Origin of the sequence: Streptomyces sp. NPDC002467, assembly GCF_042889825.1 — a bacterium.
GTDB lineage: Bacteria > Actinomycetota > Actinomycetes > Streptomycetales > Streptomycetaceae > Streptomyces.
The window spans coordinates 54,249-108,649 of record NZ_JBIARJ010000003.1 but is presented as its reverse complement, the minus strand read 5'-3'; the positions used below and the strand labels follow the sequence as shown (position 1 = coordinate 108,649).

54 protein-coding genes and 7 pseudogenes (2 of these 61 cut by a window edge) are annotated in these 54,401 nt (G+C 71.4%); 32 read left to right on the top strand and 29 right to left on the bottom strand.

The annotated features are described in order from the left end of the window. Positions 1-38, top strand: the final stretch of a protein-coding gene (locus tag ACFYYJ_RS06900) for a glycoside hydrolase family 36 protein (protein ID WP_389129328.1). It extends 1,747 nt beyond the left edge of the window; 38 of the gene's 1,785 nt are visible here — the last part of the coding sequence; its start codon lies beyond the left edge, outside the window; its stop codon occupies positions 36-38. Then, a complete protein-coding gene (locus tag ACFYYJ_RS06895) occupies positions 35-1,048 on the top strand; it encodes a LacI family DNA-binding transcriptional regulator (protein WP_385363106.1) in 1,014 nt (337 codons plus the stop codon). The genes ACFYYJ_RS06900 and ACFYYJ_RS06895 overlap by 4 nt, the downstream gene beginning before the upstream one ends. A gap of 33 nt (positions 1,049-1,081) precedes the next feature. Here ACFYYJ_RS06895 and ACFYYJ_RS06890 read toward each other — a convergent pair whose 3' ends face one another. Then, entirely contained in the window at positions 1,082-1,894 is an 813-nt protein-coding gene (locus ACFYYJ_RS06890; protein WP_389129326.1) for a DeoR/GlpR family DNA-binding transcription regulator, read from the bottom strand. Positions 1,895-2,019: 125 nt separating this feature from the next. Between ACFYYJ_RS06890 and galT the strand changes: the two genes are divergently transcribed. The 5 genes from galT to ACFYYJ_RS06865 all read left to right on the top strand — a co-directional run bounded on the left by galT (position 2,020) and on the right by ACFYYJ_RS06865 (position 7,972). Beyond that, positions 2,020-3,069, top strand: a complete 1,050-nt coding sequence (galT, locus tag ACFYYJ_RS06885; RefSeq protein ID WP_385363104.1) for a galactose-1-phosphate uridylyltransferase — start codon at positions 2,020-2,022, stop codon at positions 3,067-3,069. Continuing rightward, positions 3,066-4,280, top strand: coding sequence for a galactokinase (galK, locus tag ACFYYJ_RS06880; RefSeq protein ID WP_389129324.1), 1,215 nt, complete (start codon positions 3,066-3,068; stop codon positions 4,278-4,280). Before galT ends, galK begins: the two co-directional genes overlap by 4 nt. Before the next feature lie 143 nt (positions 4,281-4,423). Continuing rightward, positions 4,424-5,818 carry an MFS transporter gene (locus ACFYYJ_RS06875; protein ID WP_389129322.1) on the top strand — a complete coding sequence of 465 codons (1,395 nt, stop codon included), beginning with the start codon at positions 4,424-4,426 and terminating at the stop codon, positions 5,816-5,818. Positions 5,819-5,873: 55 nt separating this feature from the next. Next, a complete protein-coding gene (locus ACFYYJ_RS06870) occupies positions 5,874-6,578 on the top strand; it encodes a response regulator transcription factor (protein ID WP_389129319.1) in 705 nt (234 codons plus the stop codon). Continuing rightward, positions 6,575-7,972 carry an ATP-binding protein gene (locus tag ACFYYJ_RS06865; protein WP_389129316.1) on the top strand — a complete coding sequence of 466 codons (1,398 nt, stop codon included), beginning with the start codon at positions 6,575-6,577 and terminating at the stop codon, positions 7,970-7,972. The genes ACFYYJ_RS06870 and ACFYYJ_RS06865 overlap by 4 nt, the downstream gene beginning before the upstream one ends. A gap of 5 nt (positions 7,973-7,977) precedes the next feature. Here ACFYYJ_RS06865 and ACFYYJ_RS06860 read toward each other — a convergent pair whose 3' ends face one another. Beyond that, positions 7,978-8,946: a TAXI family TRAP transporter solute-binding subunit gene (locus tag ACFYYJ_RS06860; protein WP_389129314.1), complete on the bottom strand. Its 969-nt coding sequence runs from the start codon at positions 8,944-8,946 to the stop codon at positions 7,978-7,980. 19 nt (positions 8,947-8,965) lie between these two features. Next, positions 8,966-10,198, bottom strand: a complete 1,233-nt coding sequence (locus ACFYYJ_RS06855; protein WP_389129312.1) for a PP2C family protein-serine/threonine phosphatase — start codon at positions 10,196-10,198, stop codon at positions 8,966-8,968. 202 nt (positions 10,199-10,400) lie between these two features. Between ACFYYJ_RS06855 and ACFYYJ_RS06850 the strand changes: the two genes are divergently transcribed. Both ACFYYJ_RS06850 and ACFYYJ_RS06845 read left to right on the top strand, forming a co-directional pair. Then, positions 10,401-11,153 (top strand): intradiol ring-cleavage dioxygenase, encoded by a 753-nt coding sequence (locus tag ACFYYJ_RS06850; RefSeq protein WP_389129310.1) that lies wholly within the window; start codon positions 10,401-10,403, stop codon positions 11,151-11,153. A gap of 79 nt (positions 11,154-11,232) precedes the next feature. Beyond that, positions 11,233-12,231: a zinc-dependent alcohol dehydrogenase family protein gene (locus tag ACFYYJ_RS06845; protein WP_389129308.1), complete on the top strand. Its 999-nt coding sequence runs from the start codon at positions 11,233-11,235 to the stop codon at positions 12,229-12,231. 32 nt (positions 12,232-12,263) lie between these two features. On the opposite strand, the gene ACFYYJ_RS06840 is transcribed toward ACFYYJ_RS06845, so the two are convergent. Further along, positions 12,264-13,040, bottom strand: a complete 777-nt coding sequence (locus ACFYYJ_RS06840) for a hypothetical protein (RefSeq protein ID WP_385363088.1) — start codon at positions 13,038-13,040, stop codon at positions 12,264-12,266. Between the two features lie 39 nt (positions 13,041-13,079). Then, positions 13,080-14,192 (bottom strand): ABC transporter substrate-binding protein, encoded by a 1,113-nt coding sequence (locus tag ACFYYJ_RS06835; RefSeq protein ID WP_385363086.1) that lies wholly within the window; start codon positions 14,190-14,192, stop codon positions 13,080-13,082. A 154-nt stretch (positions 14,193-14,346) separates the two neighbouring features. Here ACFYYJ_RS06835 and ACFYYJ_RS06830 point away from each other — a divergent pair, with 154 nt between their 5' ends. Continuing rightward, on the top strand, positions 14,347-15,429 hold the full coding sequence (locus ACFYYJ_RS06830) for a MerR family transcriptional regulator (RefSeq protein WP_389129304.1): 1,083 nt from the start codon (positions 14,347-14,349) through the stop codon (positions 15,427-15,429). A 93-nt stretch (positions 15,430-15,522) separates the two neighbouring features. Continuing rightward, positions 15,523-16,050 (top strand): hypothetical protein, encoded by a 528-nt coding sequence (locus tag ACFYYJ_RS06825; RefSeq protein ID WP_389129301.1) that lies wholly within the window; start codon positions 15,523-15,525, stop codon positions 16,048-16,050. Positions 16,051-16,110: 60 nt separating this feature from the next. On the opposite strand, the gene ACFYYJ_RS06820 is transcribed toward ACFYYJ_RS06825, so the two are convergent. After that, positions 16,111-16,698: a TetR/AcrR family transcriptional regulator gene (locus tag ACFYYJ_RS06820; RefSeq protein WP_385128439.1), complete on the bottom strand. Its 588-nt coding sequence runs from the start codon at positions 16,696-16,698 to the stop codon at positions 16,111-16,113. 89 nt (positions 16,699-16,787) lie between these two features. On the opposite strand from ACFYYJ_RS06820, the gene ACFYYJ_RS06815 reads away from it, so the two are divergent. Continuing rightward, complete coding sequence (locus ACFYYJ_RS06815) at positions 16,788-17,183, top strand: nuclear transport factor 2 family protein (RefSeq protein ID WP_385363079.1); 396 nt, start codon at positions 16,788-16,790, stop codon at positions 17,181-17,183. Positions 17,184-17,338: 155 nt separating this feature from the next. Then, positions 17,339-17,815 (top strand): VOC family protein, encoded by a 477-nt coding sequence (locus tag ACFYYJ_RS06810; RefSeq protein ID WP_389129297.1) that lies wholly within the window; start codon positions 17,339-17,341, stop codon positions 17,813-17,815. A 54-nt stretch (positions 17,816-17,869) separates the two neighbouring features. Here the strand turns inward: ACFYYJ_RS06810 and ACFYYJ_RS06805 are convergent, their stop codons facing one another. Beyond that, positions 17,870-18,190, bottom strand: coding sequence for a winged helix-turn-helix domain-containing protein (locus ACFYYJ_RS06805; RefSeq protein WP_389129295.1), 321 nt, complete (start codon positions 18,188-18,190; stop codon positions 17,870-17,872). Beyond that, the gene (locus ACFYYJ_RS06800; protein ID WP_385363073.1) at positions 18,187-18,606 is read right to left on the bottom strand and encodes a hypothetical protein; all 420 of its coding nucleotides are present in this window, start codon (positions 18,604-18,606) and stop codon (positions 18,187-18,189) included. Before ACFYYJ_RS06800 ends, ACFYYJ_RS06805 begins: the two co-directional genes overlap by 4 nt. A 153-nt stretch (positions 18,607-18,759) precedes the next feature. Here ACFYYJ_RS06800 and ACFYYJ_RS06795 point away from each other — a divergent pair, with 153 nt between their 5' ends. Continuing rightward, complete coding sequence (locus ACFYYJ_RS06795) at positions 18,760-19,590, top strand: class I SAM-dependent methyltransferase (RefSeq protein ID WP_389129292.1); 831 nt, start codon at positions 18,760-18,762, stop codon at positions 19,588-19,590. A gap of 4 nt (positions 19,591-19,594) precedes the next feature. On the opposite strand, the gene ACFYYJ_RS06790 is transcribed toward ACFYYJ_RS06795, so the two are convergent. From ACFYYJ_RS06790 to ACFYYJ_RS06770, 5 genes are all read right to left on the bottom strand, one after another. Next, complete coding sequence (locus tag ACFYYJ_RS06790) at positions 19,595-20,200, bottom strand: response regulator (RefSeq protein WP_385128432.1); 606 nt, start codon at positions 20,198-20,200, stop codon at positions 19,595-19,597. Then, positions 20,197-21,477 (bottom strand): sensor histidine kinase, encoded by a 1,281-nt coding sequence (locus tag ACFYYJ_RS06785; protein ID WP_389129288.1) that lies wholly within the window; start codon positions 21,475-21,477, stop codon positions 20,197-20,199. Before ACFYYJ_RS06785 ends, ACFYYJ_RS06790 begins: the two co-directional genes overlap by 4 nt. Positions 21,478-21,480: 3 nt before the next feature. Continuing rightward, positions 21,481-22,200, bottom strand: coding sequence for an ABC transporter permease (locus ACFYYJ_RS06780; protein WP_385128431.1), 720 nt, complete (start codon positions 22,198-22,200; stop codon positions 21,481-21,483). Next, a complete protein-coding gene (locus tag ACFYYJ_RS06775; RefSeq protein ID WP_389129285.1) occupies positions 22,197-23,219 on the bottom strand; it encodes an ATP-binding cassette domain-containing protein in 1,023 nt (340 codons plus the stop codon). The genes ACFYYJ_RS06780 and ACFYYJ_RS06775 overlap by 4 nt, the downstream gene beginning before the upstream one ends. 166 nt (positions 23,220-23,385) lie before the next feature. Continuing rightward, the gene (locus tag ACFYYJ_RS06770; RefSeq protein WP_389129282.1) at positions 23,386-23,802 is read right to left on the bottom strand and encodes a GNAT family N-acetyltransferase; all 417 of its coding nucleotides are present in this window, start codon (positions 23,800-23,802) and stop codon (positions 23,386-23,388) included. A gap of 465 nt (positions 23,803-24,267) precedes the next feature. On the opposite strand from ACFYYJ_RS06770, the gene ACFYYJ_RS06765 reads away from it, so the two are divergent. Beyond that, the gene (locus ACFYYJ_RS06765) at positions 24,268-24,423 is read left to right on the top strand and encodes a hypothetical protein (protein ID WP_389129279.1); all 156 of its coding nucleotides are present in this window, start codon (positions 24,268-24,270) and stop codon (positions 24,421-24,423) included. Between the two features lie 28 nt (positions 24,424-24,451). On the opposite strand, the gene ACFYYJ_RS06760 is transcribed toward ACFYYJ_RS06765, so the two are convergent. From ACFYYJ_RS06760 to ACFYYJ_RS06740, 5 genes are all read right to left on the bottom strand, one after another. Continuing rightward, positions 24,452-25,093, bottom strand: a complete 642-nt coding sequence (locus tag ACFYYJ_RS06760; RefSeq protein WP_389129276.1) for a DUF4232 domain-containing protein — start codon at positions 25,091-25,093, stop codon at positions 24,452-24,454. Between the two features lie 101 nt (positions 25,094-25,194). Then, positions 25,195-26,376, bottom strand: coding sequence for an SGNH/GDSL hydrolase family protein (locus tag ACFYYJ_RS06755; protein WP_389129273.1), 1,182 nt, complete (start codon positions 26,374-26,376; stop codon positions 25,195-25,197). A gap of 13 nt (positions 26,377-26,389) precedes the next feature. Next, positions 26,390-26,959, bottom strand: a complete 570-nt coding sequence (locus ACFYYJ_RS06750) for a TetR/AcrR family transcriptional regulator (RefSeq protein ID WP_385359697.1) — start codon at positions 26,957-26,959, stop codon at positions 26,390-26,392. A gap of 60 nt (positions 26,960-27,019) precedes the next feature. Beyond that, the gene (locus ACFYYJ_RS06745) at positions 27,020-28,960 is read right to left on the bottom strand and encodes a helix-turn-helix domain-containing protein (protein WP_389129271.1); all 1,941 of its coding nucleotides are present in this window, start codon (positions 28,958-28,960) and stop codon (positions 27,020-27,022) included. 148 nt (positions 28,961-29,108) lie between these two features. Continuing rightward, entirely contained in the window at positions 29,109-30,500 is a 1,392-nt protein-coding gene (locus tag ACFYYJ_RS06740; protein ID WP_389129269.1) for an MFS transporter, read from the bottom strand. 619 nt (positions 30,501-31,119) lie between these two features. Here ACFYYJ_RS06740 and ACFYYJ_RS06735 point away from each other — a divergent pair. The 5 genes and pseudogenes from ACFYYJ_RS06735 to ACFYYJ_RS06715 all read left to right on the top strand — a co-directional run bounded on the left by ACFYYJ_RS06735 (position 31,120) and on the right by ACFYYJ_RS06715 (position 33,423). After that, complete coding sequence (locus ACFYYJ_RS06735) at positions 31,120-31,425, top strand: transposase (protein WP_389129267.1); 306 nt, start codon at positions 31,120-31,122, stop codon at positions 31,423-31,425. 142 nt (positions 31,426-31,567) lie between these two features. After that, positions 31,568-31,678: pseudogene (locus ACFYYJ_RS06730) on the top strand (IS3 family transposase); the annotation flags it as partial. 133 nt (positions 31,679-31,811) lie between these two features. Further along, the gene (locus ACFYYJ_RS06725) at positions 31,812-32,147 is read left to right on the top strand and encodes a transposase (RefSeq protein ID WP_389130483.1); all 336 of its coding nucleotides are present in this window, start codon (positions 31,812-31,814) and stop codon (positions 32,145-32,147) included. 169 nt (positions 32,148-32,316) lie between these two features. After that, positions 32,317-32,767, top strand: a pseudogene (locus ACFYYJ_RS06720) (transposase); the annotation flags it as partial. Positions 32,768-32,859: 92 nt separating this feature from the next. Beyond that, entirely contained in the window at positions 32,860-33,423 is a 564-nt protein-coding gene (locus ACFYYJ_RS06715) for a universal stress protein (protein ID WP_389130481.1), read from the top strand. Positions 33,424-33,483: 60 nt separating this feature from the next. Here ACFYYJ_RS06715 and ACFYYJ_RS06710 read toward each other — a convergent pair whose 3' ends face one another. Continuing rightward, positions 33,484-34,191, bottom strand: coding sequence for a response regulator (locus ACFYYJ_RS06710; RefSeq protein ID WP_389129264.1), 708 nt, complete (start codon positions 34,189-34,191; stop codon positions 33,484-33,486). Between the two features lie 256 nt (positions 34,192-34,447). On the opposite strand from ACFYYJ_RS06710, the gene ACFYYJ_RS06705 reads away from it, so the two are divergent. Both ACFYYJ_RS06705 and ACFYYJ_RS06700 read left to right on the top strand, forming a co-directional pair. Next, on the top strand, positions 34,448-34,774 hold the full coding sequence (locus ACFYYJ_RS06705; RefSeq protein ID WP_389129261.1) for an STAS domain-containing protein: 327 nt from the start codon (positions 34,448-34,450) through the stop codon (positions 34,772-34,774). 54 nt (positions 34,775-34,828) lie between these two features. Next, positions 34,829-35,035 (top strand): annotated as a pseudogene (locus tag ACFYYJ_RS06700) (pyridoxamine 5'-phosphate oxidase family protein); the annotation flags it as partial. Positions 35,036-35,049: 14 nt separating this feature from the next. Here ACFYYJ_RS06700 and ACFYYJ_RS06695 read toward each other — a convergent pair. Then, a complete protein-coding gene (locus ACFYYJ_RS06695; RefSeq protein WP_389130476.1) occupies positions 35,050-36,732 on the bottom strand; it encodes a GAF domain-containing protein in 1,683 nt (560 codons plus the stop codon). Positions 36,733-37,005: 273 nt separating this feature from the next. Here ACFYYJ_RS06695 and ppk2 point away from each other — a divergent pair, with 273 nt between their 5' ends. Then, positions 37,006-37,800, top strand: a complete 795-nt coding sequence (ppk2, locus tag ACFYYJ_RS06690) for a polyphosphate kinase 2 (protein WP_389129258.1) — start codon at positions 37,006-37,008, stop codon at positions 37,798-37,800. Between the two features lie 357 nt (positions 37,801-38,157). On the opposite strand, the gene ACFYYJ_RS06685 is transcribed toward ppk2, so the two are convergent. From ACFYYJ_RS06685 to ACFYYJ_RS06675, 3 genes are all read right to left on the bottom strand, one after another. Continuing rightward, complete coding sequence (locus ACFYYJ_RS06685; RefSeq protein WP_389129255.1) at positions 38,158-38,304, bottom strand: hypothetical protein; 147 nt, start codon at positions 38,302-38,304, stop codon at positions 38,158-38,160. Between the two features lie 366 nt (positions 38,305-38,670). Continuing rightward, positions 38,671-39,540 carry a universal stress protein gene (locus ACFYYJ_RS06680; RefSeq protein ID WP_389129252.1) on the bottom strand — a complete coding sequence of 290 codons (870 nt, stop codon included), beginning with the start codon at positions 39,538-39,540 and terminating at the stop codon, positions 38,671-38,673. Between the two features lie 33 nt (positions 39,541-39,573). Then, positions 39,574-40,242: a CBS domain-containing protein gene (locus tag ACFYYJ_RS06675; protein WP_389129249.1), complete on the bottom strand. Its 669-nt coding sequence runs from the start codon at positions 40,240-40,242 to the stop codon at positions 39,574-39,576. A gap of 251 nt (positions 40,243-40,493) precedes the next feature. Between ACFYYJ_RS06675 and ACFYYJ_RS06670 the strand changes: the two genes are divergently transcribed. The 5 genes and pseudogenes from ACFYYJ_RS06670 to ACFYYJ_RS06650 all read left to right on the top strand — a co-directional run. Then, positions 40,494-41,402: a universal stress protein gene (locus ACFYYJ_RS06670; protein ID WP_389129246.1), complete on the top strand. Its 909-nt coding sequence runs from the start codon at positions 40,494-40,496 to the stop codon at positions 41,400-41,402. Continuing rightward, entirely contained in the window at positions 41,399-42,262 is an 864-nt protein-coding gene (locus ACFYYJ_RS06665) for a universal stress protein (protein ID WP_389129243.1), read from the top strand. The genes ACFYYJ_RS06670 and ACFYYJ_RS06665 overlap by 4 nt, the downstream gene beginning before the upstream one ends. A 7-nt stretch (positions 42,263-42,269) precedes the next feature. Then, positions 42,270-42,632 (top strand): cation transporting ATPase C-terminal domain-containing protein, encoded by a 363-nt coding sequence (locus ACFYYJ_RS06660; protein ID WP_389129240.1) that lies wholly within the window; start codon positions 42,270-42,272, stop codon positions 42,630-42,632. Then, complete coding sequence (locus ACFYYJ_RS06655) at positions 42,629-42,910, top strand: DUF1918 domain-containing protein (RefSeq protein WP_389129233.1); 282 nt, start codon at positions 42,629-42,631, stop codon at positions 42,908-42,910. The genes ACFYYJ_RS06660 and ACFYYJ_RS06655 overlap by 4 nt, the downstream gene beginning before the upstream one ends. Before the next feature lie 157 nt (positions 42,911-43,067). Further along, positions 43,068-44,405: pseudogene (locus ACFYYJ_RS06650) on the top strand (GAF domain-containing sensor histidine kinase); the annotation flags it as partial. Between the two features lie 15 nt (positions 44,406-44,420). Here the strand turns inward: ACFYYJ_RS06650 and ACFYYJ_RS06645 are convergent. The 3 genes and pseudogenes from ACFYYJ_RS06645 to ACFYYJ_RS06635 all read right to left on the bottom strand — a co-directional run. Further along, positions 44,421-44,732 (bottom strand): annotated as a pseudogene (locus ACFYYJ_RS06645) (response regulator transcription factor); the annotation flags it as partial. A gap of 18 nt (positions 44,733-44,750) precedes the next feature. After that, positions 44,751-45,389, bottom strand: coding sequence for a CBS domain-containing protein (locus tag ACFYYJ_RS06640; RefSeq protein ID WP_389129230.1), 639 nt, complete (start codon positions 45,387-45,389; stop codon positions 44,751-44,753). A 25-nt stretch (positions 45,390-45,414) separates the two neighbouring features. After that, positions 45,415-45,879, bottom strand: a complete 465-nt coding sequence (locus ACFYYJ_RS06635; RefSeq protein ID WP_389129227.1) for a Crp/Fnr family transcriptional regulator — start codon at positions 45,877-45,879, stop codon at positions 45,415-45,417. 280 nt (positions 45,880-46,159) lie between these two features. On the opposite strand from ACFYYJ_RS06635, the gene ACFYYJ_RS06630 reads away from it, so the two are divergent. Both ACFYYJ_RS06630 and ACFYYJ_RS06625 read left to right on the top strand, forming a co-directional pair. Further along, complete coding sequence (locus ACFYYJ_RS06630) at positions 46,160-46,630, top strand: pyridoxamine 5'-phosphate oxidase family protein (protein ID WP_385129549.1); 471 nt, start codon at positions 46,160-46,162, stop codon at positions 46,628-46,630. Positions 46,631-46,717: 87 nt separating this feature from the next. Beyond that, positions 46,718-48,344: pseudogene (locus ACFYYJ_RS06625) on the top strand (SulP family inorganic anion transporter). A 377-nt stretch (positions 48,345-48,721) separates the two neighbouring features. Here ACFYYJ_RS06625 and ACFYYJ_RS06620 read toward each other — a convergent pair. Further along, the gene (locus ACFYYJ_RS06620) at positions 48,722-50,644 is read right to left on the bottom strand and encodes a multicopper oxidase family protein (RefSeq protein WP_389129223.1); all 1,923 of its coding nucleotides are present in this window, start codon (positions 50,642-50,644) and stop codon (positions 48,722-48,724) included. Positions 50,645-51,288: 644 nt separating this feature from the next. Between ACFYYJ_RS06620 and ACFYYJ_RS06615 the strand changes: the two genes are divergently transcribed. Further along, positions 51,289-52,110 carry a universal stress protein gene (locus ACFYYJ_RS06615; protein WP_389129220.1) on the top strand — a complete coding sequence of 274 codons (822 nt, stop codon included), beginning with the start codon at positions 51,289-51,291 and terminating at the stop codon, positions 52,108-52,110. Positions 52,111-52,137: 27 nt separating this feature from the next. Further along, positions 52,138-52,833: a CBS domain-containing protein gene (locus ACFYYJ_RS06610; protein WP_389129217.1), complete on the top strand. Its 696-nt coding sequence runs from the start codon at positions 52,138-52,140 to the stop codon at positions 52,831-52,833. 264 nt (positions 52,834-53,097) lie between these two features. Here the strand turns inward: ACFYYJ_RS06610 and ACFYYJ_RS06605 are convergent. Both ACFYYJ_RS06605 and ACFYYJ_RS06600 read right to left on the bottom strand, forming a co-directional pair. Beyond that, positions 53,098-54,060, bottom strand: a pseudogene (locus tag ACFYYJ_RS06605) (PEP/pyruvate-binding domain-containing protein); the annotation flags it as partial. Positions 54,061-54,160: 100 nt separating this feature from the next. Next, positions 54,161-54,401 carry the 3' portion of an SHOCT domain-containing protein gene (locus ACFYYJ_RS06600; RefSeq protein ID WP_389129214.1) on the bottom strand. 44 nt of this gene lie beyond the right edge of the window, so the window shows 241 of its 285 coding nt (coding positions 45-285); its start codon lies off the right edge, out of view — the gene reads right to left on this strand; the stop codon is at positions 54,161-54,163.

Genomic DNA, 54,401 nt, shown 5'->3' with positions numbered 1-54,401 from the left:
GTCTCGCGGCGCTCACGATCACGGAAGGACCGCGATGAAGGTCGGTATCACCGAGGTCGCAGCCCTCGCCCAGGTCAGCGAGGCGACCGTCAGCCGGGTGATCAACCGACGCCAGGGCGTGTCGAAGAAGACCCGGGACACCGTCGAGCAGGCCATGGCGGAGCTCGGCTACGAGCGGCAGACGCAGGGCCAACTGGTCGCGGTGATCACCGAGTTCGTGTCCAACCCGTTCTTCGCCGATGTCGCCGAGCGGATCGAGTCGGCCCTGGCCCCGCACGGGCTCAAGACCATCCTGTGTCCCGCCTTCCCCGGCGGGGTGCAGGAGCGGGACTTCGTCTCCGCGCTCGTCGACAAGGGCGTCGCGGCCGTGGTCTTCCTGTCCGCCTCGAACACGGTGGAGGGCTCGGACACCGAGACCTACGAACTGCTGCGCCAGCGTCGGGTCCCGTACGTCGGGATCAACGGCGAGTTCGCGGACGGCGTGCCCGTGCCCGTCTTCTCCACCGACGACGCGCTCGCCGCCGAGCTGGCCGTCGACCACCTGCACCGGCTGGGCCACCGCCGGATCGGGATGGTCTCGGGGCCGGCCGGCAACCAGCCCGCCGACCGCCGGGTCAGGGGCTTCCTGGAGGCGATGGCCAAGCGGGGGATCGAGGACCCCGAGCGCTGGGTGGTCCGGCAGTCGTACACGGTGGAGGGCGGCCAGGCCTCCGTCGCCCCGCTGCTCGCCCTGGGCGCCACCGCGATCGTCGCGGCCAGCGACTACATGGCCCTCGGTGCGATCCGGGGGGTCCGCCGTCAGGGTCACTCGGTGCCGGGGGACGTGTCGGTGGTGGGTTACGACGGTTCGGCGGTCACGGAGTTCACCGATCCGCCCCTGACCACGGTGCGACAGCCTGCCGACCGGCTTGCGCTCGAAGTCGGGCGCAGCGTGCTGGCTCTGGTCGGCAACCGGGACGTGCCGAACGGGGAGCTGCTGTTCGACCCCGAGCTGGTCATCCGGGCGACGACGGGTCCGGCGCCCGTGGAGACCGGCCCCGGAGCCTGAGGCGGGCGGAGCCTCCGCGGGCGGGTGGGCGGCTCAGTGCTCCTCGTCCGCGATCAGGAGTTCGCCCACCGCGTCCGCGAGGACGGCCCGGGCCGGGGCGGGCATGGCGGCGTCGGTCACGAACCAGTCGGCCCGGTCCAGGGCGGCGAAGCCGCTGAGTCCGACGACGCCCCACTTGCTGTGGTCGGCGACGACGGCGACCCGGCGGGCCGAGGCGACCAGCGCCCGGTTGGTCTGCGCCTCCATGAGGTTCGGGGTGGTCAGCCCCGCCTCCTCGGCCACCCCGTGGGCGCCGAGGAAGAGCAGGTCCGCGTGGAGGGAACCGATCACCAGGTCCGCGAGCGGACCGACGAGCGCCGCCGAGGGGGTGGGCGCGCCGCCGGTGAGCAGCAGGGTGGGGGCCCCGCTCCCCGGTTCCCCGTCGGCGGCCCGGACCAGTTCGGCGACCGGGAGCGAGTTGGTGACGATCGTCAGCCGCGGGATGTCGAGCAGCCGGGCGGCGACCGCGTACGCGGTGGTGCCGCCCGAGATGGCGACCACGCTGCCCGGTTCCACCAGGGCCGCGGCGGCTGCCGCGATGGCCGCCTTCGCGGCGCCCTCCAGACCGGACTTGGCGTCGAATCCCGGCTCGTGACCGCCGCCGGCCCCGCCCGCGGCCACGGCTCCGCCGTAGACCTTCTCCACGGCGCCGCTCCGGGCGAGGGCGTCCAGGTCCCGGCGGATCGTCATGTCCGAGACGCCGAGCCGCCCGACGAGGTCCGCCACGCGCACCGCGCCGTCACGCCGGACCGCGTCCAGGATGAGCGCACGCCGCTGGTGGGCCAGCTGGGCTGCCTGTTCGGCCACGATCGCTCCCCCGGTATCGGCCAACGCCTCGGAAAGCAGCAACATAACACGACCGACTGTTGAACCATGAGCGACTTCAACGCTCTTGCTGGTGCTTGCTGTTCGGTTCTGTTTATTCTTGACGGGTGAAGAAAACACTCACGAAACTCGCGGACGGCCGCGAACTGATCTACTTCGACACCGACCCGAGCGCCGTGCGAGAGGCTCCCGACCTGCGCCCGCTGGAGCCCGTGGACAGCCGGCCCGAGCTGCGGCGGGACGAGGCCACCGGCGACTGGATCACGATCGCCTCCCACCGGCAGGGCCGCACCTACCACCCGCCCGCCGGGGAATGCCCGCTGTGCCCGTCCCGGGACGGGCGGCTCGGCGAGATCCCCGCCGCCGACTACGAGGTGGCCGTCTTCGAGAACCGCTTCCCCTCCCTCGCGGGCCCGGTCGGACGCTGCGAGGTCGTGTGCTTCACTCCCGACCACGACGCCCGGTTCGCCGACCTCCGCCCGGCTGCCGCCCGCCTGGTCCTGGACGCGTGGACGGACCGCACCGCCGAGCTCTCCGCCCTCCCGGGGGTCGAGCAGGTGTACTGCTTCGAGAACCGCGGGGTCGAGATCGGGGTGACGCTCAGCCACCCGCACGGCCAGATCTACGCGTTCCCCTTCGTCACTCCCCGTACGGCCAAGATGGTCGCGGCGGCGGCCGCCCACCGCGCCGCCACCGGACGCAACCTCTTCGAGGACCTGGTGGCGCGTGCCCGCGCCGCCACCGAGCGCGTGGTGGCGGCCGGGGAGCACTGGACCGCCTTCGTGCCGTACGCCGCCCGCTGGCCGTACGAGGTGCACCTCCACCCGCACCGCCGCGTCGCCGACCTGACCTGCCTCAACGAGGCCGAGCGGGCCGAGTTCCCCGGCATCTACCAGGACCTGCTGCGCCGCTTCGACCGGCTCTTCGCCGCGCCCGGGCGGCCGGAGGCGCCGGCGCCCACCCCGTACGTCTCGGCCTGGCACCAGGCTCCCCGCACCGGAGGCGGGGAACTGGCCCTGCACCTGGAGCTGTTCACCATCCGGCGGACCGCCGACAAGCTCAAGTTCCTCGCAGGGACGGAGTCGGGTACGGAAGCCTTCATCAACGACGTCGCCCCCGAGGCGGCGGCGCGGCGGCTGCGGGAGGCCCTGTCGTGAACCGGACTGACCAGTGGGACGACGAGAGCCGGGCGCGCGGCGTCGCCGCCGAGTTCCGACGGCTCTTCGACGGCGCCCCGGACGGGGTCTGGGCGGCGCCGGGCCGGGTCAACCTGATCGGCGAACACACCGACTACAACGACGGGTTCGCCCTCCCCATGGCGCTCCCCCAGAGCACCCTGCTCGCCGCCCGACGCCGCACGGACGGGCGACTGCGGCTGCACAGCGCGCAGGGCGACGGCCGGATCACCGACCTGGACGTGACCTCTCTGGCCCCGGGCTCCGTGACCGGCTGGGCGGCCTACCCGGCCGGGGTGGTCTGGGCGCTCGCCGAAGCGGGGAACCCGGTCTCGGGCGCGGACCTCCACTTCGACAGCACGGTGCCCACCGGCGCGGGACTGTCCTCTTCCGCCGCGCTGGAGTGCGCGGTCGCCGTCGCCTACGACGAACTGCACGGGCTTGGCCTGCCCGGGGCGGATCTGGCCCGGATCGCCCAGCGCGCGGAGAACGCCTTCGTCGGCGTGCCCTGCGGGATCATGGACCAGATGGCGTCCGTGTGCAGCACCACCGGATCCGCCCTCCACCTCGACGCCCGCAACCCTGAGCGGCACGGGCACGTGCCCTTCGACCTGCGGGGCCAGGGCCTGCGGCTGCTGGTGATCGACACCCGGGTCGCCCACGACCTCGGCGACGGGGCCTACGCGGCCCTCCGCAAGGGGTGCGAGAGGGCGGCCGCCCTGCTCGGTCTGCCCGCCCTGCGCGACCTGTCGGCCGGGGAGCTCCCGGGCGCGCTGGACGCGCTGCCGGAGGAACTCGCCCCGCTGGTCCGCCACGTGGTGACGGAGAACGCCCGGGTCGGCGAAACCGTGTCCCGGCTGCGGGAGGGGAACGCGGCGGCACTCGGCCCGATCCTCACCGCCGGCCACGCCTCGCTGCGCGACGACTACCGCGTCTCCTGCCCGGAGACCGACCTCGCGGTCGCGGCCGCGCTGGAGGCGGGCGCGCTCGGCGCGCGGATGACGGGCGGCGGCTTCGGGGGGTCCGTCATCGCCCTGGTGCGGTCCGGGCAGGAGGACATCGTGGGCGAGCACGTCACGGCCGCCTTCGCCGCCGCCGGCCACCGCCCCCCGCACGTCCTCACCGCGACTCCGTCGGCGGGCGCCCGCCGCCTCGTGCCGCCGTCGGAGGGAGCCCGTACCGCGCTTTCTTAGCGGGACGTTAGATCTGGCCGCCGGTCCTTGTCCGGGTGCGACGGCGGACGCATGCTCTGGGGACTTCCCCGGCACGGGGGCCGGGGAAGTACACACCTTCCGCGTTCCTCGTCCCGCACCGGGGACTCCCGTCTGGAGCCGCCATGTCCTCGTCCGCCGCCGCCCTGCCCGAACCACCGTCCGCGGACGAGGCGAAGAAGCGCCGCCTCGCCCTGATCGGCGGCTCGCTCGGCAATCTCGTGGAGTGGTACGACTGGTTCGTCTACGCCAGCTTCGCGATCTACTTCGCCGACTCCTTCTTCCCCGGCGACAACCCGACCACGCAGCTGATGAACACGGCGGGGATCTTCGCGGTCGGCTTCCTGATGCGCCCCGTCGGCGGCTGGATCCTCGGGCGCGCCGCCGACCGGCACGGCCGCAAGAGCGCCCTCACCCTCACGGTCACCATGATGTCGGTGGCCGCCCTCCTGATCGCCGTCGCGCCGACCTACGGACAGGCCGGCTACTTCGGCGCCCTGGTGCTGCTGCTCGCGCGCCTGCTCCAGGGAATGAGCATCGGCGGCGAGTACGCGGCCAGCGCCACCTACCTCACCGAGGCGTCGGCCCGCGACCGGCGCGGCCTGGGCTCGTCGTTCCAGTACGTGTCGATGACCTGCGGCCAACTGCTCGGCCTGGGCATCCTGATCACGCTGCAACACACGCTCAGCACGGCCCAGTTGACCGCATGGGGCTGGCGCGTCCCCTTCCTCCTCGGGGCCCTGTTCGCGGTCGTCGTCTTCTGGCTGCGGCGGCGTCTGCAGGAGACCGACGCGTTCAAGGAACAGGCGGCGGACGGGGAAGCGCCCGACGACGGGACGCGCGGCACGCTGAAGGCCCTGTGGGAGCACCGGCGGCAGGCGGGCCTGGTCATGGCGCTCACCCTCGGCGGCACCGTGGCCTACTACACCTACACCACGTACCTGACCAAGTACCTGGTCGGCAGCGCGGGCATGGCCAAGACGACGGCCACATTGGTGAGTTTCACCGCGCTGACCCTCTTCGCCGTACTGCAGCCGTTCGCCGGGATGCTGTCGGACCGGATCGGGCGACGTCCCCTGCTGATCACCTTCGCGGTGGGCTGCACCGTCGGCACGTACCCGATCATGACCGCCCTCGGGTCCGCCTCCTCGTACTGGTCCGCGCTGGGCCTGTCGCTGCTCGCCCTGGTGATCGTCACCGGCTACACCTCGATCAACGCGGCGGTGAAGGCCGAGCTGTTCCCGACCCGGGTGCGGGCCCTGGGCGTGGCGCTGCCGTACGCGATCGCCAACGCGCTCTTCGGCGGCACCGCGGAGTACGTGGCCCTGTGGTTCAAGAACAGCGGCCGCGAGACGATGTTCTTCTGGTACGTCTCCGGCTGCGCCCTGGTCTCCCTCGTGACGTACGTCCTGATGCCGGACACCCGCAACGCCGCGCTCAGCCGCGCCGAGGCCGGTACCGATGCGGACGCCGATGCGGGTCGCCGGCCGGCTCCGGCTCCCGCCGATGCCGCGCGCTGATCCACACCGGTAACCTGTCGCAGGTCACCGGCTGCCGGACCCGAGGAGGCCGTTCGTGCACGCGCTCCTCGTCGAGGACGACGACCGCATGGCCCAGGCGCTCGGCACCGCACTCACCCAACGGGGGCACACCGTACGCCGGGTCTCCCGAGCCCTGGACGCCCTGCTGCACGTCCGCGAGGCCGAGTTCGTCCTGCTCGACCTCGGCCTGCCCGACCTGGACGGGATAGAGCTCCTGCGGCGGCTGCGCACCGTCTGCGCCGCTCCCCTGATCGTGGTGACCGCCCGCTGCGAGGAGCGCGACATCGTGACGGGGCTGCGGGCTGGCGCCGACGACTACGTCGTCAAGCCGTTCCGGATGGCCGAGCTGATGGCCCGTATCGACACCGTGCGCCGCCGGACGGACGCGCACCCGGTCGGCTCCGCCCACACGGGCGTTGGGCCCGTGCGCACCGGGGACGTCGAGGTCGACCTGGCGGGCCGCACGGTCACCGTGGCGGGCACCGAAGTCCGGCTGACGCGGCGCGAGTTCGATGTGCTCGCCCTGCTGGCCGCCCACCCCGGGGAGGTCCGGTCCCGGGAGGAGATCCTGGACCGGATCTGGGGCGACGCGTTCCTCGCCGCCTCCCGCTCACTGGACGTCCACGTGGCGGGGATCCGCGCCAAGACCGGCCGCTCCGGTCTGGTGCGTACGGTCCGCGGGTTCGGCTACCAACTGGGCTCCCCCGCCGCGCACGGCGAGCCGGACGGCGCTCGGTGAGGCGCAGGCTCCTCGCGGTGCTGATGGTGCTGATGGGGGTCGCGGCGCTGTTGCTCTGCCTCCCCCTGGCCGACGCCTACGCACGAGGACGGACCGAACACCTGCTCCTGCAACGGCGCTCGGACGCCGTGCGGTTCGCGGACCTCGCCGACCGGATGCGCACCGACGCCGACCGCTCCGAACTGTCCGCCGAGATCGGCCGGTACGCCGAGCTGTACGGGGCGGGGGTGGTCGTGGTCGACACGGCGGGCACGGCGACCGCGCGGGCGGGCCCGGGCATCGGTACCGGATCCGGCTCCGGTACCGGAGCCGCCGCAGCCGCTTCGGACGCCTGCCGGCGCGCCCTCACCGGACGCTCCACCGACCGGCTCCCCACCCTGCGCCCCTGGGGCCCGGCGTCCGTCGTGCTCGCGGAGCCGGTCGGCCGGGACGAGCGGGTCAGCGGCGCCGTCCTGCTGACCGTGCCGACCACCGCCGCCCGCCGGGACGTGACGGTCCGCTGGTCGCTGATCGCCGCCGGGGCGCTCGCCGCCTTCGCGGCGGCGGCCCTGGTCGCGGCGGGCATCTCGCGCTGGCTGATGCGCCCGCTCCTCGACCTGGACCGGGCGGTGGAGGGCCTGGCCGCGGGCAGTCTCCAGGCCCGGGCCGTCTCCGCCACCGGGCCACCCGAACTGCGCCGTCTGCGGAAGCACTTCAACACCATGGCGCAGGCCGTCTCCGAGTCCATCGGCCGCCAGCGCGATTTCGTCGCCGACGCCTCCCACCAGCTGCGCAATCCGCTGGCCACCCTGGTGCTGCAACTGGAGAACGTGGAACCGTACGTCGCCCCCGGCCCGGGCCGGACCGAGCACACCCGCGCCCTCGACGAGGCCGAGCGCCTGGAGGAGTTGCTCGACGGCCTGCTGGCCCTGGCCCGGGTGGAGTCCGGTGCGGCGGAGCCTCAGGAGCAGGACGTGTCACGGGCGGTACGGGAACGGGTCCGGGCCTGGGAGCCGGTCTTCCGCGACGCCGGGCTGGTACTGGCCGCCGCGGACCTCGCGGAGGATCTGCGCGCCCGCGCCCTGCCCGATGCCACCGGCCGGATCCTGGACGCGCTCCTCGACAACGCCGTCAAGTTCGTGCCGCGGGGCGGTCGTACGGAGGTGACCACCGCGCGGGGCACCGACGGGACGGCCGTCGTACGGGTCACCGACGACGGTCCGGGGGTTCGGGAGGACCAACTCCCCCTTCTGACTCGGCGCTTCGCGCGCTCCCCCGAGCACCAGAACGTCGCGGGCAGCGGCCTCGGACTGGCCATCGCCGACGAGATCGCCCGGATCAGCGGCGGATCGCTCGACGTCGCAGCCAATGCGCCCCGAGGCCTGGTCGTCGAACTCCGGCTGCCGCACGCCTGAGCCACTCAGCCGTACACCGAGCGGTAGTAGGCGACCGCGCCCGGGTGGAGCGGCACCTTCCCCGTCGAGACGGCGAACCGCGGTTCGAGGCGCGCACCGGCCGTCACTTCGCGCAGGAGGTCGTGCCGGCGGTCGAACACCACCCGCAGCAGGGGGCGTACGGCGCTCGCCGGGACGTCGTCGCGGGCCAGCAGGTAGTTGCCCACTCCGATGGTTCCCACCGGCTCCGTCAGCCCGTACGCCGAAGCCGGGAGCGTGACCGCCGCGTAGACGGGGCCGTAGCGTTCCCGCAGGGCTCCCACGTAGCCGTCCAACGGCAGGAAGCGCAGGGGCAGTTCGCCGGCCAGTGCCGACAGCGCCGGGGTGGGCACACCACCGGACCAGAACAGCGCGTCGACCGTGCCCGCGCGCAGCGCCCGCGTCGATTCGGTGAGGCCCAGTTGCCGCTCGTGGGCCTGCGACGGGCCCTCGCCCAGCCCGGCCGCGGTCAGCACCCGCCCGGCCAGGACCTGCACCCCCGAGCCCGCCGCACCGGCCGCGACCGGACGGCCCGCCAGCTGCCCCACCGCCCGCACCGGACCGTCCGCCGGCACGAGGAGGTGCGTGTGGTTCACGTAGATCCGGGCCAGCGCGGTCACCGCGGCGGGTCGGGAGAACCGCTCGCGCCCCAGTGCGGCGTCCTCGGCCACGTCGGCCATGGCCAGCGCCAGGTCGGCGGAACCGTCCTCCAGCCTCCGCAGGTTGTCCACGCTGGCGGACGTGCTCACCGGTACGACTTCCAGCGGGCCTCCGCTCGCGGCGACGGCCCGCGCGAGGGCTTGGCCGAACGCGTTGTACGGTCCGCCCTCCGGCCCGGTCGCGATGCGCAGACGCCGTACCGGGGCGGATTCCCCCGAGCAGCCGGACAGGGCGAGCGCGAGCGCCCCGGCTGCCGCGCCGACCGCCCGTCGCCGGCTCCACGGCTCGCTGCTCACGGCGGAAGCGTAGCGGCCCTCACAGCCTCACGACGATGAGGGCGGTGTCGTCGGTGACCCCGGCGGGCGGGATGAGGTCGGCGAGGAGCCCGTCGGCGAGGGTGTCGGGGTCGGAGGTGTGGTGGCGGGTGAGGGAACGGGCGAGCCGGTCCAGGCCGGTGTCGATGTCCTCCCGCCTGCGTTCGACCAGCCCGTCGGTGTAGAGGACGAGTACGGAACCCTCGGTGAACGCGGTCTGTGCCTGGGGGCGGGCGACGTGCTCGGGGCGGACGCCCAGCGGGGGGTCGGTCGCCCCGTCGAGGAAGGTGACGGTGCCGTCGGGCCGGCACAGTGCGGGCGGGGGGTGTCCCGCGCTGCTGTAGGAGAGGGTGCGGCTGTTCCAGTCGATGAAGACCGACACGGCGGTGGTGGATTCGGCGCCCTCGACGGAGCGGGAGTACAGGCCGACGACTTCGAGGGCCCGGGCGGGACCGTCGGCGACGCGGGAGGCCGCGGACAGCGCGCTGCGCAGCTGGCCCATGACCCCGGCCGCCCGCAGCCCGTGGCCGACGACGTCGCCGACGGCGACGGCCGTGCGGTGACCGTCGGCCAGGTCCACGAGGTCGTACCAGTCGCCGCACACGTTCAGGGCCCCGACGGCGGGCCGGTAGCGCACGGCGGCCTGGTGGTGGGCCAGCGGCCGCGGCGCGGGGAGCATCGCCTGCTGGAGGTGGAGGGCCACTTCGCGTTCCCGGGCGATGGCCCGGCGCAGCCGTTCGTTGAGTTCCTGGAGCTCCCGGGCGCGGGTGTAGAGCTCGGCCTCCAGCACGGAGGCGTGATCGCTGCCGGAGCGGTCCCCGCGGGCGCGGATCAGCTCCGTCACCTCCTCCACCCGGTGCAGCAGCAGCGCCACGGAACCGTCGGCGGCCAGTACGGGGACGTTGACCGGGCTCCAGTACCGTTCCTCCCACTCACCGGGCCGGTCCTGGTACTCCACGTCGTAGCGCTGCAGCGCCATGGTGTCGCGTTCGCCGGTGACCGCGACCCGCCGCAGGGACGCGTACAGGTTGCGCATGCCGGTCGCGCTCGGGTCGTTGGGGTTGTCGGGGAAGACGTCGAACAGGTAGCGGCCGATCACCTGCTCGCGGGTGCGCCCGGCCATGGAGAGGAAGGCCTCGTTGGCTTCCGCGTACACCAGTTCCGGGGTCAGCAGGGCGACGGCGCCGGGCAGGGCCTCGAAGACCGCCTGGTAGTCGATGACGGGTCCGCTCATCATGTCCACCTGCCCGAAACGCCGGCCACCGTTCCGATCACGGGGTTCCCGGTTCCCACCATGCCACGACGGCGGCGAGCGGGCCGTTCACGTGACCTGGGTGTGTCGGTACGGAACGGCGACCCCACCGTCCGGCACGGTTGGTCACTGTGCGCAGCCGTCCGCGCGTGACGGCACCCAGAGGCACATGTGAGGGGTTCGCATGGCCGAGAACGAAGCCGGAAACGAACCCGGAACCGAATCCGGGAGCGACGCCGGGACCGAAGCCGGGAACGAGGTCTCCCGGACCAGCCGCCGGGCGGTCCTGCTGGCCGCCGGGTCGGCCGGGGCCGCCGCGCTCACCACGGCCTGCGGCGGCCAGGTCGGCACCGGAGGCGCGGCGGGCCGGGCGTCCCGGCCACCCGGCGGGACCGACACTCCGACCTGTGTCCTGGCCACGGAGGCGGGCGCGGGTCCGTACTACATGGACCTGGACCGGGTCCGGTCCGACATCACCGAGGGCCGCGGAGGCGTGCCGCTGCGCCTCGACCTGACGGTGGTCAAGGTGTCGGAGGGCTGCCGGCCGCTCGAAGGCGCCCGCTTCGACGTCTGGCACGCCGACTCCTCGGGCGACTACTCCACCGGCAAGGCCACCTTCCTGCGCGGCACCCAGGTCACGGACGCGGCGGGTCGGTGCGTGTTCCGTACGATCGTGCCCGGCTGGTACGCGGGACTGGCGCCGCACATCCACTTCAAGGTGCACCCGGACGCGCGTACCGAGACCACCTCGCAGTTCTTCTTCCCCGAGGACCTCCTGCTGGAGGTGTACGCGCGCCGGCCGTACGCGCGCCGGCCCGCCCCGAAGCACCCCAACAGCCGGGACAGCCGCTACCGCGCCGCCGGCGCCACGATGACGCTGCCGCTCTCGCCCGACGGCGACGGGTACCGCGCCGCGTTCACGGTGGGCATCGCCTGACGCCCGGATGCGGGAAGGACCGGCCCGTGATCGCAGTTCCCTCTCACGTCGGCATCGGCGTCGGACGAAGGAGAGCGACATGGCGAGGACCGTGCGGTTCCACGCATTGGGCGGGCCCGGGGTGTTACGGGTGGAGGACCTCGACACCGGCGAGCCGGGAGCGGGTGAGGTGCGCATACGGGTCGACGCGATCGGGCTGAACAGGGCGGAGGCGCTGTTCCGGAGCGGCCGGTACATCGAGGGGGTGAAGCAACTGCCCTCCGGGCTCGGCAACGAGGCGGCCGGTGTGGTCGAGGCGGTCGGGCCGGGGGTGGCCGGGCTCGAACCGGGCCTGGCGGTGAGCGTCGTGCCGAGCTTCTCCCACAACGACTACGGCGTGTACGCCGAGCGGGCGGTCGTTCCGGCGAGCGCCGTCCTGCCCCGCCCGGAGGGCGTGGACGCGGTGACGGGCGCGGCCGTGTGGATGCCGTACCTCACGGCGTACGGGGCGATGGTCGAGGTGGGCGGGATGCGGGCGGGCGACGTGGCGGTGGTGACGGCCGCTTCCAGCAGCGTCGGCCTGGCCGCGATCCAGACCGCCGACCGGGTGGGCGCGACCCCGGTCGCCGTGACCCGTACCCGCGACAAGCGGCAGCGGCTGCTGGACGCGGGGGCGGCCGAGGTGATCGTCTCGGACGAGGAGGACGTGACGGGACGCCTGCTGGAGCTGACCGGCGGCCGGGGCGCCGAGTTCGTCTTCGACGCCGTCGCCGGACCGGGCGTGGTGGACCTCGCCCGGGGAGTGGCCCCCGACGGCACGCTGTTCCTGTGGGGCGCGCAGAGCGGGCAGCCCACGCCCTACCCCGGATTCGACCTGGGCATGCCCGCGCTGAACATGCGCACCTACACGATGTTGGAGATCACCCGTCACCCGCAGCGGATGCGCCGCGCGACGGCGTTCATCACCTCGGGCCTGCGCAACGGGACCCTGCACCCGGTGGTGGACAGCGTGTTCCCGCTCGAGGAGATCGTGCGGGCGCACGAACACATGGAATCCAACACCCAGTTCGGCAAGATCGTGGTCACCGTGGACCACTGAGACGCCGTGCCCGATCAGCCGGGTTGCCGGTCTCAGGCCGGGTAGGAGATCGAGCCCAGTGGCGGGCAGGGGATGAGCATGGTGCCGACGCCGGGGCGTTCGACGAACGCGCGTGCGGCGGCGGCCTGGTGGCGCCGCGTGTCCAGTACGTCGGCGTCCCAGGCGTCGCGCCTCGCACGGGGGTAGTCCCACGTGTCGTCGATGAGGCTGAGGCTGGTGTTCCCGGCACTGCGCTGGAACTCGGCCTTGATCGCAGCCTGTTGGAGTGCGGCCTGGGTCACGGCGAGATCGATCCGGGTGATCAGGACGCCGGGGGTGTTCGGCCGGCGGGTCGGCATGGGGGCGGCGGGGAGCGGCGACACCCCGGTGTCGAGGCGGCCGATGTTGTCGACGGTCGCGTCCTGGGACTCCCTCGTCATGATCTGCATCTCCTGGTGCAGCCAGAAGAGTTCGTCGAGGTCGGCCGGAGTGACGCGCATCCGTTCGTACAGCGCCCGGAAGCGGGGATCTCCGTGCAGCGGACGTATGGGGGCGCTGTGGAGCGCCACGCAGTCGTTGAAGCCGCCCGCCACCGCCGTGTCCAGGTGGTGGATGACCTCGTCCGCCTGTCCGCGCACGAGGGCCAGGCCGGCGAGGGTCGCGTGGCCCGAGGCGGCGAGCCACGCGGCGTCCGGTCCGAGCGCCGTGGCACGCGCCATGATGTCGTGGATGCCCGCGGTGGCGGCGCCCACCCCGGCGGGACCTTGGGTCATGAGCGCCACCAACAGTTCGTGGGTGCGGGTGGCCAGCGAGTTGACGGTGTCGACCATGGATCTCCTTGGGCCTGGGTGGTGAGGAGGTGCTTCTTGTCAGCCGGTGTGGCGGATGCGGAGGCGGCCGGGTGCCGCCGGATCCCGGTCGACTACCTGGACCGGCGGCCACGCCCACTGCCACACGCCGATCCCGGGCTCGCGGGAGAACCGGATCAGCCCGCGCGTGCCCTCGATCTCGACGCGTGACCAGGATTCGGCGATGCGCGCCGGGTCCGTGCCGTGGGTACGCAGTACGTCGGCGAGGACGGCGACCGTGTCGTAGCCCTCGAAGGCCACGAAGGAGGGCGCTTCGCCCAGACTCTCGCTCAGGGCCTTCTCGACGCCGACGCCGAGCGGGGTGAGGTTCTCGGGGAGGTAGCGCAGGAACGGGACCGCGGCTCCGTCGTCGGCCGTCAGGGCCGCCCATTCGGCGAACTCCGGCTGTCCGGCGGGAGCTCCGATGGTGATCCCGGCGAGGCGCCGGTCGCCGCGGACGGACCGGACGATCGACACGGCCGGCTCGGGGAAGCCGGTCAGGAGGAGGAGTGCGGTCGCGCGGGTGCCGACGAGTTCGTCGCACAGGGTGGCGGGGGTCAGGGTGCGGGCATCGAGCTCGAACACGGCGCCGCCGTGCGGCGCGAGGTGGTCCCGGAGGATGCGGGCGCCCGACGCCCAGTACGCGCTCGGTTCGGCGGCCACCGCGATACGGCTGTGGCCCGCGCCGAGGAGGAAGTCGGCGTAGATCCGCCAGCCGTGCGACTGGGCCGGGGCGAGGCGCGCGACCCACGGCGTCGGCTGCTCGGTGAGGGAGTCGAGCACCGCCGAGGAGCAGAGGAACGGCAGGCCGAGGGCGTCGGCCCTGGCGGCCGCGGCGCGGGCGACGACGCTGTGGTACTCCCCCGCGAGGGCGGCCACGCCCAGGCCCGCCAGTTCGTCCACGGCGTCCGCGGCCCGCTGCGGATCGGCCGCGGTGTCCCGGACCAGCAGTTCGAGCGGTCTGCCGTCGATCCCGCCGGCATCATTGACCTCGCGAGCGGCCAGTTCGAGTCCGGCGAGCAGGTGCCGGCCGGCATCGACCCAGCCGGGTCTGGTCAGCGGGACGAGGGCGCCGATCCGTACGGACGACCCGTCAATTCCCTTTGTTCCGAGGCTTGATGATGGCGTGCGCATGCGCTGGGTGTCTCCCGTTCGACGATCTCTGCCGCAGCTTAACCGCAAATACGAGCGAATCATCGGGTTCGCGGTAGCGTGCGCCGAGGGCCTGCGGACCGGGATTGACCCTCGACCTGGTGGAGGGGCCAGAGTCACGGGTGTGGAGAGCGAGATGCGCAGTATCGGTGAAATGGCCCGGGACAGCGGGCTGGGCGTCAGTGCGCTGCGGTTCTACGACCGTGCGGGTGTGCTGGTCCCGGCGTGGGTCGATCCGGTCAGCGGCTACCGCTGGTACGGGACCGAGCAGGTCGAAGAGGCCCGGTTGCTGGCGCGGCTGCGCCGGGCCGGCATGCCGCTGGCGGACATCCGGCTGGTCCTCGCCGGATGGTCCGGTGCGGACACCGACCTGGTCCTGAAGCTGCTGGAGGCCCATCTACGCCGTCTCGAACTGGGGCTGTCCGACGCCCGCACCGAGTTCTCCACGATCCGAGCCCTACTCGAACACAGGGAGAACCCCATGACTTCCCTCCGTACCAACGCCGTCCGACCCTCCGTGCCCGCCCCCGAATTGGCCGCCGCTCTGGACGCGGTCCGCTTCGCAGCCAGTGCCGATCCGGAGCTGCCGATGCTCGGCGGAGTCCTGTTCGACATCGAGGGTGACGCGCTGCGCGTCGTGGCCACCGACCGGTACCGGATGGCGGTGGCGCACGTCGGCACCACCGGTGGCGCCGCGCCGCGCGTACAGGCCATCGTGCCGTCGCCGCTCGCCGACGCGATGCGGGCGCTGCTGAGCGACGACGCACCCGTCGAACTCACCGTGGACTGTGACCGCGTGACCATGGAGACCGGGGGCCGTCAGGTGGCCGGCCGGGCCCTGGATCACGAGTTCCCCGACTACCGCCGCCTCGTCCGCCTGCCGGCCGGGCGCCGGGTCGTCGTGGACGTCCCGGCCTTCCGGGAAGCGGTGGAGACCGGTCCCGTCCGCGCGGGCGAGGTGCGCGAACAGGACGGCGTGGCCTGCGATCTCACCGTGCTCAAGGTGACGGCCGACGGGGCCGTGGCCGTCTGCGAGGACGGTGACGAGGACCAGGGTCGTGTCGCCGTGAACCGCGAGTTCCTGCTCCACGCCCTCGCCGCCGGAGGCCGGGACGAGCTGGTCCTGGAACTGGGTGCTCCCACGGCGCCCCTGGCGATCCGCCGGACCGACACCGAGGAGACGTTCTCGCTGTTGATGCCCGTCCGCCTGGAGAGCTGACCTCCTGGCGCCGGGCTCCCGGTGATCACTCGTCGGGGTCATCTCCGCGTGCCGTCGGCGCGGGACCCGGCCCGGGTGCGCCACAGTGATCGAATGCGCCGCCGGACCCTTCCCCTCGTCCTCATCGCCCTGCTGGCCGCCTCGGGCTGCGTGACCGTCCCGGGCTCGGGCATCGGCGACGGGAAACAGCCGGCGGCCCGCACCTCCGCCGGCACACCCCCCGGCACGCCGCCCGCCGCCTGGCCGCTGACACGGCTGCCCGCGAACTCGGCTCCGGCACCGGTGCCGGCGGTGGGCGGGCCGGAGGGGACGACGCCGGACTCGGGCGGGCAGCGGCCCGAACTCCGCCGGGAGCCCGATTCCGGCCCCCCGGCCGCCGAACGGCGCTCCGAGCACCGGCCGCCGCGGGCCGGGGCGGTGCCGAAGCCGAAACCGCGGCCGAAGGCCAAGCCCAAGTCCGAGCCGAAGCGGCACGCTCCGGCCGCGAAGCCCGCGGCGCCACGGCGCGGCGGACCCGCGCCCGCACCCGGCCGCGTCGACATGGCGGAGCTATGCCGGTCCTCGCAGGGGGTCACGAGCCCAGCGATCACCCAGCTCTGCCGCGGCTCGTACGGCCGCTGATTCAGAAGGCGGCGTCAGCGACGGCCGGGTAGCGCTCGGCGATCTCCTTGTCGTCGGTGGCTACGACAGGCCCGAGTCGATGATGTGCTCGGCGAGTTCGCGGGAGGCGGCCGCGGTCCGGGTGCCGGGGCGGGTCGCGCCGGCGGCGAGGAGGCCGTCGACGAGGATGAGCAGCTGGTCGGCGGCGAATTCGGGCCGCACGTGGCCGAGGGCAGCGAATTCGTCCCGGAACAGGCCGTGGACGGTGTTCCGGTAGGCCCGGGTGACCTCGTGACCGGGGTGGGCCGGGTCGGAGAGTGCGAGGTCGGCCGCGAGGTAGCGGCAGCCGTGGAAGTCGGGGGCCGAGGCGATCGCGCCGAGCCGGTCGACGACGGCGAGGAGCCGGGCGCGGGGGTCCTCCCCCACGGCGGCCATCGTCGCGCGGTAATCCGCCTCGTCCTCGGCGGTGCTGCGGCGCAGCACCTCGGCGATGAGGCCGTCCTTGCCGCCGAAGTGCTCGTACAGCGAGCGGCGGGCGACGCCGGCCGCTTTGAGGAGGGCGTCCACGCCGACGCCGACGCCCTGGGTGTACGTGAGCTCCTGGGCCGCCAGCAGCAGCCGTTCCCGGGGGCCCGGCTTGGCGGCGGCAGTCGCGGTGGTGGTGGTCATGGGGCGATTCTGCCGGCCCTTGACACGGTAGATCAACCGGTCTATCTATATGAGTAGACCGAACGGTCTATCCCTTTCGAGGAGGCGTCATGTCCGTACGCAGCACCGCCGAGGTCATCGACCGTTTCAACCGGGTGTTCATCGAGCACAAGGCCGATCTCCTGCACGATCTGATCGCCGAGGACTGCGTGATGGAGAGCGTCCAGCCCGCGCCGACCGGCGAGCGGGTCGTCGGGCTCGAAGCGTGTACCGCCTGGTGGGGAGCGCTCGCCGAGGACCGCAGCTCGCAGTTCACCCCGCAGGAGGTGCTCGTGGCGGGCGATCGCGCCACGATCCTGTGGACCTACCGCTTCGGCGACGGCGCCGACGAGTGGGTGTCCGGGGTCAACGTCATGCGCGTCACCGACGGCCGCATCGTCGAGGCGCTCGGCTTCAGCAAGACCGCGGGAGAGGTTCCGCTGGCCTCCGAGGCCGACGGCGAGTAGGTGCGGAAGTCGCGAGCCGGGCCGGCGCCCTTCGGGGCATCGGGTGCCCGGCGCTCGCGCGGCGCGGACGCCCTTGCCGGGGGTTCGGGATATCTGTGGTCACAGGCGGCGGTCGACGGTGACCGATCGCCACCATCCGGAAAGGCAGGAGCCCCGTGACCGTCCAGCCCGTTCCCGAGGGGTACCCGCGCGTCACCCCGTACCTCTGCGTCGACGGGGCCGCGGCCGCGATCGACTTCTACGTCTCCGTGCTCGGCGCGCGCGAGCGGATGCGGATGTCCGCGCCGGAAGGCAGGATCGGCCACGCCGAGCTGGAGCTCGGCAATTCGCTCGTCATGCTCGCGGACGAGCACCCGGAGATGGACTTCCGCTCCCCGGCGGCGGTGGGCGGCACGCCCGTCACCCTGCACGTGTACGTAGAGGACGTCGACGCGGTCTTCGCCGAGGCGCTCGCGCGGGGCGCGACCGAACTGAGGCCGGTCAGGGACGAGTTCTACGGCGACCGCACCGGCCAGTTCCAGGACCCCTTCGGCCACCGCTGGAACGTCGCCTCCCACATCGAGGACGTACAGCCGGACGAGATGAGGAAGCGGTCCGAGGAGGCGATGCGGTCGGCGGAGAACGGCGGCTGAACGCCACGGCCGGTCGGTCGCCGCGGCCAGTGGGTCGCGATGGCCAGTCGGTCGCTATGGCCAGTCGGTCGCGATGGCCCGCAGGGCCTCCAGGTGGCGCCGGTAGACCGCACGCCCCTCCGCGCTCAGGGAGAGCCAGGTCCGCGGGCGACGACCCACCCTCCCCTTGTGCACCTCGACGTAGCCAGCCTCCTCCAGCGCCGCGACCTGCTTGGAGAGGACCGAGTCCGACACCTCGACCAGATCGCGCAAGAAGCCGAACTCGGCCTTGTCCAGCGGCGCCAGGGCCGCGACCACGGACAGCCGGACCGGGGCGTTGAGCAGCGGATCCAGCCCGTGCCGGGGATGGGTTCCGGACCCCGGGTCGGGGGTCACGACTGCCGCCGCAGTTCGAGCGCGGCGCCGACCGCGGCCGGCAGCGCACAGACCACGGCCCCGGTGGCGGCGAAGGCCACGTTACCGGTGAAGACGTTGACACCCAGGACCACGGTCGCGGCGAAGAGCAGGCCCCAGGTTCCGATGACCAGTCCGTGCAGGATCCCGAAGCCGCGCCGCATGACGCGCTGCCGGGCCGCGTACAGGCTCAGCCCGCCGACGATCAGCGCCTGCGCCATGGCGAACGCGGCGCCCGCGGCGGGCCCCCGCCAGAGCAGGGCCATCGGCACCAGGAACAGCTGGCTGCCGCCGAACACCGCGAGGTAGCGCCCGTACCAGCCGCTGCGCCGGAGCGCCGCCTTCTCCAACTCGGACGCCCGCCCCAACGCCCCGGCGGTGCTTCCCGTTCCGTCCATGCCCGTCCCCCTCCGTGGTGCGGTCGTCTCCCGACCGCCCGATCTCCTATCCAGAATGACTTCTACTTTCCAAGTCGGCAACTAGAAGCACGAATGGAAAAGGCACAGCGCCCACGACATGTGGCATCCGTCCGCTCTTGTCACAATGGCGACATGGCCGGTACAGGGCCCCGGAACGAGGGCCGTTACGGTGAGCGGGTCTTCCGTCCCGAGGAACGCGGCGAGGACGAACGCATCGATCTCGGCGCCCTCGTCTACGACGAGACGACCATGGACCGGTTGCGGCAGCTCGGCGTGGGGCCCGGCTGGAGCTGCCTGGAGGTGGGCGCGGGTACGGGCACGGTGGCACGCCGACTGCTCGACGAGGCGGGAGTGGACGGGGTCCTCGCGGTGGACCGCGACGTACGGTTCCTCGCCGCGCACCCCGTCCCGGGGCTGAGCACCCTCCAGGCGGACATCACCTCCGAGGACTTCTCCCCCGGGCCGTTCCGACTGGTCCACGCCCGGTTCGTGCTCATGCACCTGCCGTCCGCGGGGCAGCTGGTCTCCCGGCTCGCCGGGCTGCTCGCCCCGGGCGGGGTCCTGGTGATCAGCGACGCGGTCGACCTGACCACGGACTCGGCGCCCTCGACCCCGTACACCCGCGCCATGCGGGCCATGTGGCAGGGGCTGCGCGACACCATCGGGACGGACGTCTCCCAGGTGCCCCGCCGCCCCGAGCTGCTGCGGGCCGCCGGGCTGGAGTCGGTGGCGGCCGAGATCCACGTACCGCCGCTCCTACCGGGGAGCCCGATCAGCCGGTTCTGGGCCGACACCTGGGACCGGGCCCGAGCGGCGATGACGGCAACGGGCCTGATCGACGACGCCGGCCTCGACGAGGCCGTGCGCTACCTGGACTCCCCCGAGTGCACCGGCCTGTCCCCGGGGATGCTCACGACCTGGGGCCGGAAGGGCGAGGCCAGCCCGGGCCGGGACGGGGTGTGATCCGTCAGAGCCAACCCTGGCGGCGCGCCGCTCGGACGGCTTCCATCCGGTTGCGGGTGCCGGTCTTGCCGATGGCCGACGACAGGTAGTTGCGCACCGTCGACTCCGACAGGTACACCTTCGCCGCGATGTCGGCGACGGTCGCCCCGTCGACGGCGGCGTTCAGTACGTCGACTTCGCGCGGGGTCAGCGGGCTGGGTCCGGCGCTCAGCGCGGCGGCCGCGAGCGAGGGGTCGATCACGGTCTCCCCGGCGAGCACGCGGCGTACCGCGGCGGCCAGTTCCTCGACCGGCCCGTCCTTGACCAGGAACCCCGCGGCACCGGCTTCCATCGCCCGGCGCAGGTAACCGGGCCGGCCGAAGGTGGTCAGGATCAGCACCCGGCACTCCGGGCACGCGGTGCGCAGTTCGGCGGCCGCGTCGAGGCCGCTGCGGCCGGGGAGTTCGATGTCGAGCAGGGCCACGTCGGGCCGGGCCTCCAGCGCCGCGGGCACGATCGCGTCCCCGGCGGCGACCTGCGCCACGACCTCGATGTCCTCCTCCAGCCCGAGCAGCAGGGCCAGTGCGCTGCGCATCATGCCCTGGTCCTCGGCCAGCAGGATCCTGATCATCGGCCCCCCTCGTTCGCTTCCTCGGCCGTCTCGACCGGGAGTCCGGCGGTGACCCGGAAGCCCCGGCCCGGCGCCGGGCCGCTGCTCAGGGTGCCGCCCGCCGCGGCGAGGCGTTCGGCGAGTCCGGTCAGTCCGCTGCCCGGAGGGGTCGAGCCTACGCCGTCCCCGTCGTCCGTGATCACCAGGTCGGCCCGTTCCGCGCCGCCGTGCACGTCGATCTCGCAGGTGGCCGCGCCGCTGTGCCGGATGACGTTGGTGACGGCCTCGCGCACCACCCAGCCCAGCAGCGCCGCCGCCTGCGGGGGCAGCGGGGGGCCGGACTGCCGTACGACGGGCTCGATGCCGGCGGCGGTCAGCACCCCACGGGCACGGTCGAGTTCGGCCGCGAGGCTCGACTCGCGGTAACCGGTGACGGCCTCGCGGATCTCGGTCAGCGCCTGGCGGCCCACCGACTCGATGTCGCGGACCTGTTCGAGGGCGGCCTCCATGTCGCGGGGAGCTATCCGACGGGCCGCCTCGGACTTGACGACGATCACCGACAAGGTGTGGCCGAGCAGGTCGTGGAGGTCCCGGGCGAAGCGCAGCCGCTCTTGGTCCACGGCGGCCCTGGCCAGCTCCTGACGCGTGTCACGCAGTTCCCGCACCGTCTCGGCGAGGCCCAGGATGGCCCCGGTGACCATCCCGGAGAGAAGAGTTCCGTAGACGATACCGATGGCGTCCCAGCCCTCGTGCAGCGCCGAGACCGCCGCGGCCAGTGCCGTTATCCCGACCATCGCCCGGCCGAGCAGGCGGCCGCGAAGCACCGCCCCGGTGGCCAGGCCCAGCAGCGGGAAGAACAGCAGCCAGTTGTCCCCGTACGCGAGGGCGAGCGCGCAGGTCACGAGCCCCAGCCCGACCAGGCACCAGCGGGTGCCGGCCGCCTCCCGGGCCCGTTCGTGGAAGGCGCGGAACACCAGGGTGATGTAGAGGGAGTTGAAGGTCAGCAGACCCAGGGCGCCCACCCAGGGGTTCGGGGTCTCGCCGTGGATGACGTTGGAGACGGCACCCATGCCGAGGAGCAGCCAGGGCAGGAGGGTGAAGGCCCTCGGCCCGCGCGCCGACCCCGGGTCGTTGCCACCGCCGCAGCCCCGGTCGGGGCCGTGGTCCTCCCCGGACGACTCCGCACCCGTCCTGCGCTTGTGCTCCGCGGCCCGCCATTCGGACATGCGAGCCTGCCAATCGGGCCGCCGCTCCCACACGATCCCCCGCTTGCCGCCCATTCCGGTTCCCCGTTCCATGTCCTAGACCGTCCTCGCGGACCGACGGTACGAGAGAACCGCGTACGAGCCGAACAGCAGGGCCCACACGGCGATGACGGCGACGGCGGCGAGCCCGGGTGCCGCTCCGGCCGCCAGGGACTGGCCGATCTCGGCGAAGCGGCGGGTCGGCGTGAACTCGGACAGGGAGCGCATCCAGTCCGGGAAGAGCTCGACGGGGAACCAGAGCCCACCCGCCACGGAGAGCGCGAGGCTGCAGCCCACGTTGACCAGGCCGGTGGTCTGTGCGGTGAGCCGGTAGCCGTTCCCGATGCCGAGCAGCGTGAAGGGGAGCGCGCCGAGCCAGAGCACGAGGGTGACGGCGGCCCACTGCCAGACCTCCAGCCGGACCCCGTTGACGAGCGCGCCCGCGGCGAGCACCACGGCGATGGCGGGCAGCACGATCACCGACCCGGTCAGCGCCCGCCCGGCCACCACCTGGCGCGGGGACATCGGGGTGACGCGCAGCTGGCGCAGCCAGCCCACGCCCTTGTCCTCGGCGACGCCGGTCCCGGTCGACAGGGCCGCGCCCAGGGCACCGTACGCGGCCATGGCCACCATGGAGGCGGTCTTCCACTCGCCCTCGGTACTGCCCAGGTTGGTGAAGAGCAGGTACATCAGCACGGGCATGCCGATGCCGAAAACGACGAAGCCGGTGTCGCGCAGGGTACGGCGGACCTCCAGCCGGACATAGGCGGTGATCATCGGGCCTTCTCCTCGACAGCGGAAGCGGAAGCCGATCCGGATGCGGATACGGATGCGGATATGGCGGCGGAGGGGACCTCGGTGGCGGCTTCGCCGGTAAGGGCGAGGAAGGCGTCCTCCAGGGAGGGCGCGGTGACCTCGACGCGACGCAGGGCGCCGAGTCCGGCGAGGGCGGTGACGGTGGCGTCCGGGTCCTGCGTACGAAGCCGGGCGCGGTCGCCGCGTATCTCCACGCCGGACACCCCCGGCAGACCCCCGAGGAAGGCGGAGGAACCGCCGCCCAGGTCGAAGGAGACCAGCGAGCCGCAGCCGGCGGTGCGCCGCAGCTGCTCGCCCGTGCCGTCGGCGACGATCCGGCCCCGGTGGAGGACGACGATCCGGTCGGCGTGGGCGTCCGCCTCCTCCAGGTAGTGGGTGGAGAACAGGACGGTGTTGCCGCGCCGGGCATAACCCCGCATGGATTCCCAGAAGGTGCGACGCGCCTCGACGTCGAGGGCGGCGGTCGGCTCGTCGAGCACGATCAGCTCCGGGTTCCCCGCGAGGGCGACGGCGAAACGGACGCGCTGGGCCTGACCCCCGGAGAGCCTGTCGACCCGGCGGCCGGCGAGAGCGGTGAGCCCGGCGAGTTCCAGCGCTTCGGCGACGGGCATAGGCGCCGGGTGGGTACGGGCCACGAAAGCCACGAGCTCCCGTACGGTGATCCGCGGGACGGCGCGCCCCTCCTGGAGCATCGCGCCCACCCGCCCGGCCCGTACCGCCTGTTCGGGGGTCCCACCGAAGAGGCTGACGACGCCCGCGTCGGGTTCGTCCAGGCCGAGCAGGAGGCCGATGGTGGTGGACTTCCCCGCGCCGTTCCGGCCCAGCAGCGCGACCGTCTCACCGCGCCGCACGTCGAGGTCGACACCGGTGACGGCGTGGACGGGGCCGAAGGATTTGCCGGCGCCCCGGAAGCGGATCGCGGGCTGCGCTCCCGCCGGTGAACCGGCTTCGGTTCTCGGTGTCTTGGTCGTCTGCGTCATGTCCACCACGCTACGGAGCGTGACGGCCTCTCCGGCAGATGCGCATGTACGGACGCCGGCAGTACAAATGTCACGGCCCCGGGGCGCTTCCGGTCCCCGGGACGGGGCCGCAGGCGGCGCGGGGCACGAAGACGACGCCGGGCTCGCGGCGCGAGGGCTCGGACGGTCAGGCCGAAGCGGCCGGGCCGGGCATCGTCCAGGCGGAGCCGTGGGCGGTGAACCCGACGTGCGGGTAGTAGTCCACGGCCGCGGGGGCCGCCAGCAGGATCAGCTTGGCTTCCGGAGCGGCCTCACGGGTGGCTCGGATCAGGTCGCGCCCCACTCCCCTGCCCTGGTAGGCCGCGTCGACCGCGAGGTCGCTGAGGTAGGTGGAGTAGACGCCGTCGGTGATGGCGCGGGAGATGCCGATGAGGTGGCCCTCCTCGTCCCGGGCGACGATGACGAGGTTGGCGCCGGCGAGCATCCGCGCGAAGCGCTGCGTGTCCTCCACCGGACGGCGCTCGGCGAGAGTGGACGCCCGGTAGAGCGCGGCCGCTTCCGCCACGTCGAGTTCGCCACCGACGACCTGTTCACACTTCCACATGCTGCTGCAGCTCCTTGCCGGGTGTCCGAGGTTCTCCCACCCAACGGTAATAGATCAGATCACCCTTTGGCCATTACAAAAGGCAGGCTCTGGACGAAAGACCCGCAGACGGGGGCCATGAGGCCTCCCGCTCCCACGCCCCCGGTCCACCCCGTACGCGGATCGGGTGAGAACCCGGCTCGGGTGGCGCGAGGGAGCGGCCCGGCGCTTCGCTTGCCCGGCCGGTCACACCCCGTGATCGCACTCGACGGCCGGGAGGAACACCGTGGCGGGGCAGGGCGCGTGGGACGAGGCGGTCAACGTCGCCAAGGCGGCCGGACCGGCCGTGACAGCCTGCGGAGCGCGGGTAAGACGAGGACTCGTCCCGGCACAGCGCGATGAAACAGGAACCCGCCCGAAGCGAACCCCCATGCGGTGGGAGCAGACGGGAATTCCCGGCCTTGGGGCCGGGGAGCATGTCGATGCATGGCGACTTCCCTCGCGAACGGCGGCGCCGCCCTCGGGACATGCGGCATGCCCGAGGCGGTCGTACGCGAACCGTGCACCGAGGCGGGATGCACCAGCGTGGCCCGGTCCACGCAGGAGGATCCGTTCCACCTGCTCTACGACATCAGGCCGTAAGCCGGGAGGAGGCAGCCCCGAACCCGCACTACAGGCTGAGCGCGTCTTCCGCGTTGTTCATCCAGGCGGTCACGGAGTTCTTGTCGGGCGAGACGTACAGACCCGGGGTGGAGGCCTTGAGGGGCGTCTGCTTGAGGTCGGATTCAGTGCTCATGGTCATCGCGATCTCGTTCACGGTCTTGCCCTTGCCGTCGTTGGCGCCGCCCATGAGCCCCGCGTACGCGGTCTCACCCGGGGCGAGCCGGATCGCCGCCTCGATCGCGGGGGCCTTGCCCCGCTCGGTGGCGTGGCCGTCCAGGTCTCCGAAGGTCACGATCGGGTGGCCGAGCACCTTGCAGGCCTTGGTGCCCTTGTTGGTGACCTTCAGCAGGTAGCTGCTGCTCGTCGGGTCCGCCAGGCTCGCGGTGAACTTCACGTCGAACGTGCTGCACGGAAAGACGTCGTAGTCGGGGTCGGTGGACGTCGCCGGCTTCGGCTTCGGATTCGGCTTGGTCGGGGTCGGGGTCGCGGCCTTCGTCGGGCTCACCGGCGGCGTCGCGGTCTGGGTCGGGCTCGCCGGCGGCGTGGTGGCCCCGCCCGCAGCGTCGTCCCCGGTGGGCCCGCAGGCGGTCAGCGCGGCGAGGGCGGACGCGGAGGCGAGGAGGACGGCGGTTCTGCGGACGGTGCTCATGAGTTCCCCCGGGTGAGAGGCGCGAGGTGCGCTGGCCTGAGCACCAGCGTCCCGCCGGAGTTTCACAGCTTGGTGACGGCGTGTTCTCGACTCCACCACGATCAGCGGCGAGCGGAGAACGGCCCGTTCGCGGCGAAGGCCAGCTTCGCGAAGCGTTCGGCGATGAGGGCGTGCGTCGCGGTGTCCGGGTGGAGGTTGTCGGGCAGCGGCAGTTCGGCCGCGTCCGGGGCTCCGTACAGCTCCCGTCCGTCGAGGTGGTACAGGTTCGGGTCGTCGGCGGACCGCTCGCGCACGATCCGGTCCAGCTCGGTCCGGATGACGCCGAGGGTCAGCTTCCCGCCGGCCACCTCCGCCGGATCGCCGGTCGCCCGGAACCTCAACTGCCCGGCGGCGAGGGTGGACGGATCGACGGCGGTCGGGCCCGGGGTGTCCTCGTGCATCGGACACAGGATCGGGGAGACGACGAGCAGCGGCGTGGTGGGATGACCCTCGCGGATCGTGTCGAGGAAGCCGTGCACGGCGGGACCGAAGGCCCGCAGCCGCATCAGGTCGAGGTTGACCAGGTTGATGCCCACCTTGACGCTGATCAGGTCGGCCGGGGTGTCGCGCATCGTGCGGGCGGTGAACGGGTCGAGCAGCGCACTGCCGCCGAAGCCCAGGTTGACCAGTTCGGCGCCCGCGAGTGCTCCGGCGCGCGCGGGCCAGATCGCGCTGGGGCTCGTGGCGTTGGAGCCCTGGCTGATCGAGCTGCCGTGGTGCAGCCAGACCGGCCGGCCGCGGTCGGGCAGCGGCTCCACGGGGGCGTCGGTGCGCAGGGCGACCACCTCGGTGGTCTCGTCGTGGGGCAGCCAGATCTCCACTTCCTTGGCGTGGCCGGGCAGTCCGGTGAAACGGACCGCGGACGGTGCGCCGGGGCGGAATTCGGTGCTCCAGTCACTCGTGTCGATGGCGAGGGTGTTGCCGCCGGCGCAGGTGCCCTGCGCGGCGAGCCGGCCGTCGACGAGCAGGTCGTACACGCCGTCCGGTCGGGGCGGGGCGCCGGCGTAGACGCGCTTGGTGGGCAGGGTTTCCAGCTCGACGGCTGTGGCCGTCGTACGGAAGGCCAGCCGCACTCCGGAGGGCTGGGCCTCGGCCATGGCCAACTGTCCGTCGGTGGACTGGGCGCGGGCCCGGGGCGGCAGCCGGTGCGGCAGGAGTCCGTGCGCGGTGCGCTCCAGCTCGATGGCGCCGCGCAGCAGCCCGGCGGTGATCGAGGTGGTGGTCCAGGTGGGTTCGGTGGTCATCGTCTGCTCCTGCTCAGGGGGTGGGCCAGTTGCGCAGCAGGGAGTCGAGGGCGTCGACGGCCCGCTCCCAGCTCTCCTGGCTGTCGGGGGCGCTGTGGCTGAAGCCGCCGGCGTTCTCGAGGCTGACGTAGCCGTGGAAGAGGCTGCCGAGCAGCCGGACGGCGTGGGTCTCCTCCGGTTCCACCAGGTCGTAGCCGCGCAGGATGGCGCGGGTCATGCGCGCGTGCCGTACGCCGGCGCCGGCCAGGGCGGTCTCCGTGTCGAGCGGGAACTGGGTCGAGGCGTACCGGCCGGGGTGCCGGCGGGCGTAGTCGCGGAAGACGCCCGCGTACGCGGCGAGCGCGTCCTTCCCCGACCGCCCGGCCACGGCGTCGGCGGCCTGGTCGGCCATTTCCTCCAGGGCGAGCAGGGCGATCCGGGTCTTCAGGTCGTGGGAGTTCTTCAGGTGGGAGTACAGACTCGCCACCTTCACGTCGAAGCGCCGGGCGAGTTCCGACAGGGTCACCCGCTCGAAACCGATCTCGTCCGCCAGCTCGGCCCCGGCGCGCACCAGCCGCTCCGCGGTCAATCCTGCCCGTCCCACCATCACGCCTCCTCCATCAACCTAAGAGGAGTATGGATTTCCCTAAAGCTTTTAGGCAAATCAGCGCACGTCACCCAAGGCACTCTCGAAGGCACTCTCGTCGGGAGTGCACGACACCTGGGCGATACGCAGGGCCATCTGGAGTTCGAGCGCCTTCTCGGGGCGCTGCCAGTCACGGCCCAGCAGCTGCCCGATGCGGTCCAGACGCTGGACGACGGTATTGATGTGGACGTGCAGTGCCTCGCGCGCCTTCGTCTGGTTCATCCCGGCGGCGAAGTACACCCGGAGGGTGTGCAGGAGGTCGGTGCCGCGTCGGGCGTCGTAGTCGAGCAGCGGGCCGAGCGTCTGGCGGACGTAGCCGCGCAGGTCGGCCCGGTCCCCGAGGAGTACGCCGACGAACCCGAGGTCGGCCAGTGCGGCTCCGCTCCCCTCGTGGCCGAGGGCCCTGAGGGCGGACAGGCAGCGCAGGGCCTCCGCATGGGCGTCGGAGAAACCCTCGGGCCCGGCGACCGGCCCCGCGGCGGCGACCGTGACCGGCGCGGCGACGGCCGCGCCCAGTTCGTCCGCCAGCCGCGCGGCGCAGGCGCTCGGGGTGTCGGAGGGGCACACGAGGACCACCTCCTCGCGGTGCGTGCCGGCCAGTCCGTGCCGGGCCTGCGCGGTACGGGCGGCCACGGCCAGGAGTCGGGGCCGGGGAACGGCGGGCGCGTGCAGGACGAAGACCGTGTGCGGATGACCCAGGTCCACCTTGAGCCGCCGTGCACGGGCCGAGAGGGTGCCCGGGTCCGCGGCCCGGGTGAGGAGGTCCCCCAGGAGTTCGCCGCGGATGCGGTCCTCGGTCTCCGCGACGGACCGGCGCAGCAGCAGGAGCAGGGCCGTCACGACAGCGGCGCGTTCGAAGAGGCGTCGGTCGGCCTCCCCCAGGTCGGGCCGGCCCGTGAGGGCGATGCTGCCGAGGAGTTCGTGGCCGGCGAGTACGGCACAGACCCAGGTGCCGTCCACGGGTACGGCGCGCCCGCCGGCCCGCGAGGCGGCCACCGCCTGCGGGGGCGGCAGCCGCGTTTCGGCGCCCGCCCGGGCCAGTTCGGCTCCGTCCGCGTCGTGGATGAGGGTGCCGCCTCCGAGGATGCCGCCGATGGCGGTGGCGACGTCGGTGATGCCTCCGCCCCGCAGGACGAGGTCGGTGAGTCGGTCGTGGGCCTCCTCGGCACGTCGTACGGCTTCGCTGTGCGCCTCGATGGTCTGCGAGGCCGCGTTGAGGTCGACCAGGGCCGTGCGCGTCTCGTCCATCAGGCGGGCGCTGTCGATGGCGATGGCGGCGTGGTCGGCCAGCGAGGACAGGAGCGCGACTTCGTCCGGGCCGAAGGTGCGGGAGGTGCGGTCCGCGGCGTAGAGGACGCCGATCACCCGTGTGCCCAGGCGCAGCGGTACGCCGAGGATGGCGTGCAGGCCCTCTTCGATGACCGCGCTGTCGATCGGGCCGGTGTGCTTGAAGCGGGTGTCGTCGCGGTAGTCGCCGGTGGTGTAGGGGCGGGCCGATTCGGCGACGAGACCGCCGAGCCCCTCCCCCATGCCCAGTCGTACCCGCTGGAACGCGGCGGAGACGCAGCCGTCGGTGACCCGCATGTAGGTGTCTCCGGCTTCGTCGTCGTTGAGGGAGAGGTACGTGACGTCCGTGCCCAGGAGGAGTTTGGCCCGGTGGGTGATCGCCCTCAGGACGGCGTCCAGGTCCCTGAGGGCGGCGAGGTCTCCTGCGGTGTCGAAGAGGGCCGCGAGTTCGGCCTCGCGGCGCCGGTGCTGGCTGAGGGTGCTGCGGATCCGCAGGGCCACCCGCGTCGCGTCGGCGATCGCCTCGGCCGCATCCGGGCCTGCACCCACGGCCTCTTCGGCGGGGCGGGTGAAGTGCTCGGGCGGCGCGCCCTGCGCGAGGAGGTCCAGGAGCTGTCGCAGGGCGGTCCACGGCTGCTGCCCGGTGCCGGGATCCTTCACGGTGCTGGGCATGGGGTGTTCTCCGTGGTCGTATGCGGTCGGACGGCACCGGCCCCGTATCCGCCGTCCTCGGACGCGGACGCGAACGCGGACGCGAACGCGGACGCGGAGTCGGAGTCGGACGCGGACTCAGCCGCGGACGCGGGGCCGGTGGGGCGACTCATCCGGCGGCGGAGGCCGATCGGTGGTCGATCTGGCGCGCGCCGGGGATGGCGGCGCCGGCCGGGGTGTGGTTCCGGGCCAGGTCGCGCCCCCGGGTCTCCTTCGCGACGAGGACGGTCAGCGTGGTGATGACGACCGCGGCCGCCAGGTAGAGCGAGACGGGCAGGGACGCGCCGTAGTCCTTGAGGAGTTCGACGGCGACGATCGGGGCGAGGGCACCGCCGATGATCGAGGCGAGCTGGGAGCCCATGGAGGCGCCGGAGTAGCGGACGGTGGTGTCGAACATCTCGGAGATGAAGGCCGCCTGGGGGCCGTACATGGCGCCGTGGAAGAGCAGTCCGACCGTGACCGCGGCGGCTATCGCCGGGAACGACTTGGTGTCCAGCATCGCGAAGAAGGCGAAGGCCCATCCGATCATGCCGACCGAGCCGATCAGGGTGACCGGGCGGCGGCCGATGCGGTCGGAGAGCGCGCCCCAGGCCGGGATGGTGACGAAGTGGACGGCGGAGCCGATGAGGACGGCGTTCAGCCCATTGCTCTTCGACAGTCCGAGGTGGGTGGTGACGTAGACGAGGAGGAACGCGGTGAGGATGTAGTACGAGATGTTCTCGCCGAGGCGGGTCCCGATCGCGGTGAGGACCCCGCGCCAGTTGGTACGGAACACCTCGGCGACGGGGAGCTTCTCCTTGGCGCCGGCGGCGGCCTGTTCGGCTGCCCTGGCCTGCGCTTCGAGGAAGACGGGCGACTCTGCGACCGACACCCGGATCCACAGTCCGACCACGACGAGGACGCCGGAGAGCAGGAAGGGAATGCGCCAGCCCCAGGCCAGGAAGGCTTCGTCGGACTGGACGGCGGCGAGCAGCGCGAGGACACCGGTGGCGAGCAGGTTCCCGCCGGGGGCACCGGCCTGCGGCCAAGAGGCCCAGAAGCCACGGCTCTTGTCGTCCCCGTGCTCGGACACGAGCAGGACCGCGCCGCCCCATTCACCGCCGAGGGCGAAGCCCTGGATGAGGCGCAGCAGGGTGAGCAGGACCGGCGCGCCGACGCCGATGCTCGCGTGGGTGGGCAGCAGGCCCATGGCGAAGGTGGCGCCGCCCATCATGAGGAGGCTGAGGATGAGGAGCCTCTTGCGGCCGATCTTGTCGCCGTAGTGTCCGAAGACCACGCCGCCGAGGGGGCGGGCCGCGAAGCCGATGGCGTAGGTGAGGAAGGCGAGGAGGGTGCCGACCAGCGGTTCGCTGCTGGGGAAGAACAGCTTGTTGAAGACGAGGGCGGCGGCGGAGCCGTAGAGGAAGAAGTCGTACCACTCGATGGTGGTCCCGACGAGGCTGGCGGCGACGACTCTCCTGATGTTGCCGGGGGTTGCTGACGGTGTGGCGGGGGCGGCCATGAGTACCACTTCCGGACTGGGGGCGGGGACGATTCCGTGTCGCCACACCATAGGAACGCGCAGGTCAGGGGCATATGTGAGGGGCCGCCATATTTGGCGGTACCCACACGTGCGCAACCACCACCTGCGAGTCGGCCGCGGCTCGACATGGGCACTGACGGACCCCGCCAGGGGGACGTCAGTATGCCCGTTGCAGCACGGTTTGACGGTACGGTGCTGACTCCCGTGCTGGTTCGGTGCTGACCCGAAAGCCCTCGTCAGCACCCCTGCCAACCCCTCCCGTGCTGGTTCGGTGCTGACTACGCAGCGTTGAACTCGGTCATTCCTGGGCGGATCGGGTCCCCGATGCCTCCCGTCCGCTGATGCGGCGGCCGGGGCGGGGCCGACCGCATCGCTGTCGCAGGACCGGGCATCAGGCCGCTTGGACCACGGCCTCGAACTCGAGCGGAAGGCTCAGTTCGGTCTCGCGTGTGAAGACCGAATCCATCAGGGCTCTCGGCCGCCCCGGGGCGTCCGGCATCACGTGCGCGTACGTCTCGTGAGTGATGGGCGGATTGGGGTTGCTTCGGTTTGGCGGACATCCGAGATCTGGGCTCGTGCCCGGGGAGGGATGTCCAGGATGGAGAACATACCGAAGAAGAAGCCTCGGTCCAGGCGGCAGTTCACGGCCGATTTCAAGGCCGAGATCGTGGAGATGTGCCTGCGAGGTGACCGGTCCGTGCCCGAGGTCGTCAAAGACTTCGACCTGACCGAGACCGCGGTCAGGCTGTGGCTGGCCCAGGCCGACGAAAGCCACCAGCCCAAGGACCTGGAACGCGACGAGCTGGCCCAGCTCGCCGAACTGCGGCGGGAGAACCGCCGTCTGCGGGAGGACATCGAGATCCTCAAGCGGGCCACGGATTTCTTCGCGAGGGGGACCCGGTGACGGTCGATCCGTTCATCGAGGCGGAGAAGCAGGCAGGTCACGATGTCAAACGGGCCTGTGAACCGATGAAGGTCTCCCAGTCCGCCCACTACGCCCGCCGAAGTCCTGCCCCCGGGGGTCCCGGGCGGCCCGGGACGCCGAGCTGAGCACCCAGATCACCGAGGTCCACAAGCAGTCCCGCGGCCTCTACGGAGCCCCACGCGTCCATGCCGCCCTCCTGCGTTACGGCCATTCCTGCGGCCGCCGCCGGGTCGCCCGCCTCATGTGGGCCCCGGTCTCGCCGGCCGGCACCACAGGCGGGGACAACGGACCACCATCCCCGATCCCCATGCGCAGACCCGACCTGACCTGGTCCGACGCGACTTCCGGCCCGACCCCACGAGGCCATCGACACGCGCTGGTGCGGCGACATCACCTACATCCCGACCAACGAGGGCTGGCTTTACCTGGCCACCGTGATCGACATCGCCTCCCGGCGGATCGTCGGCTGGGCCACCTCCGACCACCTGGGCACTTCCCTCGCCGCGGACGCCCTCAAGGCCGCCTGCCACCAGCGGCAACCGGAAGGGACGGTCGTCTTCCACTCCGACCGCGTCAGCCAGGGCGGATTCAATCGGTCGTCGCAACACCTTGATTTCGGAGGTGTTCAAGATCGCTACGGAGGACTGGAGCAGGAAGACCGGCGATGCGCCCGAGAGTCTTCGGCGGCAGTGGCGTGCTGACCGGGCGCTGAGGCCGGCGATGCGTTCGCCTGGCCGGCCTGATCCGTCGCGGGTGGTGCAGCGGCAGTTCTGGCGGCTGATCGCTACAGGTATCACGACGGCTGAAGCGTCGCTGGCGGTCGGGGTCTCGGTGCCGGTCGGCTCTCGGTGGTTCCGTCACGCCGGCGGCATGCAGCCGATCTCTCTGGCCGAGCCCACCGGCCGCTACCTGTCCTTCGAGGAGCGCGAGGAGATCGCGATTCTGCGCGCCCAGGACAAGGGCGTGCGAGAGATCGCCCGCGTGGTCGGGCGTGACCCGGGGACGATCTCGCGCGAGTTGCGCCGCAACGCCGCCACCCGCAGCGGGAAGCAGGAGTATCGGGCCACGGTCGCTCAGTGGAAGGCGCAGCAGGCCGCGAAGCGCCCGAAGGCAGCCAAGCTCGCGGGCAACGACAGGTTGCGTGAGTACGTGCAGGAACGGCTCGCCGGGAGTGTCCGTCGTCGCGACGGCACGATTGTCACCGGACCCGGGACGCCCTTATGGAAGGGGCTGAACAAGCCACACCGGCAGGACAGAAGATGGGCGACGGCATGGAGCCCGGAACAGATCTCGCGGCGGCTTCGCGTCGACTTCCCCGTCCAGGACCGCGACACCGGAGCCCATCGCGCCGACGATGTCCTGAAGGAGGTCGAGGGCGAGCTCACCCACCGGTACCCGGGACTGGACCTCACCGTGACTCGCGGGCACGGAGCGCTGGTCGGTTTCCTGCTGGGCTCCTACGGTCAGCAGGTGATCGCCGCCGCGGAGTGCCCCGTCGTCTCCGTACGCTCCGCGCACGGCAGGCAGGTCGCCGTACCGGAGGAGGGCGAGGTCGTCGTCGGGCAGCAGGGCGGCGTACAGGAATCCTCCGAGGTACTGCGCGTCGCCTTCGAGGCAGCCGCGGCACGCAAGGTGCCGCTCCGTGCGGTCCGCGCATGGAGCCTGCCTCCGGTCTACGGTTACAGCCCCGGGTCGATGTGGATCGCCGACCAGTTCGGTGGCCTGGAGCCGTACGAGAAGGCCGCGCTGGAGCGGGCACTGGAGCCGTGGCGGGTGAAGCACCCGGAGGTCGAAGTCGTCGCGCACGTGGAGCAGGGCACTGGCGGCCACGTGCTGCTGGCCGCCGCGTCCGACGCGCAACTGCTCGTCGTCGGCCGCCGGGTCCGCGAGTCGGCAATGGGGGCGCACATCGGGTCCGTGGCCCATGCCGTCCTGCACCACTCGACCTGTCCTGTGGCGGTGGTCCCGCACCCCTGACCCGGCCCGGGGCAGGCGGGAGAGCCGGGCACGCAACTGTAGGGCGTGCCCGGCTTCCGACTATTCGGCAGCCGGCACGGGGCGCTGGCCCGGCGGGATCAGCGTATGGCTGGCGATCACGGCGGCTTGGACGCGGCCCTCCACACCCAGCTTGGTGAACAGGCGCGAGATGATGTTCTTGACGGTCTTCTCGGCGAGGTACAGGCGGTTGCCGATCTCCCGGTTGGTGAGCCCCTCGCTGACCAGGACGAGGATCTCCTTCTCCCGGTCGGTGAATCCGGGGAGACCGGGGACCTGCTCCTCCTTGGGCACGTCACCGCGCATGCGGGCCATCAGCCGGGTCGTGGCTCCGGGATCGAGCATGGACTGGCCGGCCGCGACCGTGCGGACAGCGGTGACCAGGTCGGTGCCGGTGATCTGCTTCAGCACGTATCCGGAGGCACCCGCCATCACCGCGTCCAGCAGGGCCTCCTCGTCATCAAACGAGGTGAGCATCAGGCACGCCAGTTCGGGCATCCGCGAGCGCAGCTCACGGCACACGCTCACCCCGTCGCCGTCCTGGAGCCGTACGTCCAGGATCGCCACCTGGGGGCGCAGCGCGGGGATGCGGACCAGGGCCTGTTCCGCCGTGCCCGCCTCACCGACCACTTTCAAGTCGGGCTCCGCGTCAAGCAGATCGTGCACCCCGCGGCGCACGACCTCATGGTCGTCGAGGAGGAAGACCGTGATCGGCGTCTTGGCGGGGGCCGGAGCACCGCTGTCGGTCATGACGCAACTCCTTCGACTGGGTCCGTCCGGGGCGCACGAACTCCAGCATCCTGCCTGCCGAAGGGGCCGAACGGACAGGGCCGATAGGCCCTCATCCACCCGTTTCCCCGCGGGGGAGGCGCCATGGGACAAGGGACCTTCGGCCCTCCCCGAAGGGCATGTGGGCCTTCCGGGGACCGGTCTGATTCCGGTGAGCTGGTGCCGCACGGGGAAAGGCGCGGCTCGGCTGCAGAGCCGCACGCAGCGTGGAGGTTCCATGACAACCACCTTGATCGACCTGAAGGCCGCGGTGACGAATGACGACGATCTGCGCGTCACCTTGGCAGGAGAACTCGACTTCCACACGGCACGGAAGGTGGAGCCACGCCTCACCGAACTCGCCGCATCCGGTCAACACAGCCTCGTCCTGGACCTGTCCGGGATCTCATTCTGCGACAGCTCGGGCATCGACCTCTTCATGCGTGTGCACCACCGCTGCCGCTTGGCCGGAACCAGGCTCCGGCTGTGTGGCGTGCCGCCTCTGGTGGTCAAGTCGATGCGGGTGCTCGGCGCCGACCGCGAGCTGGGGCTCGCGGCGGCCTGACCACGGCGGTAGCCGAAGTCTGTTCCCGGGTCGGGACCGTTCGGCCCTGGTTCTCCCGTCACCCACCTCGGCTGGAGCGTCGTCGTCACCGGCTACGCGTGCCCAGTGGCCGACGCCGACGAGGGGGCCCGGTTCGCTTCCCTGCTGAGTCCGTGGGTGAGACAGCCCATGACCGGCGCCCTGCGGATCCGACCCGACCTCGTCACCGGATTCCGGCTGGAGGCGGAGCGGACGCTGCCGGAGGCGGCTGGCCGGGGGTGATCGCGTCGGTGCCGTCAGCTCCCGGTGGGGAGCGGCACCCTCCAGACGAACCGGCTGCCCCCCTCGTCGGGGGCGTCCACGGTGAAGGACCCGCCCAGGCTCTGTGCCCGGTCGTCGAGGTTACGCAGACCGCTTCTGCGGCCCTGGGCCGGGATGCCCCTGCCGTTGTCGGAGACCGTCAGCACGATCTCGCCCGGTTCCGCCTTGAGGGCCACAGCGACCCGGGTCGCCCCCGCGTGGCGCGCGGCGTTGCTCACGAGCTCCCCCAGCGCCGCCATGACGTGGTCGGCGACCTCGGACGGCACGTCCGTGTCGAGCAGACCCTCCATGCTCAGGCGCGGCGGATGGCCCAGGGTGGTGGCCGCGTCGCCGACGGCCCGGGCGGCGCGGGCCCGCAGACCCGGCCCGCTCTCGCGGTCCTTGGTGCGCAGACCGAAGATCGTCGAACGGATGATCTTGATCGTCTCGTCCAGGTCGTCGACCGCACGGCTGACGCGCTCGGCGGCCCCTTCGTGCTCGACGAGCCGTGCGGCGCTCTGGAGGGTCATGCCGGTGGCGAAGAGCCGCTGGATGGCCAGGTCGTGCAAGTCACGTGCGATACGGTCGCGCTCCTCCAGCAGCGCTATCTGCTCGGCGTCCCTGCGCCGCTCCGCCAGCTCCAAGGCGATCGCCGCCTGCCCCGCGAAGGCGACGAGAGGCACGAGCTCGTTCTCGCCGAAGACGGGCTCGCCGACCGGACGAGCGAGCAGCAGTACGCCCCTGCTGGCGCCGCCGGCGGTGCCCAGCGGGACCGCGACGGCGGGGCCCAGCCCGCTCTGTGTCTGGGCATCGTCCGGGTAGCGGTCGTCCTCCGAGGCGTGCACGACCGTGACGGGTTGCCCGGTCTGGTGAGCCGTCCCTGAGAGGGTTCCCGCGATGGGGACGACGAGTCCCCGCCTGGCTTTGCTGTCCGCACCGGCCGCGAACTCCACGAACAGCCCTTCGGCAGCGGGAACCGGCATGGAGATGTCCGCGATCCGGGCCCCCGTGATCTCCTGGGCCCGCAAAGCGATGAGCTCCAGCACCGCCGGACGAGAACTGCCCGACAGCAGGCTCTCGGTGATTTCCGCATTGGCCTTCAGCCACCGCTGCTGGCGCTGCGCCCCTTCGTAGAGCCGGGCGTTGTCGATCGCCACACCCGCCGCCACCGAGAGGGTGGAGATCACCGTCTCGTCCTCGGTGTCGAAATCGACCCCACCCCGCTTGTCGGTCAGATAGAGGTTCCCGAACACCTCGTCCCGCACCCGAATCGGTACGCCGAGGAACGTGCGCATGGGCGGGTGGTGCGGAGGAAACCCGTACGACGACGAGTGAGCGCCGAGATCGGTGAGACGCAATGGCTCCGGGTGGTGGATGACCTCTCCGAGCAGACCGTGACCAGCCGGCAGGGGACCGATTTCGGCAATGGCTTCCTCAGTGAGCCCCACGGTCAGGAACTGCGACAGCGTGAGGCCGTCGGGACCGATGACCCCCAGCGCCCCGTACTCGGCGTCGACGAGCAGTGCCGCGGCTTCCACGATCCGCCGCAGCACCTGGGCCAGATCCAGCTCCCGGCCCACCGAGACGACGGCCTCCAGCAGGCTGTGCACCCGGTCCCGGGTGCCGCGCACGGCGTCGATGCGTACTTGGAGCTCGTCGAGCAGCTCGTCCAGCCGCATCCGCGGCACTTGCGTCAACGGATCCCCCACACCCACGTGATTCCCCTTCGCTGCCCGCCCCGTCCGGAGTCAGCGTATCGGCGCGGCCGAGCCCGAGGGGGCATCCACCGCGGTCACTGCGGACGGGGGAACGAACGCCCTGTGAGAGCTGACGGTGAGGCCCACGCCGGCGTCTCGACATACCCGTGCGACACGCGAGGCAACCTTGCGCGCGGGCGGGTGCCGTGACCGACTTGATCGCAGCACTGGACGGCGAAAGGGACGGTGGCGGCGATGAGTCTCAAGAAGGCGGTATACGAGAGAGAGCTGCTGCGGCTCCAGACGGAGCTGGTCAAGCTCCAGGAATGGACGCGCGTGGAAGGTGCCCGCCTGGTCGTCGTCTTCGAGGGTCGTGACGCTGCGGGCAAGGGGGGCACGATCAAGCGCGTCGCCGAGCACCTGAACCCCCGTGTCGCACGCATCGCAGCCCTGCCCACACCGACTGGGCGGGAGCGTACTCAGTGGTACTTCCAGCGGTACGTCGAGCATCTGCCTGCCGCCGGAGAGATCGTCCTCTTTGACCGCAGCTGGTACAACCGCGCCGGAGTGGAGCACGTCATGGGGTTCTGCACGCCCGCCGAGCACCAGCGCTTCCTACGCCAGTGCCCGATGTTCGAGCGGATGCTGGTCGAGGACGGGATCTTGCTCCGCAAGTACTGGTTCTCCGTCAGCGACGCGGTGCAGGAGGAGCGGTTCCGACGCCGCGCGGAGGACCCGCTGCGCCGGTGGAAACTCTCGCCGATGGATCTGGAGTCCCTCACCCGCTGGGAGGCGTACTCGAGGGCCAAGGACGACATGCTCGTCCACACGGACACGGCCGATGCCCCGTGGTACGTGGTCGAGAGCGACGACAAGCGCAGCGCGCGACTCAACATGATGGCCCACTTGCTGTCCTCGGTTCCCTACGCGGACGTGGCCGTACCGTCGCTGACCTTGCCGCCGAGGCCTCCGTCCACGGGCTACCAGCGTCCGTCCAAGGAGCTGCAGACCGCCGTACCCGACCACGCAGCTACCCTCGGGAAGGATTGAAACGCGGTAGGCGCCGGTGGTGTCTGCTCCCGGATTTCCAGAACCTCGGTCAACGGGCGGCGGGGCGTGTCGGGGCCTGCGGGGCCGTAGCCGAGGCGGAAGACCATCTCTGCACGTGTCCCATGGCCGCGACCGGGTCGCGGGCCGTCGCGCGCAACTCCGGCCATTCCAGGGGATGGGATGTCATCGAGGTGGCAAATGCCGTCGGCGGTTGACTGCACAAGGACGCGCTCCATCGCCTGGCCGGCGCGCAACCAGTCGGCCCTCGTGTCCCCCTCGGAGCTCAGCAGAGCCGGCTGTGGCCGCCTCTCGAACACGGCCCAGCCGCGATGCGGTATGGGGTTGGCCCAGCCGAAGTCACCCACGGGGGCAGGGCCGCCAGGTGTTCCGGCCTTCCTCGTCGACCGACAGCCGCTTGACCCGGTGCCGCAGCATGACCCGGGCCTCACGGACCACGCTCCACTCGGGTCGGGTCGTGACGGCCGGGCTCGTCATCGGCTGCACGGCTGTTGCCGCACCACCGGCGGGCCGCCGGCGGAGAAGGTCGGCTTCGGAGGCGACGCCGACCACCTGTCCGTCCTGGGCCAGGAAGGGGAGCGCGTTGACGTTCCTCAGCGGGTCGGCCGGTACTCGCGATGGTCTGGAGGGCGACCCGTCCGTGGGTAGGGCCGTCCGGGCCCCGAGGGGTCCGGACGGCCCTGGTGGGCTCCGCCTGGGGGTGGTTTCATGGAAGTGCGGAAAGGGTCCTTGCGAGGATGCGGAGAAGCGGCCGAGCGCCGTGCACCGCACAATCGGGTTCCGCGAGAAGCGGGCGGACTCTTTCCGCTCTTGCTGCGTGCCCCGCACGGCCGTTCACCGGTTTCCACTCCTTCAGTCGTGGGCAATGACGGCCACGGGGGCCGCTGCGTGGTGCAGGACCGCGTGGGCGACCGATCCCAGGTGCGCGCCGAGCGGGGAACGGCGCACATGGCGTCCCACGACAACGAGTCCAGCGCCGTGCGAGGCCTGGACCAGATGCCCGCCCGCGGATCCCATGAACACGTTGCGGCTGACGTTCACGTCGGGGAACTTGTGCTGCCAGGGCAGCAGCATGTCGTCCACCATGTGTGTGACGCTCCTGCCGATGTCCCGCTCGTTGTCCGGGTCGAAGAACGGGACGTAGCCGTAGGCGGCCGGCATCTTCCAGCCGTGGACAGCCCGCAGCAGGCAGTTGCGTCGGTCCGCCTCTTCGAAGGCGAACGCGAGTACCCGGTCGCACGCTTCATGGATGTCGACGCCTACGACGATCTCGGCATTGGTGCCGGTGCCTGGTCCGTCCGGGTTGTCGGCGACGCGAACGAGGACGACCGGCGTGTCGGTCGCGACCACGGTGGACATCGCCGCCGAGCCGACGATGAAGCCGACCAGGCCTCCCAGACCGCGTGATCCCAGGACCAGAAGCCCGGCGTCGGCGGCCTCGGCCGCCAGAGCGGCTGCCGGCCGGGCCGTCAGGCAGCGGGTCGTGATCTCCAGGTGAGGGTGGCGCCCGCGCAGTTCCTGCGCGGCTTCGGTCAGAGCCTGGTCCGCCCAGCGGTCCACGTCCTGGCTGCCCAGGCCGGGGAACACCGGGTCCAGGGGCCAGTCGACGGCGTGCACGAGCCGCAGCGGCACCTGGCGCAAGACAGCCTCCTGCGCCGCCCAACGCGCCGCTGCCCGGCTCTCCGGGGAGCCATCGACTCCGACGGTCACGTGGTTCTTCATGGCTGCGGTTCCCTTCGTACCGTCAGGTGCTCATCACCACGGCATCGCATGCCGGGCCTGGTCCTCGTGAGTGGTTGCCGTGTCGTCCGTGCGGGCGGTGACACGCGATGCCACCGCGACGACCCCGTCGAGTTGCTCGACGAGGCTGAGGAGTGCGGGGAGCTGACTCCGGCGCTCGACCTGGCCGGCCAGGGTGACGATGCCGTCCACCACGTGGACGTCGACGTCACCGGTCGGCACACCGAACACTTCCGTGAGGACCTCGCCCGTGACACGCCGACGTATCTCGGAGTCCGGGCGCAGGAACATGCGGAGCAGGTCCCGGCGGGTGACGATGCCGACGAGCCGGTCCTCCACGTCCACGACAGGGAGGCGTTCGATACCTCGGCGGGTCATCAGCCGGGCGGCGCCAGCCGCTGTCTCTTCGGCGCGGACGGCGACCGCGGGCGCGGACATGACGTCGCCCGCTGTGGGCGGCACTGCCGCTGTGGTGCTCTGCTGGGAGGTATGGGGGCCGGGGCCCGTGTGGGCCAGCAGGTCTGTCTGCGAAGCGATGCCCACCACGCGGTCCTCGTCGTCCAGGACAGGAACTCCGGAGATGTCGTACTGGGCGAGGAGCTTCGCGACGTCCTTAAAGCCGGTGCCCGGGGCCACGGAGACGACCTCGTCGGTCATCAGGTCCGCCACCTTGATGTGCTTCATGAGGCCCTCCTGCTCCGCCGTGTCACGCGAGGCTGATGTCCGATGCCGGGTGTGCACCCACCATCCGTCGGCGCCTGCCGGCGATCGAGGGCCGAACGGTCCCGTCCGGGGGCCCGTAAGGGCCCGAGGTGCGAGGCCGCGGCGATGGGGACCTTTGGTCCTGTCGGCGGTCCCGGGCGGCCCTCTTCCCGAAGCGCCGATGGTGCCAGCGTGAGTGGTGTCTCTCATCGGCTTCTCGGTTGGGAGGAATCGTGGAAGGCACATTCCGCACCCCGGACACCAGCTCGGTCACCGTCGGCGTGGACGGCTCGCAGTCGGCGCGCGTCGCTGCCCTGTGGGCGGCCAAGGAGGCTGTACGCCGTGGCCGTCCGCTGCACATCGTCTACGGCGCCGACACCGACGGCAGGGCCCTGTATGTGGCGGCGGAAACCATCGAACGGGTCCGCGTCAACGGCCGGGCACTCCTGGACGACACGGCGAAGGCCGTGTCGGCTGAGCACCCCGGCCTCAGCGTGACCACCGAATTCAGCCGCGCGGACGCCGTCAACACCCTGCACCGGGCCGGCGGACTCCACGGCACGGTCGTGGTGGGCAACCGCGGCCTGGGCGGGTTCAACTCCCTCATGCTCGGCTCGGTCGGGCTGGGAACCGCGGCCATCGCCATGACCCCCGTCATCGTCGTCCGAGGCATCGACGGGACCGAGGAGACCGGAACGGTCCTCACGGCGATCCGGGACGAACACGACCTCCTGATCGCCCGGTACGCCGCCGAGGAAGCCGAGCTGCACAAGGCCTCCCTGCGGCTGCTGCACGTGTGGAACGTGCTCCAGTCCGTCGGTGAGGTCGTCAGCATGCTCGACGGCATCGACGAGATCGCCGGCGGGCACGCAGAGAGTCTGCGGGCCGTCACGGACGTGGTCCGCGGCGAGTTCCCCGACCTGGAGGTGCAGGCCGATGCGGAGAAAAGCATCTCCGTGGCCGGTGTCCTGGTCGAGGCGTCCCGTCACGCCGACCTGCTCGTCATGGGCGGCCGCCGGGTCCCAGGGCCCCTCGGACTCGCCCCCAACCTGGGCAAGGCCACGCACAGCCTGCTGCACCACGCCCACTGCCCCGTCCTCCTCATCCCCCGGACCGGCAGCGACTTCGGGAGCCGGTCATGACCGGCCACCCGGCAGGAAGCCGTGACATCGTCGTGGGCATCGACCCGGACAGGGACTGGCACCTTGCCCTGGCCTGGGCCTCCGACGAGGCACAACGGCGCCGGCACCCGTTGCGCCTGGTGCTCGCCGTACCGTCCCAGCACGACGCCCATCACGTCGATGACGCCCCCGGCCAGACGGCCCTGCGGCAGGTCGGATCCGACAGACTCGAACAAGCCTGCAACTGGGCGCGTGACCGCCACCCCGAGGTGAACGTCACCGGTGATCTGCTCGGCGGCTTCCCCGCCCCCGTCCTGGGCCGCGCGGCGCGAGAAGCCCGCATGATCGTGCTGGGCTCCCGGCACCTGAGCCGCACCGCCGAGTTCTTCAGCGCCGGCTCGCTCGTGGTTCCCGTCACCGCCCAGGCCCATTGCCCGGTCGTCGTTGTGGGCGATGCCGAGCACATCAGCCAGCAGCCGCCCTACGTCGTCGCGGGTATCGACGGCAGTGCGTCCGCCACTGCCGCGCTGGACTTCGCCTTCGACGAGGCCGACCTTCGAGGTGCGGCGCTGCGGGTCATCTGCGTGTGGCAGCCGCCGCTGATCATGCTGGACGACGAGGAGGTGGCGCTGCGGGCCCAGCGCACCCTGCTCTCCGAGGCCACCGCCGGCCTTTCCCAGAGGTACCCGGACGTGCACGTGACGCACGAGGTCTTCACCGGCCACCCGGTCGAGGAACTGGCCCGGGCCGCCGAACACGCCCTGGCCGTCGTCGTGGGCCGCCGCGGCCGCGGCGGATACACCGGCATGAGGATCGGATCCGTCGTCCACGGCCTCCTGCACCGCGCGCACTGCCCAGTGATCACCGTCCCCACCGAATGAGCCCGCCATGACCAGCCGCGCGATCGAGATGCCGTCCGTCGGGCCCTCAGCCCCGGCGGGGCTGACGCAGGCCGAGGCCGAACGCCGACTGGCCCAGTACGGACGCAACGACCTGTCCCTGCTCGGGGCCCAGCTGGGCGTGGCCCTGGGGCTGCGGGCCCGGTTGCTCACCACCCGAAACCTCTTCCTCCCCGCCTCCGTGGCGGCCTCCGCCCTCCTCGCGATGGCCGCCCTGCACGTTCCCGCTCTGCAGTCGCTGCTGAACACCCAGCCGGTGGGCTGGGCCGGCACAGGACTCGCCACCGCGGCAGCGCTCGCGGCATTCGTCGCCGTCCGGCTGCTGCGGGGCGCATTGCACAGAAAGGCATGACCATGAACACGTACTCACCTGCCCACGGGCACGGGATCCACGCCGAGGTGGGCGACCAGATCGTCGTGGGCGGCCCCACCGTCGGAAAGCCCGGCCGTGACGGCGAAGTCATCGCCCTGCACCACCCGGACGGCACCCCACCGTACGACGTGCGCTGGTCCGACACCGGTCGTACCACCGTGTTCTTCCCCGGCCCGGACGCCCACGTCCGGCACCTCCACGACGAAACCGGTACGCCGCAGCACAAGGCGAGGCCGGACGGGGCAATGGCCCGCTGAGTGGAAAGGCCGGGCCCCCGGCCGGAGATACCGTGGAAGCTATGGCCATCTCGCCATCGCTTCCGGCCGGAGGTGGGGACGAGCTCAGCCGGTCAGCCCACCGGCACGAGCGCAGGCGAGCAACCCACACGGAGCGGCGTTCCCCGGCTGCGGCTCGATACTCGAGGCCGTCATGGCCGTGGGCCGGGAACTCGACCTGCCACAGTGCTGCGCGGGATCGTCGAGGCCGCCGTGGTGCTCGTGGAAGCCGAGTACGGGGCCCTCGGAGTCATCGGGGCCGACAAGAAGCCGGCCGAGTTCCTTCCCGTCGGCATCAGTGACGAACTGCGTGGGCAGACCGGGGACCTGCCCTCCGGCGACGGCATTCTCGGCGAGCGGATCCACCACCCCGAGACCCTGCGGCTGTCGGAGCTGTCCGAGCATCCTGCCTCGTACGGGGTCCCGGCCCACCACCCGCCGATGCACTCCTCCTTCGGTGTCCCCATCCGGATCCGCGAGAAGGTCTTCGGCAACCTCTATCCGACCGAGAAGCGCGGTGGAGTCGAGTTCGACGCCGCGGACGAGGCGGTCCTGTCGACCCTCGCGGTGGCGGCCGGCATCGCCATCGAGCACGCCAGGCTCTTCGAAGGTCTCCGGCTGCGCGAGCGCTGGCTGGAGGCCAGCTCGGCGTCAGCCCGAGAGGTGGACCGGCTTCGGCCCGGCCGTGGCCGTCACCGTCGGCACCAAGGAAAAACTCAGCGGCGTCCTGATGCTCGCCCGGCGGCACGGCCGCCCCGGGTTCGCCGGCGCGGAGATCGCCGCGCTGCCGGGGTTCGCCGGCCAGGCCGCCCTGGCTCTGGAGCCGGCCGACCGGCGCCGCGACGCCGAGCAGTTGAGCCCGTTGGAGGACCACGACCGCATCGCCCGCGACCTGCACGACCTCACCATCCAACGGCTCTTCGCCACCGGAATGACCCTCCAGAGCGCCCAGCGTTTCGTCGACCACCCCGAGGCGTCCGAACGGCTCGCCCGCGCGGTGGACGACCTGGACGCCACCATCAAGATCATCCTGTCCACCATCTTCGGACTCCGCGAGCACGAGACCCCGGGTCAGGCATACAAGCTGCGCTCCCGCCTGGTCCAGGCCATGGACGAAACCTCGGCGGCCCTCGGTTTCGCCCCGGCCCTGCGGATGGAGGGACTGATCGACACCGACGTACCGTCGGCCGTCGCGGACGAGGCCCTCACCGTGGTGGGGGTAGCACTCACCAACGTCGCCCGCCATGCCCAGGCGACGCGGGCCGAGGTCTCGATCGCCGCGACCGTCGGAAACCTGACCATCACCGTGACCGACGACGGCGTCGGCCTGACCGAAGGCGGTCGGCGCAGCGGACTGCGCAATCTGGCAGAGCGCTCCGACAGGTTGGGCGGCCGGACGGAGGTCGCAGCGCGGGATGGCGGGAGGAGAGGCACCCACCTGGAGTGGCAGGTACCCCTGGCTCCACCATCGCGGTGACCGTCACCGTTCTCTCTACTGCTGCGCGGTCCCGGTGTCGCGCTCGTGTACCTGGGCGGCGATGACAGCCGCTTGGACCCGCCGCTCCACGCCGCGCTTCCCCAGCAGCCGCGAGATGTGGTTCTTGACCGTCTTCTCGTACAGGCAGAGCCGCTTGGCGATCTGGCGGTCGGTGAGTCCCTCACAGGCCGGAACGGGCATGCGAGAGCGCTGCTCACGGCAGACGGTGATGCCGTCGCTGTCAGGCAGCCTTACGTCGAACACGGCCACGTCCGGGCGCAGCGCCGGCCCGCGTGCCAGTGCCTGCTCGGCCGCAGCCAACCCACCTGTGCCCGTGAGAAGGCACTAGGCAGCGACGGCGCCGTCCAGCTCTATCCGGACGTCCACGACACCCTCGACCGCACGGATCGCCCGTGCGAGCAGGGGGACCATCGCCCGGTCGCGCAGCGGGCCGCGCAGGGTGACGACCCCGTCCTGTACGGCGAAGTCCACGTTCACGCCGGCCGTCAGCTCTGTGAGCACGCTCTGGCGGATCTCCTCCTCGAGCTCCTCGTCGGGCCGCAGGAACACTTTGAGGAGGTCGCTGCGGCTGACCACACCCTCCAGCATGCCGAGCGCGTTCACCACGGGCAGGCGCTTGACGTGCTTGCGGGCCATGATGCGGGCGGCTTCGGCGACGGGTGCGTCGGGGTGCACGGTGATCGCCGGGCTCGACATGAGCTCCTCGGCCAGCACCCCGCCGGCCTTCGCAGCCTCCTCCAGCTGTTCGGGCAGGGTGGGGTCCGTACGCCGGAACTCCTCCTTCGGCAGCAGGTCCGCCTCGGAGACGACTCCGACGACGCGGCCCTCGCCTTCCAGGACGGGGACCGCGCTGACCTTCCACTGGTGCATCAGCTCGACGATCTCCTTGTAGGACGCCTCGCGGCCGATGGCGACGGCGGTGTGCGTCATGACGTCACTGACGGTGTAGCGGGATGCGGGCATGACGACTCCTTCGCCGTACGGACGATCAGAGGAAGCTGCCGCTGCCGTAGGGCGCGTACAGATCGAGAAGGCGTACGCGGGCGGCCTGCAGCCGGTTGGCGAGGACCTGCCCAACCCAGTGGCCCAGGGCAGAGCCGAAGGCCGCGTCGGCGTCCATCAGCGTCCGTACACGCGCCGCGTCGAACTCGTAGGCGCGGACGGGCGTCGTCGCCTCGGCGCCCAGACGCCAGGTGTACGGCTTGAAGAGCCACGAGCAGCCGACCAGCTGGCCGGCGCCGAGGCTCTCGATGACGGCGGCGTGCCGCCCGGGCACGTGGACGTCCAAGGTCACGGTGCCGGACCGTACGATCCAGAACCGGTCGGCGTGGCCGCCTTCGCGGAAGAGGCGCGTCCCTTCGGGGATGTTGACCTCTCGGGCCAGTTCCATCAGGCGGGAGCGGCAGTCGGCGGGCAGTGCCTCGGAAATCCGGGTGGGTGAAGGGGTGCTCATGAACAGCCTCCTGTTCGGGTCCGACTTCAGTCTTGGCGCTCCAGCCGGTCCCGGGCATGGGCCCTGTGGTCCCGTCCACGGGCCGATCGGCCCATGTCCGAGAGCGGCGTACGCGGAGATCCTGGCAGCAGACGGCCCGTTCACGGCCTTCCGCCCGTACCCGACTGACAGGCGCGCGACGTACGGGAACGGGCAGGGCATGGGAACCGGGGGTGTTCGCATCCCTCCCCACACTGTCCGTCCTGATCGCGACCTGCCCGCTCGTCGAAGGACGTCCACGATGAAAAGCCACCCCGCCGGTGCGACCACCACTTCGCCTGCCGCCAGTGTGCCGAGACGGCAGATCGAAGAGCTCAGCTCCGACGAGGCGCTACGGCTGCTCGGTACCGCCGAACTGGGCCGGATCGTCTTCACCCGCCACGCACTGCCCGCCGTGCGCCCGGTCAGCCACGTTCTCGATGCCGGCGACGTCATCATCCGCGTCCAGGACGGATCGACGCTGACTGCCCTGCTCGCGGCCCAGCAAGACTCAGGCGTGGTCGTCGCCTACGAGGCCGACGACATCGATCCGGGTGAACACCTGGGCTGGAGCGTGGTCGCCACCGGCTACGCCGCCCCTGTCACCGACCCCGACGAGATCGAGCGGTACGGGCGTCTCCTGGAACCGTGGGCCGCGGGCAGCGCGTCGAAAGCGATCCGGATCAGACCCGACCTGGTCACCGGCTTCCGCTTGCGCGAAGGTGGCCCGTAGCGGCGCCGGTTCGCGCGCTTCACCTCCACTCGGCCGTCCGCACGTCACGATGGTGCGGCACACTCCCGCAGGAGTTCCGGAGGTTCCATGCCGAAGCGCGGATGGACCGTGGCGGTCCCGCCTGTTTTCCACGGCTACCGGGCTGCCTGGCTCCGGGGTGATGTGCCGGCCGGCATCACGGTCGCCGCCTATCTCGTACCGCAGGTCATGGCGTATGCCGGGGTTGCCGGCCTGCCTCCGGTCGTCGGTCTCTGGGCCGCCCTCCCTGCCATGGTCCTCCACACACTCAGCGGGTCCTCCCGGCTGCTGTCCGTAGGCCCGGAATCAACCACCGCCCTCATGACCGCCGTGGCCGTGGGCCCGCTGGCGGTCGGCGACCCCGCGCGGTACGCGGCGCTCTCGGCGGCCCTGGCCGTCGTGGTCGGCCTGCTCTGCCTCGTCGCGTGGGCCGTCAGGCTGGGCTTCCTCGCGGATCTCCTCTCCAGGCCGGTCCTCGTCGGCTACCTGGCCGGGGTCGCCCTGATCATGATCGTGGACCAGCTTCCCCGTCTGACCGGGACCAGCGGCAGCGGATCGGGCTTCTTCCCCCAGCTGTTCTCCTTCCTCCACCACCTCGGTGACGTGCACTGGCCCACGGCCGTGCTCGCCGCCGGATACCTCGCCCTTCTGTTCGTCCTCCCCCTGCTGTGGCGCCCGCTGCCCGGGCCCCTTGTCGTCCTGGCGCTCGCCACCGCCGTGGTGGCGGGCTTCGCCCTCGACGAGAACCACGGCATCAGCGTCATCGGAGCCGTCCCGACCGGCCTCCGGGCTTCGCCCTGCCCGATCCGTCGGACTACCCCGACCTGGTCCTGCCGGCCTTCGGAGTGCTCCTCGTCGGATATTCGGACGTCGTCCTGACCGCGCGCGCCTTCGCCCGCCACGACGATCCGCACCCCTTGGCAGCCAACCGCGAGCTGTTGGCGCTCGGCGCGTCCAACATCGGCGCCGGCGTCCTGCACGGCTTTCCCGTCAGCAGCAGCGCCAGCCGCACCGCCCTCGCCGACTGCGCCGGCGCCCGCACCCAGGCGTACTCCCTCGTCGGTGCCGTCTGCGTGGCCGCCGTCCTGCTCTTCCTGGGTCCGTTGCTGGCCCACACCCCGTCCGCCGCCCTCGGCGCGATCGTCGTCTACGCCGCCGTACGCCTGATCGAGGTAGGCGAGTTCCCAGGCTGGCATCCTTCCGCCGCCGCGAGTTCCTGCTCGCCCTCGGCTGCGGACTCGGCGTCCTGGCCCTCGGCATCCTCTACGGCGTGCTCCTCGCCGTCGCGTTGTCCGTCGCCGAACTCCTCACCAGGGTCGCCCGACCCCACGACGCCGTCGAGGGAATCGTCCCGGGTCTGGCCGGCATGCACGACGTCCACGACTATCCGAGCGCGCGCACCATTCCCGGCCTCCTCATCTACCGATACGACTCGCCGTTGTTCTTCGCCAACGCGGAGGACTTCCGCCGCCGGGCGCTGGCCTCGGTCGCGGCCCAGGACGAACCGGTGCACTGGTTCGTCCTGAACACCGAAGCCAACGTCGAGGTCGACATCACCGCCCTCGACGCCTACGGGCTGACAGCGAAGATCGGGCCGGAGCACATCTTCCCCACGCTCCCCACCGCCGTTGCCGCCTACCAGGACTGGCAACGCACCTCGGGCAGCAGCGATCCGGCCCACGAACCCGAACGGTGACCGCACTTGCCGGCATCCTCATCAAGGACGTCACGGAGTGGATGGGCACGTCGGCCTCGCGGCTTGACGCTACGGTGGAAGAGGAGCCCGCCCGCCGGAGCAGGAAGGGTTGGGTCCTGCCGGACAGAGACGGCAGGCCAGGTGCGGGCGGTCGGGGGTGAGGCACCGGTCTCCCACGCCCCATCGGGCCGGTTCAACGCGTGCTGCCCGCGCTGTACATCTCAGAGCACCGGCGCACGGCGAACGGTTGGCACCTCATGACAAAGGCTGCTGCGCAGCCGGGAGCCGACGTGGCGACCGTCCGACTCGTCGACCACGGTAGGCGCCCGCCGCGGACCGGCCGAGGCGGCCGGTCCGCGGTCCCTGGCTCTGACCTGTCAGCGGTCCTGCTTGCGCCTACCTCCGATTTGGAGTGGCCGCATCATCTCGTTGTCCTCGTGCTCGACGATGTGGCAGTGCCAGACGAAGCGGCCAGGGTGGTCGAACCGGGCCTTGACCCTGGTGATTTCTCCCGGATAGGCGATCACGGTGTCCTTGAAGCCGAGCTCCCAGCTCTCCGGCGGAATGGGTGCCCCGTTGAACGGCTGCCGGTTCACCACCTCGAACGCCACCTCGTGGATGTGGATCGGGTGGGCGTCCACAGTGAAGTTGTACAGCTCCCATGTTTCGGTCGCGTTCAGCCTCGGGTTCTCCGTGACCGGGTCGTCCCAGGCGAGCAACACCGGATTGCCGGCGGAGTCGACCGTTCCCAGCAGGTTCTGGACCGGCGTTCCCGGTGGCACCAGGGGACTGCTGGAGTTCGCCTCGTTCAGGGAGAGCCGACGGGTGACGCTCGCGGACCCGAGCGGCCTGATCCTGGGCAGCCTGAGCCGGTCCGGCGGGACACTGGTGTCCTTGCTCGCCAGCGGGCCGACCACGAATTTCATCACCTGCCCCGTGGTGGCCGGATCCGCCACGGGGAAGGCCACTCCCGGTTCGCCCCGGCCGAAGGGTTCGTCCGCGCCCTCGTTGATGAGGTACAGCTCGGTGCCTTCCGGAATCCCGGTGAAGTCGACGATGACGTCGGCCCGCTCCGCATTGGCCAGCAGCAGCCGCTCCAGCCTCACCGGTGCGGGCAGGAACCCGCCTTCGTTGCCGATCTGCCAGAACGGTACGGCCGACTGGGCCGGCCGGACGGTCGGGCTGTCCGCGATCTTCAGGATGAGGAACCGGGCATTGCATCCGTTGAGGAAGCGCAGCCTGTAGCGACGCGGTTCGACCTCGAGCTTCGGCCATGTCCGCCCGTTGACCACCATGGTGTTGGCGAAGAATTCGGGGTTCCAGATGGGAGATACGTCGGTGGTGGGAATGTACGGTCCCGGGAACCCGTCGAAGAATTCCCGGCTCGTCGGGTAGAACAGCGAGCCGTCCGAATTGAACGAGCGGTCCTGGATGGCCAGGGGGATCTCGTGGTACCGGGTACCCGGCCGATCCCCGAAGGCCGGCGCCGGGCCGGGCAGGGCCCCCTTGGGCAGGTCGCAGTCGCCGCCGCGCAGCAGATAGAAGCCGGCGGGGCCGGCGTAGACGTTGAGCCGGGTCAGACCCAGGGTGTGATCGTGGAACCAGAGGGTCGATGCCCGCTGGTCGTTCGCGTACTGGAAGGTCGCGGTACCCGGGTCCCACTCCAGGCCGTGTTCATCGGCGAACTTCTCCCGGAACTCGTCGTAGAACGAGCCCACGGTGGCGAATCCAGCAGGAATGTTGTTCGCGCGTGGCAGGTACCACGCTTCGGTGTAACCGTCACTCTCCTCGGTGGAATGCCCACCGTGCAGGTGAGTGACGATCGGTACGGGGCCGGTGTACGGACCCGGCGTCGAGGTGAACGTCGGCCGGGAATCCCGCCCGGCCGTTCCGCCCGGCGGGTTCGCCCAGTGCAGGGTCGGGTCGACCGCCAGCAAGTGCGGAAGAAAACGGCCCTGACCGTCGACGAGATCGTTCACCCAGGTCACCCGGACAGGCCGGTCGGTCTTGGCCTCAATGGTGAACGACGGGTAGTTGAACGTGCTGTCGTCCCCGAGCGAGCCGTATCCCCACACGGTGGTGGACGGCAGAGTGGGAGGCAACACCTGCTGGCTGAACTGCCGGACGCCGATGACGTACGTGTCGATGCCGTGCTTCGAGTGGCGGGCCTTCGGCATCACCGGCGGGATCACCAGGCTGGTGACGTACTTCGGGATGGTCGTGGGGTCCAGGGTGGGGACCGGGAACGCCCGGGCAGACCCGGCTCCCGGGGTCACCGCGGTCCCGCTCGGGAGTGCCACCGCCCCATGAGGGCCCGGAAGGACCAGGGCCGCCCCACCAACGGCCCCGGCTACGAGCATGTCTCTTCGTGCGATCATTTCTCTCGCCTTCTGCAGCCCGAGGGCGCCGACCACTTCCTCACTCAATGCTACGGGTGAGACACAGTGGGTAATCAGACGATGCCCGGTGTGTCGTCGGGCTGTCGGGACAGGCAGCGAGCGAGCGGAAAATCGGCGCAGTCATGGCCAACATCCGTTGGCGGCAAATGACCTGCTCCCGGCCTCGGTCTTCTCGTAGCCTGCCAGACATGCCGTCAGATTCGTGACTCTGGCGATCAGGCGGACCTGGGAGACGAAGCCGTGGAGCTCGGCCCCCAGCGTGCCGTTTTGTGCCAGTCGTCAACGCGGTCCTCTTGGAGCCGGCGGTCAGCCTGTCTACCCGAACGAGGAGCCCGCGGCCGAGCAGCTGCGCCGGGCGCGGGACGACGCCTGGCTCGGCGACACGGCAATTCAGCACCCGCGTCGTCACCGATCACGCAGAGGCCGAGCACCTCGGCTTCACCGGCTCCCCAACCATCCTCACGGGGCATGCGAGCCGTGATCTGGGGCTGTTCGGGTCTCGCAAGGGACCACATGGCCCTCCCTCCCCATGCGCGCCACGGAGGATGCTGGAAGCGGAACACAACCCGGATCTCGCAGGAGGTCCACCGATGAAGCACCACGTGACCGTCGGCGTCGACGGCTCCTCAGGGAGTCGGGCGGCAACTCGGTGGGGTGCCTGGGAGGCGTCCTTGCGGCAGGTGCCTCTCAGACTCGTCCACGCTGTCGACTGGCCCACGGGCCCCGCCCTACCGGGGTGGGGACTTGAAAACGCCGACCAGTGGGCCGACGAAGCCCTAACGGAGGCTCTGGAGGATGTGCGCCGCCTGCACCCGCAGGTGGAGGTCACCACCCGATGCCTCTCCGGGAGGCCCGCCGCCGACCTGGCCGCCGAAGCAACCGGCACCGGACTACTCGTCCTCGGTTCCCGCAGCCTGGGCAGGCTCGTCGGCGACGCCCTGCCGTCACGGTACGGCGAGATCGTCGTCGGCATCGACATCCACGAAGCAGCCGGCAGGGTCCTCTCGTTCCCCTTCGAGGAGGCAGGACGTCGCGCATGCCCACTTCGGGCGGTCCGCGGCTGGAAGCTTCCCGCCGCCTACATGCCACCTTCTTCGACCCCGACACGAACGGGAAGTCGGCCGGAGCGACACGGAGATGCTGGACGACATGCTGCTGCCGCAGCGCCACAAGCTCCCGTCCGCAGACGTCACCCACGAGGCCTTCATCGGCCCACGGGCCAGCACCTCGTACAGGCGGCGGCGAATGCAGACCTCGCCATCGCCAGCCGCCACCTGCCTTGCTCACCACTGGGCGCACATCTGGGAAGAGTGGCCCACGCCGTCCTGCATCACGCCGCCGCCCCCGTCGTCGTCATCGCACCCTGACCGCGACGTACGCAAGGGAGTCCTGCCATGCCTCACCGCACTGTCGCAGACGTCATGACCCGGGATGTCGCCACGGCCAGTCCCGAAGCGACGCTCAAGGCCGTCGCCTGGACCCTCGATTACAACCGTGTGTCCGCCGTACCCGTCGTGGACACCCGTCGCCACCCCATCGGCATCATCTCCGAAGCAGACCTGCTCCGCAGGCAGGCCGGCCTGCCGGATACCGCGGGACACGATCCCATGCACGGGCCGTCTCCGGTGGGCCGCCACTCCATGGACGCCCGAACGGCCGGCGAGCTGATGTCCACCCCCGTACTGACCGCCCGCCCGGAGTGGGGCATCGTCGAAACGGCGCGCTTCCTGCACGAACGGGGCATCAAGCGCCTGCCGGTCATCGACGAGACCGGAACCCTTGTCGGCATCGTGAGCCGCTCGGACCTGCTGCGGCCCATGCTGCGCCGCGACGACGCCATATGCGACGAGATCGTCGCCGAAGTACTCGGACGCACACTCCGGATGACCCCGGGCGGCGTATCCGCATCCGTACGGGAAGGCGTCGTCACCGTGAGCGGCAGGGTCGAGGAGCGCTCCACCATCACGGTGATCGAGCGGCTGTGCAATTCGGTCGACGGGGTCGTCAGTGTCGACCAGAGTCTCGAATTCGCCGTCGACGATCTGGCACTGGATCCCGATCCGCCCAACAGCACCACTGGCCGCGGCTGAACGCGCACAACGAAGGGCGGAAAGCGCCCGCCCGCTGCTCGCGGATCCCGATTGCGCGGTGCACGGCCGCCAGCCGCTTCTTCGCGTCCTCGTGGCCACCGGAGCGTTCCTCCTCTCGGCTGCGGCCCGACCGGCGACCGATACGGTCGCTTCGTTGGGTTCCAAGCGGAGATCGGCTGCGCCTGCACGTAGGCTCGACGCGAGCGCTCCGGCATGGAGGTGGGTCCGTCGCCGACCAACTGTCAGGCGATGGGGCGCCTACGTCGTTCGCCGGCCGACACGGGTCTCGAGCAACCACAGGGTGCCGTGTTCAATCGTGAACTCGATGTCGCACACATCACCGTAATACGCTTCCAGTTGCTCCATGCACCGGTGCAACCGCTCGAACGAGGCCGGGTCCAGCGTGGCCAGCTCCTGAAGCGGCAAGCTGTTGCGGACGCCCGAGACGACGTCCTCGCCCTGCGCGTTCGGCAGGTACTTGCCGTACAACCCTGGACGCCCGGCGGTCGGACCCCGGCTGAACACGACGCCACTGCCGGAGTCGGCTCCGAGATTACCGAAGACCATGCTCTGGACGGTGACCGCCGTTCCGGACCGGAATGCGGTGAGGACCGCCTGCCACAACTGCTCGGCCGGATCCTGCGGAAACGCCCTCCCGGTGCGTTCGAGAATGAGGTCCTTGAACGTTTCGACGACCCGGATGAGGTCGCAGGTGTCCAGCCGTGAGTCGTCTACGACCCGGTGTTGCAGCTCAATTCGCCGGAGCACGTCTTCGAAGAGTGGGCTTTCGACACCCATGACCGTACTGCCGAACATCTGCACAAGACGTCGGTAGGAATCCCAGCCGAACCGCTCCCGGTCGGGCACCCTGGCCAGTCCCAGCACGGACAGGTCATTCAGTCCGATGTCCAGGATGGTCTCCGTCATGCCCGGCATGAAGGGACCGGCACCCGCCCTGACCGACAGCAGAAGCGGGTCGTCCACCTGCCCCAGCCTCCTGCCGGCAGCCTGCTCCACCGCCGCCAAGTGCTCGCTGACTTCGCGTTCCAAGCCCTCCGGCGGCTCGCCGGTGGCCAGGAAGACACGGCAGGCAGCGGCGGTGATGGTGAAGCCTGGCGGAACGGGCAGGCCCATGCACACCATGTCCGCGAGATTCGCGCCCTTGCTTCCGAGGAGCTCGACCATGCCCCGGCTGCCCTCGCTGAAGTCGTACACGTACAGACCCATGCCTGCCACCAGCCTCTTCGCTGACACCTTTCCTCTCGGGGGCACTGATCGCGTCCGCACGGACACGCGTCGTGCCATGCGGACGCAACCGCCGGATCCGTTAGCTCTCTCCTGATCCCGGCCAGCCGTGACCTGGCCCGTGCGCGCGCAGTGCGGTCAGACGTTGCTCGTACTCTTCTTCGTCGATCTCGCCTCGGGCGAACCGATCGGCGAGCACCTGCTCGGCAGAAGGCGCAGCCGGGGGCTGCACCTGGCCTGAGGAAGAACGGTCGACGCTGCGGAGGAGCAAAACGACTCCCGCAATGGCCAGGGCCACGAGAAGGACCATGCTGAGCGACATG

Coding starts and splice junctions, on each gene's coding strand:
- ACFYYJ_RS06800 (WP_385363073.1), bottom strand. CDS start 18,606: ATGGACGGAACGGGAAGCACCGCCGGGGCGTTGGGGCGGGCGTCCGAG.
- ACFYYJ_RS06785 (WP_389129288.1), bottom strand. CDS start 21,477: ATGGAACGGGGAACCGGAATGGGCGGCAAGCGGGGGATCGTGTGGGAG.
- ACFYYJ_RS06840 (WP_385363088.1), bottom strand. CDS start 13,040: ATGGTCGACACCGTCAACTCGCTGGCCACCCGCACCCACGAACTGTTG.
- ACFYYJ_RS06635 (WP_389129227.1), bottom strand. CDS start 45,879: ATGAGCACCCCTTCACCCACCCGGATTTCCGAGGCACTGCCCGCCGAC.
- ACFYYJ_RS06780 (WP_385128431.1), bottom strand. CDS start 22,200: ATGATCACCGCCTATGTCCGGCTGGAGGTCCGCCGTACCCTGCGCGAC.
- ACFYYJ_RS06755 (WP_389129273.1), bottom strand. CDS start 26,376: ATGACCACCGAACCCACCTGGACCACCACCTCGATCACCGCCGGGCTG.
- ACFYYJ_RS06630 (WP_385129549.1), top strand. CDS start 46,160: ATGAAAAGCCACCCCGCCGGTGCGACCACCACTTCGCCTGCCGCCAGT.
- ACFYYJ_RS06675 (WP_389129249.1), bottom strand. CDS start 40,242: ATGAAGCACATCAAGGTGGCGGACCTGATGACCGACGAGGTCGTCTCC.
- ACFYYJ_RS06680 (WP_389129252.1), bottom strand. CDS start 39,540: ATGAAGAACCACGTGACCGTCGGAGTCGATGGCTCCCCGGAGAGCCGG.
- ACFYYJ_RS06695 (WP_389130476.1), bottom strand. CDS start 36,732: ATGCGGCTGGACGAGCTGCTCGACGAGCTCCAAGTACGCATCGACGCC.
- ACFYYJ_RS06770 (WP_389129282.1), bottom strand. CDS start 23,802: ATGTGGAAGTGTGAACAGGTCGTCGGTGGCGAACTCGACGTGGCGGAA.
- ACFYYJ_RS06705 (WP_389129261.1), top strand. CDS start 34,448: ATGACAACCACCTTGATCGACCTGAAGGCCGCGGTGACGAATGACGAC.
- ACFYYJ_RS06815 (WP_385363079.1), top strand. CDS start 16,788: ATGTCCGTACGCAGCACCGCCGAGGTCATCGACCGTTTCAACCGGGTG.
- ACFYYJ_RS06845 (WP_389129308.1), top strand. CDS start 11,233: ATGGCGAGGACCGTGCGGTTCCACGCATTGGGCGGGCCCGGGGTGTTA.
- ACFYYJ_RS06825 (WP_389129301.1), top strand. CDS start 15,523: ATGCGCCGCCGGACCCTTCCCCTCGTCCTCATCGCCCTGCTGGCCGCC.
- ACFYYJ_RS06735 (WP_389129267.1), top strand. CDS start 31,120: ATGGAGAACATACCGAAGAAGAAGCCTCGGTCCAGGCGGCAGTTCACG.
- ACFYYJ_RS06790 (WP_385128432.1), bottom strand. CDS start 20,200: ATGATCAGGATCCTGCTGGCCGAGGACCAGGGCATGATGCGCAGCGCA.
- ACFYYJ_RS06795 (WP_389129292.1), top strand. CDS start 18,760: ATGGCCGGTACAGGGCCCCGGAACGAGGGCCGTTACGGTGAGCGGGTC.
- ACFYYJ_RS06710 (WP_389129264.1), bottom strand. CDS start 34,191: ATGACCGACAGCGGTGCTCCGGCCCCCGCCAAGACGCCGATCACGGTC.
- ACFYYJ_RS06775 (WP_389129285.1), bottom strand. CDS start 23,219: ATGACGCAGACGACCAAGACACCGAGAACCGAAGCCGGTTCACCGGCG.
- ACFYYJ_RS06615 (WP_389129220.1), top strand. CDS start 51,289: ATGCTGGAAGCGGAACACAACCCGGATCTCGCAGGAGGTCCACCGATG.
- ACFYYJ_RS06745 (WP_389129271.1), bottom strand. CDS start 28,960: ATGCCCAGCACCGTGAAGGATCCCGGCACCGGGCAGCAGCCGTGGACC.
- ACFYYJ_RS06655 (WP_389129233.1), top strand. CDS start 42,629: ATGACCATGAACACGTACTCACCTGCCCACGGGCACGGGATCCACGCC.
- ACFYYJ_RS06765 (WP_389129279.1), top strand. CDS start 24,268: ATGGCGACTTCCCTCGCGAACGGCGGCGCCGCCCTCGGGACATGCGGC.
- ACFYYJ_RS06850 (WP_389129310.1), top strand. CDS start 10,401: ATGGCCGAGAACGAAGCCGGAAACGAACCCGGAACCGAATCCGGGAGC.
- ACFYYJ_RS06760 (WP_389129276.1), bottom strand. CDS start 25,093: ATGAGCACCGTCCGCAGAACCGCCGTCCTCCTCGCCTCCGCGTCCGCC.
- ppk2 (WP_389129258.1), top strand. CDS start 37,006: ATGAGTCTCAAGAAGGCGGTATACGAGAGAGAGCTGCTGCGGCTCCAG.
- ACFYYJ_RS06820 (WP_385128439.1), bottom strand. CDS start 16,698: ATGACCACCACCACCGCGACTGCCGCCGCCAAGCCGGGCCCCCGGGAA.
- ACFYYJ_RS06740 (WP_389129269.1), bottom strand. CDS start 30,500: ATGGCCGCCCCCGCCACACCGTCAGCAACCCCCGGCAACATCAGGAGA.
- ACFYYJ_RS06830 (WP_389129304.1), top strand. CDS start 14,347: ATGCGCAGTATCGGTGAAATGGCCCGGGACAGCGGGCTGGGCGTCAGT.
- ACFYYJ_RS06665 (WP_389129243.1), top strand. CDS start 41,399: ATGACCGGCCACCCGGCAGGAAGCCGTGACATCGTCGTGGGCATCGAC.
- ACFYYJ_RS06640 (WP_389129230.1), bottom strand. CDS start 45,389: ATGCCCGCATCCCGCTACACCGTCAGTGACGTCATGACGCACACCGCC.
- ACFYYJ_RS06660 (WP_389129240.1), top strand. CDS start 42,270: ATGACCAGCCGCGCGATCGAGATGCCGTCCGTCGGGCCCTCAGCCCCG.
- ACFYYJ_RS06835 (WP_385363086.1), bottom strand. CDS start 14,192: ATGCGCACGCCATCATCAAGCCTCGGAACAAAGGGAATTGACGGGTCG.
- ACFYYJ_RS06610 (WP_389129217.1), top strand. CDS start 52,138: ATGCCTCACCGCACTGTCGCAGACGTCATGACCCGGGATGTCGCCACG.
- ACFYYJ_RS06895 (WP_385363106.1), top strand. CDS start 35: ATGAAGGTCGGTATCACCGAGGTCGCAGCCCTCGCCCAGGTCAGCGAG.
- ACFYYJ_RS06855 (WP_389129312.1), bottom strand. CDS start 10,198: ATGAGCGGACCCGTCATCGACTACCAGGCGGTCTTCGAGGCCCTGCCC.
- ACFYYJ_RS06875 (WP_389129322.1), top strand. CDS start 4,424: ATGTCCTCGTCCGCCGCCGCCCTGCCCGAACCACCGTCCGCGGACGAG.